Annotated in this window: 35 protein-coding genes (1 of these 35 running past the window's edge); 25 read left to right on the forward strand and 10 right to left on the reverse strand. The window is 63.1% G+C overall.

What is annotated here, in order from left to right; all coding sequences use genetic code 11:
- Positions 1–341, forward strand: partial view of a ribonuclease T gene (gene rnt, locus IAE38_RS12340; protein WP_236403960.1) — the 3' portion only. The gene continues 265 nt to the left of window position 1, outside the view; 341 of the gene's 606 nt are visible here — the last part of the coding sequence; its start codon lies beyond the left edge, outside the window; it ends in the stop codon at positions 339–341.
- 101 nt (positions 342–442) lie between these two features.
- Here the strand turns inward: rnt and IAE38_RS12345 are convergent, their stop codons facing one another.
- Positions 443–1,045, reverse strand: coding sequence for a peroxiredoxin (locus IAE38_RS12345; RefSeq protein WP_012273884.1), 603 nt, complete (start codon positions 1,043–1,045; stop codon positions 443–445).
- A gap of 215 nt (positions 1,046–1,260) precedes the next feature.
- Here IAE38_RS12345 and IAE38_RS12350 point away from each other — a divergent pair, with 215 nt between their 5' ends.
- Complete coding sequence (locus IAE38_RS12350) at positions 1,261–1,479, forward strand: bacterioferritin-associated ferredoxin (RefSeq protein WP_028633244.1); 219 nt, start codon at positions 1,261–1,263, stop codon at positions 1,477–1,479.
- A gap of 200 nt (positions 1,480–1,679) precedes the next feature.
- Positions 1,680–2,153: a bacterioferritin gene (gene bfr / locus IAE38_RS12355; protein WP_028633245.1), complete on the forward strand. Its 474-nt coding sequence runs from the start codon at positions 1,680–1,682 to the stop codon at positions 2,151–2,153.
- Positions 2,154–2,209: 56 nt separating this feature from the next.
- On the opposite strand, the gene grxD is transcribed toward bfr, so the two are convergent.
- Positions 2,210–2,545: a Grx4 family monothiol glutaredoxin gene (grxD, locus tag IAE38_RS12360; RefSeq protein WP_028633246.1), complete on the reverse strand. Its 336-nt coding sequence runs from the start codon at positions 2,543–2,545 to the stop codon at positions 2,210–2,212.
- 83 nt (positions 2,546–2,628) lie between these two features.
- Positions 2,629–4,737 carry a molybdopterin oxidoreductase family protein gene (locus IAE38_RS12365; protein ID WP_201217768.1) on the reverse strand — a complete coding sequence of 703 codons (2,109 nt, stop codon included), beginning with the start codon at positions 4,735–4,737 and terminating at the stop codon, positions 2,629–2,631.
- A gap of 375 nt (positions 4,738–5,112) precedes the next feature.
- Between IAE38_RS12365 and argF the strand changes: the two genes are divergently transcribed.
- Together argF and IAE38_RS12375 are read left to right on the forward strand one after the other, a co-directional pair.
- Positions 5,113–6,033 carry an ornithine carbamoyltransferase gene (gene argF / locus IAE38_RS12370; RefSeq protein WP_201164437.1) on the forward strand — a complete coding sequence of 307 codons (921 nt, stop codon included), beginning with the start codon at positions 5,113–5,115 and terminating at the stop codon, positions 6,031–6,033.
- Entirely contained in the window at positions 6,030–7,139 is a 1,110-nt protein-coding gene (locus IAE38_RS12375; protein WP_201217769.1) for an ABC transporter ATP-binding protein, read from the forward strand. The genes argF and IAE38_RS12375 overlap by 4 nt, the downstream gene beginning before the upstream one ends.
- 31 nt (positions 7,140–7,170) lie before the next feature.
- On the opposite strand, the gene ybaK is transcribed toward IAE38_RS12375, so the two are convergent.
- Positions 7,171–7,641 carry a Cys-tRNA(Pro) deacylase gene (gene ybaK, locus IAE38_RS12380; RefSeq protein ID WP_201217770.1) on the reverse strand — a complete coding sequence of 157 codons (471 nt, stop codon included), beginning with the start codon at positions 7,639–7,641 and terminating at the stop codon, positions 7,171–7,173.
- A gap of 153 nt (positions 7,642–7,794) precedes the next feature.
- Positions 7,795–7,947, reverse strand: a complete 153-nt coding sequence (locus IAE38_RS12385; protein ID WP_154660062.1) for a hypothetical protein — start codon at positions 7,945–7,947, stop codon at positions 7,795–7,797.
- Here IAE38_RS12385 and IAE38_RS12390 point away from each other — a divergent pair.
- From IAE38_RS12390 to glpD, 4 genes are all read left to right on the forward strand, one after another.
- Positions 7,946–8,797 carry an MIP/aquaporin family protein gene (locus tag IAE38_RS12390; RefSeq protein ID WP_201217771.1) on the forward strand — a complete coding sequence of 284 codons (852 nt, stop codon included), beginning with the start codon at positions 7,946–7,948 and terminating at the stop codon, positions 8,795–8,797. The genes IAE38_RS12385 and IAE38_RS12390 overlap by 2 nt on opposite strands.
- A 45-nt stretch (positions 8,798–8,842) precedes the next feature.
- Positions 8,843–10,342, forward strand: coding sequence for a glycerol kinase GlpK (glpK, locus tag IAE38_RS12395; RefSeq protein ID WP_060482763.1), 1,500 nt, complete (start codon positions 8,843–8,845; stop codon positions 10,340–10,342).
- Between the two features lie 133 nt (positions 10,343–10,475).
- Positions 10,476–11,231 carry a DNA-binding transcriptional repressor GlpR gene (gene glpR / locus IAE38_RS12400; protein ID WP_028633253.1) on the forward strand — a complete coding sequence of 252 codons (756 nt, stop codon included), beginning with the start codon at positions 10,476–10,478 and terminating at the stop codon, positions 11,229–11,231.
- A gap of 211 nt (positions 11,232–11,442) precedes the next feature.
- Positions 11,443–12,972 carry a glycerol-3-phosphate dehydrogenase gene (gene glpD, locus IAE38_RS12405; RefSeq protein WP_201217773.1) on the forward strand — a complete coding sequence of 510 codons (1,530 nt, stop codon included), beginning with the start codon at positions 11,443–11,445 and terminating at the stop codon, positions 12,970–12,972.
- A gap of 34 nt (positions 12,973–13,006) precedes the next feature.
- Here the strand turns inward: glpD and IAE38_RS12410 are convergent, their stop codons facing one another.
- A complete protein-coding gene (locus IAE38_RS12410) occupies positions 13,007–17,128 on the reverse strand; it encodes an NEL-type E3 ubiquitin ligase domain-containing protein (protein WP_201217774.1) in 4,122 nt (1,373 codons plus the stop codon).
- Positions 17,129–17,470: 342 nt separating this feature from the next.
- Here IAE38_RS12410 and IAE38_RS12415 point away from each other — a divergent pair, with 342 nt between their 5' ends.
- The 7 genes from IAE38_RS12415 (at position 17,471) to IAE38_RS12445 (ending at position 24,344) form a co-directional block, all read left to right on the forward strand.
- Positions 17,471–18,388 (forward strand): glutamate/aspartate ABC transporter substrate-binding protein, encoded by a 918-nt coding sequence (locus IAE38_RS12415; protein WP_201217776.1) that lies wholly within the window; start codon positions 17,471–17,473, stop codon positions 18,386–18,388.
- A 142-nt stretch (positions 18,389–18,530) separates the two neighbouring features.
- Positions 18,531–19,277 (forward strand): amino acid ABC transporter permease, encoded by a 747-nt coding sequence (locus tag IAE38_RS12420; RefSeq protein WP_028633257.1) that lies wholly within the window; start codon positions 18,531–18,533, stop codon positions 19,275–19,277.
- A complete protein-coding gene (locus tag IAE38_RS12425) occupies positions 19,278–19,949 on the forward strand; it encodes an amino acid ABC transporter permease (protein ID WP_201164926.1) in 672 nt (223 codons plus the stop codon).
- Positions 19,946–20,680, forward strand: coding sequence for an amino acid ABC transporter ATP-binding protein (locus IAE38_RS12430; RefSeq protein ID WP_028633259.1), 735 nt, complete (start codon positions 19,946–19,948; stop codon positions 20,678–20,680). Before IAE38_RS12425 ends, IAE38_RS12430 begins: the two co-directional genes overlap by 4 nt.
- 72 nt (positions 20,681–20,752) lie before the next feature.
- The gene (locus IAE38_RS12435) at positions 20,753–22,657 is read left to right on the forward strand and encodes a sensor histidine kinase (protein ID WP_201217778.1); all 1,905 of its coding nucleotides are present in this window, start codon (positions 20,753–20,755) and stop codon (positions 22,655–22,657) included.
- A complete protein-coding gene (locus IAE38_RS12440; protein ID WP_201217779.1) occupies positions 22,654–23,982 on the forward strand; it encodes a sigma-54-dependent transcriptional regulator in 1,329 nt (442 codons plus the stop codon). The genes IAE38_RS12435 and IAE38_RS12440 overlap by 4 nt, the downstream gene beginning before the upstream one ends.
- A gap of 26 nt (positions 23,983–24,008) precedes the next feature.
- On the forward strand, positions 24,009–24,344 hold the full coding sequence (locus tag IAE38_RS12445) for a GlpM family protein (protein ID WP_028633262.1): 336 nt from the start codon (positions 24,009–24,011) through the stop codon (positions 24,342–24,344).
- 21 nt (positions 24,345–24,365) lie between these two features.
- On the opposite strand, the gene IAE38_RS12450 is transcribed toward IAE38_RS12445, so the two are convergent.
- Positions 24,366–25,361 carry an alpha/beta fold hydrolase gene (locus IAE38_RS12450; protein ID WP_201164923.1) on the reverse strand — a complete coding sequence of 332 codons (996 nt, stop codon included), beginning with the start codon at positions 25,359–25,361 and terminating at the stop codon, positions 24,366–24,368.
- Between the two features lie 196 nt (positions 25,362–25,557).
- On the opposite strand from IAE38_RS12450, the gene metR reads away from it, so the two are divergent.
- Positions 25,558–26,475 carry a transcriptional regulator MetR gene (gene metR, locus IAE38_RS12455; RefSeq protein WP_028633264.1) on the forward strand — a complete coding sequence of 306 codons (918 nt, stop codon included), beginning with the start codon at positions 25,558–25,560 and terminating at the stop codon, positions 26,473–26,475.
- On the opposite strand, the gene IAE38_RS12460 is transcribed toward metR, so the two are convergent.
- Complete coding sequence (locus tag IAE38_RS12460) at positions 26,459–26,872, reverse strand: NUDIX hydrolase (protein WP_201217781.1); 414 nt, start codon at positions 26,870–26,872, stop codon at positions 26,459–26,461. The genes metR and IAE38_RS12460 overlap by 17 nt on opposite strands.
- Before the next feature lie 119 nt (positions 26,873–26,991).
- On the opposite strand from IAE38_RS12460, the gene IAE38_RS12465 reads away from it, so the two are divergent.
- The 5 genes from IAE38_RS12465 to IAE38_RS12485 all read left to right on the forward strand — a co-directional run bounded on the left by IAE38_RS12465 (position 26,992) and on the right by IAE38_RS12485 (position 37,614).
- A complete protein-coding gene (locus IAE38_RS12465) occupies positions 26,992–31,320 on the forward strand; it encodes a DEAD/DEAH box helicase (protein ID WP_201217796.1) in 4,329 nt (1,442 codons plus the stop codon).
- Positions 31,321–31,349: 29 nt separating this feature from the next.
- On the forward strand, positions 31,350–32,969 hold the full coding sequence (locus tag IAE38_RS12470; RefSeq protein ID WP_201217782.1) for an FMN-binding glutamate synthase family protein: 1,620 nt from the start codon (positions 31,350–31,352) through the stop codon (positions 32,967–32,969).
- Positions 32,970–33,088: 119 nt separating this feature from the next.
- Positions 33,089–36,235 (forward strand): transglycosylase domain-containing protein, encoded by a 3,147-nt coding sequence (locus tag IAE38_RS12475; protein ID WP_201217784.1) that lies wholly within the window; start codon positions 33,089–33,091, stop codon positions 36,233–36,235.
- 82 nt (positions 36,236–36,317) lie between these two features.
- Entirely contained in the window at positions 36,318–36,860 is a 543-nt protein-coding gene (locus tag IAE38_RS12480) for a PadR family transcriptional regulator (protein ID WP_201217786.1), read from the forward strand.
- Positions 36,853–37,614 carry a siderophore-interacting protein gene (locus IAE38_RS12485; RefSeq protein ID WP_201217788.1) on the forward strand — a complete coding sequence of 254 codons (762 nt, stop codon included), beginning with the start codon at positions 36,853–36,855 and terminating at the stop codon, positions 37,612–37,614. Before IAE38_RS12480 ends, IAE38_RS12485 begins: the two co-directional genes overlap by 8 nt.
- 14 nt (positions 37,615–37,628) lie before the next feature.
- On the opposite strand, the gene IAE38_RS12490 is transcribed toward IAE38_RS12485, so the two are convergent.
- Positions 37,629–38,249 carry a Pr6Pr family membrane protein gene (locus IAE38_RS12490; RefSeq protein WP_201164917.1) on the reverse strand — a complete coding sequence of 207 codons (621 nt, stop codon included), beginning with the start codon at positions 38,247–38,249 and terminating at the stop codon, positions 37,629–37,631.
- Position 38,250: 1 nt separating this feature from the next.
- Entirely contained in the window at positions 38,251–38,472 is a 222-nt protein-coding gene (locus IAE38_RS12495; protein ID WP_003252112.1) for a VF530 family DNA-binding protein, read from the reverse strand.
- Between the two features lie 162 nt (positions 38,473–38,634).
- On the opposite strand from IAE38_RS12495, the gene IAE38_RS12500 reads away from it, so the two are divergent.
- The 3 genes from IAE38_RS12500 to IAE38_RS12510 all read left to right on the forward strand — a co-directional run bounded on the left by IAE38_RS12500 (position 38,635) and on the right by IAE38_RS12510 (position 44,686).
- A complete protein-coding gene (locus tag IAE38_RS12500) occupies positions 38,635–40,680 on the forward strand; it encodes a TonB-dependent receptor (protein ID WP_201217789.1) in 2,046 nt (681 codons plus the stop codon).
- 231 nt (positions 40,681–40,911) lie between these two features.
- Positions 40,912–42,246: a carbohydrate porin gene (locus IAE38_RS12505; RefSeq protein WP_201217791.1), complete on the forward strand. Its 1,335-nt coding sequence runs from the start codon at positions 40,912–40,914 to the stop codon at positions 42,244–42,246.
- 28 nt (positions 42,247–42,274) lie between these two features.
- On the forward strand, positions 42,275–44,686 hold the full coding sequence (locus IAE38_RS12510; protein ID WP_201217793.1) for a glucose/quinate/shikimate family membrane-bound PQQ-dependent dehydrogenase: 2,412 nt from the start codon (positions 42,275–42,277) through the stop codon (positions 44,684–44,686).
- The last annotated feature ends 345 nt before the right edge of the window (positions 44,687–45,031 follow it).

The following is a 45,031-nucleotide window of genomic DNA, read 5'->3' on the forward strand; positions in this document are numbered from 1 at the left end:
ACATCTTCCGCGGCATCCGCAAGGCGCTGAAGGCCAACGGTTGCAAGCGTGCCATTCTGGTCGGCCACAACAGCAGCTTCGACCTGGGCTTCCTCAACGCTGCAGTAGCGCGCAACGACCTCAAGCGCAACCCGTTCCACCCCTTCTCCAGCTTCGATACCGCCACCCTGGCGGGCCTGGCCTACGGTCAAACGGTGCTGGCCCGTGCCTGCCAAAGCGCCGACATCGATTTCGACGGTCGCGAGGCCCACTCGGCCCGCTACGACACGGAGAAAACCGCCGAACTGTTCTGCGGCATCGTCAACCGCTGGAAGGACATGGGCGGCTGGCGCCAGGGTTGATACCGCCGACCCTGCGGCAAAAAAAAACCGATGCCCGTTCGCGAGCATCGGTTTTTTTTTGCCCCCAGGGCAGGTTCAAGCCCTTGGGCAAATGGCTACCATTACAGCTTGCCGGCGTTCTCGCTCAGGTAGGCAGCAACGCCTTCTGGCGAAGCGTTCATGCCCTTGTCGCCTTTTTTCCAGTTGGCAGGGCAGACTTCGCCGTGCTCTTCGTGGAACTGCAGGGCATCGACCAGACGCAGCAGCTCGTCCATGTTACGGCCCAGCGGCAGGTCGTTGATGATCTGCGAGCGAACCACACCGTTGGTGTCGATCAGGAACGCGCCACGGAACGCCACACCGCCTTCGGACTCAACGTCGTAGGCCTTGCAGATTTCGTGGGTCATGTCGGCAGCCAGGGTGTACTTCACCTGGCCGATACCGCCATTGTTGACCGGGGTGTTACGCCAGGCATTGTGGGTGAAGTGCGAGTCGATCGAGACGCCGATCACTTCCACGTTGCGGGCCTGGAAGTCTGGGATGCGGTTGTCCAGCGCGATCAGCTCGGACGGGCAGACAAAGGTGAAGTCCAGCGGGTAGAAGAACACCAGGCCGTACTTGCCCTTGATGGCCGAGGCCAGGTTGAAGCTGTCGACGATCTCGCCATTGCCCAGCACGGCCGGTACAGTGAAATCGGGGGCTTTCTTGCCAACGAGTACGCTCATTGTAATCTCCTGATGAGGGTGAATAACCTGTTGCCGGGCCCTGCCCGACATCCAGCAAAGGTTGACCATCATACACGGCTTCTCATGACAGGCCGACTCCGGTGATGAGCGACCGTCGGTCGCCTTCGGTAAATGCCTTCTGAAACCACTTTGACAAGCATTCTCATTCACATTAAGCTCCACCCCATCGATCCCGCCAGCGATGGTCAGCCCTTATGTATGTGTGTCTTTGTGTCGGCGTCACCGACGGACAGATCCGCGATGCGATCTATGAAGGATGCTGCAGCTACAAGGAAGTCCGTGCCGCGACCAATGTCGCCAGCCAATGTGGCAAATGTGCGTGCCTGGCCAAGCAGGTGGTGCGCGAAACGCTGACCGACCTCCAGGTCAGCCAGGCGGCGCTGCCCTACCCCGTGGAATTTACCACTGCCTGAATACCCCCGTTTCCCGAAACCGGACCTCGTGTCCGGTTTTTTTATGCTCATAATTCAATAAGTTAGGGCCCCAACGCGGTTCACAAACATTCTTATTCCTATTAATTTTCATTTATTATTCAATAACTTAGGTTTGACAGGCCCGGGCATCCAGCTCAAACTTCGCAGTATTGGCACACTTCGACAGGGCAGGAACACCCATGAAAGGCGACATCAGCGTCATCCAGCATCTCAACAAGATCCTCGGAAACGAGCTGGTCGCTATCAACCAGTACTTCCTGCATGCCCGCATGTATGAAGACTGGGGCCTGAACAAACTCGGCAAGCACGAGTACAAAGAATCCATCGACGAGATGAAGCACGCTGACAAATTGATCAAGCGTATTCTGTTCCTTGAAGGCATTCCTAACGTTCAGGACCTGGGCAAGTTGCTGATCGGCGAGCACACCAAGGAAATGCTCGAATGCGACCTGAAGATCGAGCAGAAAGGCCTGCTGGACCTGAAAGCCGCCATCGCCCATTGCGAAACGGCCGGCGACTTCGGTTCGCGTGACATGCTCGAAGACATCCTCGAATCCGAGGAAGAGCACATCGACTGGCTGGAAACCCAGCTGAGCCTCATCGACAAGATCGGCATCGAGAACTACCTGCAGTCGCAGATGGGCGAGGAATAATTCCAACGCCATAAAAAAACCCGCCATTGGCGGGTTTTTTTATGGCTCGCTGCCTATCAGGCTTCGGCAGCCTTGGCCTTGGCGGCGGCATCCTTGATGAGCGTCTGCAGCTCACCGTTTTCGAACATTTCCAGCACGATGTCGCTGCCGCCAACCAGCTCGCCACCCACCCAGAGCTGGGGGAAGGTTGGCCAGTTGGCATATTTAGGCAGGTTGGCGCGGATTTCCGGGTTCTGCAGGATGTCGACGTAGGCGAACTTCTCGCCGCAACCCATGACCGCCTGGGAAGCACGCGCAGAAAAACCGCATTGCGGTGCATTCGGCGAGCCCTTCATGTAGAGCAGAATGGTGTTGTTGGCAATCTGCTCTTTGATCGTTTCGATGATATCCATGTAGCACCTCGGCTTAACTTTGCGACGTCGTCGTCGGCACGGTGAGGCATTGTAACGGAAAGCCGAGCGGCATGCTCGTGCCCTCAGGCGGCCTCTACCTGCACGGGGACGCCATTGAGCGCTGCGTTGCCCGATACCGGGTCACGCAGGCGTTCGTCGGTCAGGTCGTTGGCGCTGGCACCTGGCTGGCTCTGGGCTACCTGCATGTGCACACCCTTCAACCCATGACCATAACCGTGAGGCAGGCTGACCACGCCGGGCATCATGTTCTGGCAGCCCTGCACCTCAACTTCCACCGTGCCGGTGCGAGAACTCACCCGTACCCGCTGGCCATCCTGCAAGCACCTGTGCTGCATGTCATCAGGGTGCATCAGCAACTGGTGCCGTGGCTTGCCTTTGACCAGCCTGTGGTAGTTGTGCATCCACGAATTGTTGCTGCGCACATGCCGACGGCCGATCAGCAGCAGTTGGCCTGGCGCCGGAAGGGCCTGCAGGGCCAGGCGCTGCAAGTCCTGTAGCAACACCTGGGGTGCCGCCTGGACGGTGTTTTCGGCCGTCGCCAGGCGCGCGCCCAGGTTGCGCTGCAGCGGGCCGAGGTCGAGGCCATGAGGGTGGGAGTCCAACGCCTCCAGTGACAGCTTCCAGGGGGTGTCATGGCCATAGCGGCCACTGCGCAACGCCAGGTCGATCATGTGCGCGGGCGGCGCGGTGGGTTTCAGCGGCTGCTGTGCACGCGCGGCAAATGCCTGGGCAAGGCCCACGAAGATCTCCCAGTCGTGCAGCGCCCCTTCGGGCTTGGGCAGAATGGCGCGGTTGAAGCGGGTGACGTTGCGCACGGCCAGCAAGTTGAAGGTACTGTCGTAGTGGTCGTTTTCCAGCGCCGACGTCGACGGCAGGATCAGGTCGGCATGGCGCGTGGTTTCGTTGATGTACAGGTCGATGCTGAGCATGAACTCCAGCCCCGCCAAGGCGCCGTCCAGTTGCCGACCGTTAGGCGTTGACAGTACCGGGTTGCCGGCCACCGTCACCAGTGCGCGCACCTGCCCCTCACCCGGCGTGAGCATTTCCTCGGCCAGGGCGGCAACCGGCAACTCGCCGCCATATTCGGGCAACCCCGACACCCGGCTTTGCCAGGCATTGAAGTGACCACCCGAGGTGGCCGCCACCAGGTCGACGGCAGGCTCGGTGCACAATGCGCCGCCTGGGCGGTCGAGGTTACCGGTGACCAGGTTGATCAGCTGCACCAGCCAATGGCAGAGCGTGCCGAACACTTGGGTTGAAACGCCCATGCGGCCATAGCAAACGGCCTTGTCGGCAGCCGCGAAGTCACGTGCGAGCTGGCGGATGCCTGCTGCAGGAATGCCACAAAGCGGGCTCATGGCCTCGGCCGTCATAGGGGCTATCGCCGCCTGCACGGCCGGCACGCCGCTCACAGGCAGGTGCGTGCCTATGGCCAGGCCTTCTTCGAACAGGGTGTTGAGCAGGCCGCACAACAGCGCGGCGTCGCCGCCGGGGCGAATGAACAGATGGGTGTCGGCTATCGCCGCCGTTTCACTGCGCCGCGGGTCCACCACCACCAGGCGCCCTCCCCGTGCGCGCAGGGCCTTGAAGCGCTTTTCCACATCGGGCACGGTCATGATGCTGCCGTTGGAGGCCAGCGGGTTGCCACCGAGAATCAGCATGAAGTCGGTATGGTCGATGTCGGGAACCGGCAGCAGCAGCCCATGGCCGTACATCAGGTGGCTGACCAGGTGCTGGGGTAATTGATCTACCGAGGTGGCAGAAAACCGGTTACGGGTTTTGAGCAGGCCAAGAAAGTAGTTGCTGTGGGTCATCAAGCCATAGTTATGCACGCTCGGGTTACCCTGATACACCGCCACGGCATTGCGCCCGTGAGCCTGCTGCACCGCCCAGAGGCGCTCGGCTGCCAGGGCGAAGGCTTCCTCCCAGCTGATCGCCTGCCACTGTTCCCCAACCCTGCGGTGCGGCTGGCGCAGCCGATCAGGGTCGTTCTGGATGTCCTGCAAGGCCACCGCCTTGGGGCATATGTGGCCGCGGCTGAAGGGGTCCAGCGGGTCGCCCTTGATCGAACTGATCTGCGCCGTGCCATCAGCGCCGTGGCTCAATTCGATACTCAAGCCGCAAATGGCTTCACACAGGTGGCAGGCACGGTGGTGCAGGGTCTTGTTCATGGCCGCTTTTGCCTGGGTCAGGAAAGAAGCCAAGACTATGGCGCCGCCTCGCCGCCCGGGCCAGCGTGCTTCGTGGCGTGAATCCAGCGACATCAGGCGCGCGATTCACGACAGCTGTTTGCCAAATCGCCAGCAAGCCGTGTACAAAACCCCTGTAGCAAATAAAAAACAGCTACAGGGGCAACGCCGACACCCTTTGCAACACCCTGTGCAGGTGGCCGCTGTTTCCCCCCTTGGTTTCAGGCGACATTTAATTATAGTATTGCGCCTTTCCCCATTTCGTCCGCCCCGTGCGGCTTACGCCGCAGGTCACTCCCGTTGTTAAAAAAAACCACACGGTGGGCCTGCATACTGTTGCAGATAAGGTAGTCAATCATGAGCGCTAGGCACTTTCTCTCCCTGCTGGACTTCACCACCGACGAATTGCTCGGGGTGATCCGCCGCGGCATCGAGCTGAAGGACCTGCGCAAGCGAGGCGTGCTGTTCGAGCCCCTGAAAAACCGCGTGCTGGGGATGATCTTCGAAAAGTCCTCCACCCGCACCCGAGTCTCGTTCGAGGCCGGCATGATCCAGCTCGGCGGCCAGGCGATCTTCCTGTCCCCGCGTGACACGCAACTGGGCCGTGGCGAGCCCATTGGCGACAGTGCCATCGTGTTGTCGAGCATGCTCGACGTGGTGATGATCCGCACCCACGCCCACAGCACGCTCACCGAGTTCGCCGCCAAGTCCCGCGTGCCGGTCATCAATGCGCTGTCTGACGAATCCCACCCATGCCAGTTGCTGGCCGACATGCAGACGTTCCTGGAGCACCGTGGGCCCATCCAGGGCAAGACGGTTGCCTGGATCGGTGACGGCTTCAACATGTGCAACTCCTACATCGAAGCGGCGCGCCAGTTCGGCTTCCAGCTGCGCATCGCCTGCCCCGAAGGTTACGAACCCGATCCGCGTTTCATGGCCATCGGCGGCGACCACGTGCAGATCGTGCGCGACCCGCTGCTGGCCGTGCAAGGTGCTCACCTGGTCACCACAGATGTCTGGACTTCCATGGGCCAGGAAGAGGAAACTGCTCGGCGCCTGGCGCATTTCGCGCCCTACCAGGTCACGCGGCAAATGCTTGACCTGGCGGCACCCGACGCCCTGTTCATGCATTGCCTGCCCGCCCACCGTGGCGAGGAAATCAGCCATGACCTGCTCGACGACCCACGTTCGGTCGCCTGGGACCAGGCTGAAAACCGCCTGCATGCACAGAAGGCCCTTCTCGAATTCCTTGTCGAACCGGCTTACCACCACGCATGAGTCAACCTCTACTGCTCAACCTGCGCAACCTCGCCTGCGGCTATGGCGATCAGCGCATCGTCCAGAACCTCAACCTGCACCTCAATGCCGGCGACATCGGTTGCCTGCTGGGTGCGTCCGGTTGCGGCAAAACCACCACCCTGCGCGCCATCGCGGGTTTCGAACCGGTGCATGACGGTGAAATCCAGCTCGCAGGCGAGGTCATCTCCCGGGCCGGCTTCACCCTGGCGCCGGAAAAGCGCCGTATCGGCATGGTGTTTCAGGACTACGCCCTGTTTCCGCACCTGACCGTTGCGCAGAACATTGCCTTCGGCATTGCCAAGCATCCCCGCCAGGCGGCGGTGATCGAAGAAATGCTGGAGCTGGTCAAGCTTGGCGGCCTGGGCGGGCGATACCCACACGAGCTGTCTGGCGGCCAGCAGCAACGTGTAGCCCTGGCCCGGGCGCTGGCACCTGAACCTCAGTTGCTGTTGCTCGACGAGCCGTTCTCCAACCTGGATGTGGAGCTGCGCAGGCGCCTGAGCCATGAGGTGCGGGACATCCTCAAAAGCCGTGGCACCAGCGCCATCCTGGTCACCCATGACCAGGAAGAGGCCTTTGCGGTCAGCGACCAGGTGGGCGTGTTCAAGGAAGGCCGGCTTGAGCAGTGGGATACCCCCTACAACCTTTACCACGAACCGCAGACCCCTTTCGTGGCCAGCTTCATCGGCCAGGGGTACTTCATTCGCGGGCAGATGACCAGCCACGAAGCGGTCAGTACTGAACTGGGTGAGCTGCGTGGCAACCGTGCCTATACCATGACCTCGGGCAGCTCGGTGGATGTGCTGCTACGCCCCGATGATATCGTGCACGCACCCGACAGCCCGTTGCGGGCCAGCATCGTGGGCAAGAGTTTCCTGGGGGCCTCCACCTTGTATCGCCTGCAACTGCCCACCGGCAGCCAACTGGAGGCAATCTTCCCGAGCCATGTCGATCATCAGCTGGGGGCGGACGTAGGGATTGCAGTGAAAGCCGATCACCTGGTGCTGTTCGCTGTGCCCGGCAGCGTGGCAGCACAGGCGTTGCAGCAGCACAGCGGCGTGCGCCGTCACAGCTCCGCGCAGTGAGGACGCTGCAGGAGGTCGCCTGGCGGCCTCCCTACCCCCTGCCGATCGGCGCAAATGTGCCTTGCGTATATTCGGCCAGCACCGCTGCCGCCAACTCCACTTCCAGCCCCCTGCGCCCGGCACTGACATGGATGCTGGCAAAATTCTGCGATGAGTTGTCGATAAAGGTGCGCAGCCGCTTTTTCTGCCCCAGCGGGCTGATCCCCCCCACCAGGTAGCCTGTAGCCCTTTGCGCCTGGGCAGGGTCTGCCATTTCGCACTTCTTCACCCCGGCAGCATGCGCCAGGGCCTTTAGGTCCAGTGAACCCACCACCGGCACCACCGCGACCAGCAACTCGCCCTTCTCGCTGCTGGCCAGCAAAGTCTTGAACACCTGCTGCGGGTCCAGCCCCAGCTTCTCTGCAGCCTCGAGCCCGTATGACGCCGATTTGGGGTCGTGTTCGTAACTGTGCACACGGTGCTCGGCGCGGTGCTTCTTCAACAGGTCCAGGGCAGGTGTCATGCAGGGGCTCCGGTGTAAGACGAATCGGCGGCTACTTTAGGACAATTCCCACATCCCAGCCAGCACGGCGCAATGGCGCCGCTCTAGCTCGCGCAGTCGCGCCCGGATTAACTGCCCAAAACGTGACTGACCGTTCACTTTCGACCTTTGACATCAGCGTTTCTTGTCTATATTTTTTCGTTTCTGAATAAAGGGTGCACTTTTACGGTGCATTTCATAGAGGTGCCCGGGGTCGATGGGGATAGGCGCCGGGCTTTTGCTGTCGAGCGCCACGCGACTCACAACAAAAACAATGAGGTCATACATGACAATTGCTCAAGGCCAACCCACCCTGCCCAGCCAATGCCTGGCCGAGTTTCTCGGCACTGCATTGCTGATCTTCTTCGGTACCGGCTGCGTTGCCGCGCTCAAGGTGGCGGGCGCCAGCTTCGGGCTGTGGGAAATCAGCATCATCTGGGGCGTAGGCGTCAGCATGAGTATCTACCTCACCGCCGGCATATCAGGTGCGCACCTGAACCCGGCCGTGAGCATCGCCCTTGCCCTGTTCGCAGGCTTCGACAAACGCAAGCTGCCCTTCTACATGCTGGCCCAGGTGTGCGGCGCCTTTTGCGGCGCTGCATTGGTATACGCCTTGTACAGCGCCCTGTTCTTCGATTTCGAACAGGCGCACGCCATGCTGCGCGGTAGCGAAGCCAGCCTGGAGCTGGCCGCAGTGTTCTCCACCTACCCCCACCCGGCGCTGTCCACCGGCCAGGCGCTGTTGGTCGAGGTGATCATCACAGCCATCCTGATGGCCGTGATCATGGCACTCACCGATGACAACAACGGCCTGCCCCGTGGCGCCATGGCGCCGCTGCTGATCGGGCTGCTGATCGCCGTGATTGGCAGTGCCATGGGCCCTCTGACCGGCTTTGCCATGAACCCGGCCCGGGACCTGGGGCCCAAGGTGATGACCTTCCTCGCAGGCTGGGGCGAAATCGCCTTTACCGGCGGCCGTGATGTGCCTTACTTCCTGGTGCCGGTATTCGGGCCTATCATCGGCGCCTGCCTGGGTGCTGCGGCGTATCGCGGGCTGATTGCCCGCCACCTGCCGGAGGTACCTGCTGCCAACACCCGCACGGGCGATGATCGCCAAGGCGACACCCAAGTCAATTGATGGCGGCTTCCAGCCCAGACCCCTATTTTTGCAAGGCCTAAGACCATGACAGATACCCAGGACAAGCACTACATCATCGCCCTGGACCAGGGCACCACCAGTTCGCGCGCCATCATCTTCGACCGCGATGCGAACGTGGTAGGTACCTCACAGCGCGAGTTCGCCCAGCATTACCCGCAAGCGGGCTGGGTGGAACACGACCCGATGGAAATCTTCGCCACCCAGAGCGCGACCATGGTCGAAGCCTTGGCCCAGGCAGGCATCAGCCATGCCCAGGTGGCCGCACTGGGTATCACCAACCAGCGTGAGACCACCGTGGTATGGGACAAGGAAACCGGGCGCCCGGTCTACAATGCCATTGTCTGGCAGTGCCGGCGCAGCACCGAGATCTGCGCCCAGCTCAAGCGCGACGGCCACGAAGCCTACATCCGTGACACCACCGGCCTGGTCACAGACCCATACTTCTCCGGCACAAAGCTGAAATGGATCCTGGATAACGTCGAAGGCGTGCGGGAGCGGGCCGAGCGCGGTGAGCTGTTGTTCGGCACCATCGATACCTGGCTGATCTGGAAGTTCTCCGGTGGCAAGGTGCATGTCACCGACTACACCAACGCCTCGCGCACGCTGATGTTCAACATCCATACCCTGCAGTGGGACGAGAAACTGCTGCAAATCCTGGGTATCCCCGCCCAGATGCTGCCGCAGGTAAAACCGTCGTCGCAGGTGTACGGCCACACCAAGAGCGGTATCGCCATCGCCGGCATTGCCGGTGACCAGCAATCGGCGCTGTTCGGGCAAATGTGCGTAGAGCCGGGCCAGGCCAAGAACACCTACGGCACCGGGTGTTTCCTGCTGATGAACACCGGTGACCAGGCGGTCAAGTCATCCCACGGCCTGCTCACCACCATCGCCTGCGGCCCACGCGGCGAGGTGGCTTACGCACTTGAGGGGGCGGTGTTCAATGGTGGTTCCACCGTGCAATGGCTGCGTGATGAACTGAAGATCGTCAACGACGCGCTGGACACCGAATACTTCGCCAGCAAGGTCAAGGACAGCAACGGCGTGTACCTGGTGCCGGCATTCACCGGGCTGGGCGCCCCCTATTGGGACCCGTATGCACGGGGTGCCTTGTTCGGCCTGACCCGCGGGGTCAAGGTGGACCACATTATCCGCGCTGCGCTGGAATCCATCGCCTACCAGACCCGGGACGTGCTCGATGCCATGCAACAGGACAGCGGCAAGCGCCTGTCTGAATTGCGGGTGGATGGCGGCGCAGTAGCCAACAACTTCCTCATGCAGTTCCAGGCCGACATTCTGGGCACCTGCGTGGAGCGGCCGAAAATGCGTGAAACCACTGCCCTGGGTGCGGCCTACCTGGCTGGCCTGGCCTGTGGCTTCTGGAGCGGCCTTGACGAATTACGCGACAAGGCGATCATCGAACGAGAGTTCAGCCCCCAACTGGACGAAGCCCAGAAAGAAAAGCTGTATGCCGGCTGGCAGAAGGCCGTGGACCGCACCCGCGACTGGGAAGACCACGACGCCTGACCTCGCACCGGGGGCGGCGCGTGGCCGCCCCCTCTACACCCTCGATGAATCCTCTTGCCGATAGTCCGCTGGCTGTCGTCCCTTTCCTACGGCATCATTGCAGCATTTGTCAGGCAGCCCCAAAGGACCGCCCATGAATCTGCCCCCCCGCCAACAACAAATCCTCGAACTGGTGCGCGAGCGCGGTTACGTCAGTATCGAAGAAATGGCGCAGTTGTTCGTCGTCACCCCCCAGACCATTCGCCGCGACATCAACCAGCTTGCCGAACTCGACCTGCTGCGGCGCTACCACGGCGGAGCGGCCTATGATTCCAGTATCGAAAACACCGCCTACGCCATGCGTGCCGACCAGATGCGGGACGAAAAGCAGCGCATCGCCGACGCAGTGGCCCGACAGATTCCCGACCACGCCTCACTGTTCATCAATATCGGTACCACCACCGAATCGATTGCACGCGCCTTGCTCAACCATAACCACCTGAAGATCATCACCAATAACCTGCACGTCGCGTCCATTCTGGCTGCGAAGGACGATTTCGAAGTGCTGGTGGCCGGCGGCACGGTACGCCGCGACGGTGGCGTGGTCGGCCAGGCCAGCGTCGATTTCATCAACCAGTTCAAGGTCGATTTTGCGCTGGTGGGCATCAGCGGCATTGATGAAGACGGCAGCCTGCTGGACTTCGATTACCAGGAGGTGCGTGTCTCCCAGGCGATCATCGCCAACGCACGCCAGGTAGTGCTGGCCGCCGACTCCAGCAAGTTCGGGCGCAATGCCATGGTGCGCCTGGGCTCGATCGGGCTGGTGGATTGCCTGGTCACCGACCAGCCACCCACCCCAGCCCTCACCCAGCTACTCAATCAGAACAAGATACGCCTCGAAGTGGTGTAGCACCGGACGTTGTACTGCGATCACGCCAATGTGGCGCCAACCCTCCCCGGCGCCGCGCTGCAGTGCATGTTCGTTAATGTTCATATTCTTGTAATCCGATCAGTTTTTTCTATAAAGACTCACTGGCGGGCGCGCTGTAGTTACGCTAGTATTTTCGGAAACGAACATTCATGTTCATATTCGATGCAAACTGCTTCTGGAGGCCTTGCCCGTGTCCCAGCCCGATTCGACCCGCCCCCCGCTGCCCGACTGCTATGACCTGGTTGTGATCGGCGGCGGCATCAATGGTGTCGGTATTGCCGCCGACGCTGCCGGGCGTGGCCTCAAGGTGTTCCTTTGCGAAAAGGACGACCTTGCACAGCACACCTCTTCGGCCAGCAGCAAGCTCATTCACGGTGGCTTGCGCTACCTGGAACACTACGAATTCCGCCTGGTGCGCGAGGCCTTGGCCGAGCGCGAAGTGTTGCTGGCCAAAGCGCCCCACATCGTCAAGCCGATGCGCTTCGTACTGCCGCACCGCCCGCACCTGCGCCCCGCCTGGATGATCCGCGCCGGGCTGTTTCTGTATGACCACCTGGGTAAACGCAAGCGCCTGGGTGCTTCGCGCAGCCTGCGCTTTGGCCCTGGCTATCCGTTGAAGCCAGCCATCACGCGGGGCTTTGAATATGCCGACTGCTGGGTCGACGACGCCCGCCTGGTGGTACTCAATGCCATGGCCGCCCGGGAGCAGGGTGCACACATTCATACCCGCACCCTGTGCCTTGGCGCCAAGCGTGTAGAGGGTGTGTGGGAAGTGGATGTTCAGCATGCCGACGGCAGCGTGCACAAGGTGCGTGCGCGGGCGCTGGTGAATGCCGCAGGGCCGTGGGTCGCGAAGTTCATCAAGAACGACCTCAAGCTGGATGCCCCCTACGGCATTCGCCTGATCCAGGGCAGCCACCTGATCGTGCCCCGCCTGTACGAGGGTGAGCAGGCCTACATTCTGCAGAACGAAGACAAGCGCATCGTGTTCTGCATCCCCTACCTGGACCGTTTTACGCTGATTGGCACCACCGACCGGGAATACAGCGGCGACCCGTCAAAGGTCGCCATTACCGAGCAGGAAACCGACTACCTGCTGAACGTCGTCAATGCCCACTTCAACCACCAGCTTAGCCGTAGCGACATCTACAGCACTTATGCTGGGGTGAGGCCACTGTGCAACGACGAGTCGGATAACCCATCGGCCGTGACCCGGGATTACACCTTGGCCCTGTCGGGCACCGTCGGCGAAGCCCCGTTGTTGTCCGTGTTCGGCGGCAAGCTCACCACCTACCGCAAGCTGGCCGAATCGGCCATGGCCGAACTCAAGCCTTTCTTTACTGCCATGCGTGGGAGCTGGACCGCCAGTGCTACCTTGCCAGGCGGTGAAAGCATGACCACCCCGCACGCACTGGAGCAAGCATTGCTGGCCCGGCATGGCTGGCTGGCTCCGGCCATTGCCAAACGTTGGGCGCTGACCTATGGCAGCCGTGCCTGGTCGCTGCTGGAGGGCGCCGAGGGGCCGCAGGACCTGGGCCAGCCGCTTGGTGCAGGGTTGTTTACCCGTGAGGTGGATTACCTGCGCGAACACGAGTGGGCCGTCAGTGCCGACGACATCCTCTGGCGCCGGACCAAGCTTGGCCTGTTTACCACCCAGGCCGAGCAGCAGGCCCTGGCGCACTACCTGCAGCAGGTCAAGCTGCACAGCAACGCAGCTTGAACCCTCGGGCGGCTCGGTAGCGGCCGCCTTTGCTTCACCCCCGCTCGTTCGCCTGGGTGGCCAGGGCAAGGTACAGCGCCTGCTCCTGTGCATTGAGTTCAGCCATCAAGGTTGCGGCCTGGTCCAGATACGCCTGTTCGCCCGTTTGTGCTGTTTGTTGCTCGCAGGCCTCCAGTCTCTCGTGAAAGGGCGCTGCCAGCGCCTCGAAGCGTTCCCGATAACGGGTGCGGACGAACGCCTGCCAGAATTCTCGCTGCGCCAGCGCAGCACTGAGCGCTGCGCGGCTTTCCTCCGCCAGCACCGTGTCACCGGCCAGCCGGATTTGCCGGCTGCTGACGCCACTGAACTCGGGAAAATTCATGTAGGCCGGTTGCACGGGAAGGCCAAGGCGCTGGGCCAGGTTTACCCGATAGGCGAGGTAGACTTCGATATCATCCACCAAGGCGTAGGGGTCCCGGCGCATCTGCCGGATATGAACCGCAGCGATACGGTCAACTTCATCCAGCCTGTACAGTGAGCGCCCCAAGCGCACCAGCGCAGATTCAGTCTGCGCTTCGCCGATGCCCGCAGTGTGCAGGGCAATGTGCAATCTCAGCTCGAGCTGGCTCAGCAGTAACAGCAAGCGATCATCGCAGGTTTGTGGGCCCTGCACCTGCAGGAACACGGCCTCACGCACATCGGTGTTTTCGCTGCACAACTCGAGGATGCGCCAGATCCTGGCGCGGTAGTAATGCGCGCGTTCGTTGAAGTCTTCAGACTCGGCAAAATCGGCGAGAAACCTGAACAGGTCTGCAGACTCGCGTTCTTCAATCAAATCTGCCCAGATCTGCATACGCCGGCTGCGCACTTCGGTCGTGGCCTGGCCGATCCAGCGATCACGCAGTTCGTTGTCAGCGATCATGTGCACCGGTGAAGCACGACCGGCACCGTCCCCCATGCCGCTGGCTTCATTGAGCAACCGTCGGCTGACCTCATCCAGCGGGTTGTCATGCAAATACAGTTGCTGCAGCCGGCCACCCAGCGTCTGTAGCTGCGCGCTGACCTCACGGATCTGGTTTTCCCGGAAGTCCGCCAGCCCGCGCCACGGCAACTGTGCACCGTCGCCCAGGTCCTGCAGCCCTGTACCGCGCAAGTACACTTCCCGCAGGCCCCGCAAACCGGACAAGTCGGGCATCATTCCCAACGGGTTGCCACTGAGGTCCAAGACTTCCAGCAGGGGTAATCTGCCCAGGGTCTCCGTGGTGCGGGGGCCTAATGCGATGCGATTGCGCCCCAAACGCAGGACGCGCAACTGCCCGAGCAGTTCGAGGCCCGCAGGTAACTGGGTGAGCTGGTTCTCGCGCAAGTCGAGCTCGTGCAACTGCGGGAAGCGCAACAGAAACTCCGCGCGAATCTGCTCCAGCCCAAGGTTGCGTAGCGTCAGGCGGCGAACGTGCTGGAAGTCGATATCTGCGGGCAGACTGGGGAGGCTGCCCACGCGTTCGTCCACTACATGCAGCACGCAGTCCCCGCTTTCACCCTCCCCGGTCTTGCGTCGCCAGGCCCGTCGAATCTGTGTGGCGACCCGACGGCGGCGGCGGCCATCGAAAAAGCTGATGCGCTGACGCGTCCACGCTTCCAAGGCCTGACGCAAGCCGTGCAGGCGCAGCTCCAGCTCAGCCAGGTGGTCCCACAAGCCAACCCCCTGATCGATAAGCCGCTGAATGTAGGCATCCAGCTGAGCATCGCTGAGCATGGGGTAAATGGCACGGATACCGCAGCGCAGGGCGTGCCGGCTGCTCTCGCCCCTGCCGCTCAGTGGGTAACCCACACGCCCGTCATGCAGCCGCCGGGGTGGGCTGAAGCGTCCGCCAAAGGCGGCCAACCCCATCGCCTGTGCGGTCGCGGCCCGGTCTACCGACGCCTGGCGCAGCAAACCATCCCCCAGGGCGCCCGCGGTCGCTTTGGCGCCGCCAAATGCGTTCTTCTGAGGGCCGTCCAGCGTCATCAGCAGGCAGTCCAACAAGCTCTGTTCCGTGACCTGGGAACCGCCCCCTTCAAGATGGAAGCCCTCGCTGGTGCGTACAATCACCCACTTGGGCAGGCTACCCGGCGCCCCTCTGCACGCCAGCACACGCCCTAGCGGCTCGCCCTGGCGCACTTCCACACGCACGCTTTCCATCCACGGGGCGATCTGGTCCAGCAGCGCGAGCGCCAGGCGCAGGGTGTCTTCATTGACCGCGGCAGCGTGTTGGAGCCCCATGAGCGCGCGGTCCAGCCGGCTCTCCCGCACAGCCCAGCGGGCCCGCTCAGCCAGGGCGAGCGGTACCTTGCCGCTGCCTAGCACGGCAACTTGCTCGCCCGTGGCATGGTGCAGGATCTCTTCGGCAACCTGTACCGTCAGCCCGGTGAAGGTGTGCATCAACTGTGCAGCCGCTGGGCTGGGCGCCTGCGTCTGCGCCATCAGGGCACGCTCAACGGCGGCCGGTCGCAGCAAAGGTTCGAGGGAATGAAGCTCATCGCGTGCATGGGCATCAAGCAACCGGGCGGGCGCCGGCTCGCCCTGCAGGTGCAGGCCCCTCAACCCCTCGCAGGTCAGGCCGGTAATGTGCAGCAACGCGTTGGCGGCATCGTCGGAGGTATCGGCCAGTGCACCCCCAAACCTGCGAACCAGGGCGCCTGCATTATCCAGGTAATGGGGCGATTCGGGCAGCTGTCGCAAGCGGAAACGGCACTGGTCTTCGTGCACCGGGGTCAGGGCATCAACGAAGCCAAAGCGCTGGAGGGCGTACCCCGCGCCAGCCTGGCCCACCCCCTGCAAGGCGCCGATGGCAAAGGTCTGCGCCACATTGAACAGGTGGTCCAGCGCCCCTTGCCGATCGCCAAGCCGCCAGGCTGCATAGCCGCCATATACCTCACCGGCGATGTCAGCAGCGGCCGCGACCACCATCGCTTCGCCCAGCCCAGGGATGAACAGCGCGGCCAGGTTGATGAGCTCAAGCCCTGCGCCTTTGAGGGCTTCGAGGCGCTGATGCCGCTCCAGGATGGTCTGATCCACGGTAGGCACAGCCAGCACACGGGCATCGTCCAGCATTTTCTGCATCAGCCGCCCCCGCAAGTAGGCGAAGACGGGCTCCTCGATTGCAAAGTGCCGCCCGTCGAGCTCAAGTGGCCGGTGGCTGTTGCCCGTCTTGATCAAGCGCTCCAACTGGGTGGTGAATGCAGGTCGGTCCCGCTCGGTAATGAAGCGCGCGAAATAGCGGGCATACCCTGGTTTGCGCAGGCGCACGCCCATATCATCGAACAACGCGTCCCAGCAGGTGTGCTGGGTTATCGCCCGCACCGGGTCTGCCGGCAGCCAGCAGACCAGGTTCTGCAGAGAGCCTTCGGCCGTTTCGCGCAGCTCCAGCACCAGCGCCCCCTCCACACACTTGCCCAGCAGGTACAACTGGCGCGGTATCACAGTCCCTGGCCCTGCTGCAGTGACTGGTTGCCGGGCGATCAGCGGTAGCAGGCGCAGGTATGGCGCTTCATCCAGCTGGCCCTTGATCCTGGCCATTCGCACGGCAACCTCCAAGTCGGCCCGCTGATGCTCTTCGAATGACCGGCGGACCGCCGCCTGAGCGAAGTCTGCAGAGGCGGGGGGGCGGCTTTTAGGGAACAACCGCGCCCGCAGCAGTTGCTGATACTGGCCACCCAGGTCAAGCTGCCGGCACACGCGCGCGAACGTCTCGAAGGGCAGCGCCAGCACCTGGCCCTGGGCATCGAGCAGGTGCGCACGGCGGTGCAACGCGGCAAAGGTTTCACTTTCGTGAAAGTTGTGCAGCGCGGCCGCCAGCAGTGACTGGTTACTGTGCAGCGTCTGCAAGGGCTCATGCAGGCGTGGAGCCGCACTGGGCAACGCCACTTTCTGCTCGATGACCACGCGGGCAGCCAGCACATCAATCCCGGTCAGCCCCTGTGCGCCCAGGGCCGCCTCCAGCAGCGGACGGGCAAAGGCGTCCAGCCCCGGCAGGCCGTCGAGCCGTTTGCGCACGGTATCCGCTGCAGCCTGCTGGTAACGCAGTGCACGTTGGAAGGTGAGTAGCAGGTCGATATCGACACCGCGCAGCCACGAGGGCAATTGGCGCGCCACCAGGGCATCGACAGAGTCGGAAGGGATAGGGGTAACGGCCACGGCGTAAGCTCCTCGCAGAAAAACGCCGAGCACAACATGCAGTTGTCACCACCAGGTGTTACTTATGGCTGGGTACTGAACACGCATGACACCCAGGCATTCGTTCGGGTTACCGAACGCAAAACGGGGTAACCATTCGAATTACCGATCAACCTTTATCAGCAGAAAACCTGCCTATGGGGGTTACGCCCAGCGTTTTCGCGGGGCTACCATCGGTTGGGGGGCTTGGCACGACTCATGCTCTGTTCTGTTCACCGGATGCACGCGCAGCTGCTGTATTCGTTGAACGAAAGAGTCCGCCAACGGCTCCATAAAAAAAACAAACACGTCGAGGAAAATTTGATGCGTATCGTTCGTCAATTGCTGGGCGCCGCCATCGCGGCCGCTGTGATCGCTTCGCCAGCCATGGCTGAGGAGCTGACCGGCACCCTGAAGAAGATCAAGGATTCGGGCACCATCACCCTGGGCCACCGCGACTCCTCCATCCCGTTTTCCTACCTGGCTGGCAAGCCCGAGCCGGTGGGCTATTCCCATGACATCCAGCTGGCCGTTGTCGATGCCCTGAAAAAGCAACTGGGCACGGACATCAAGGTCAAGTACAACCTGGTCACCTCCCAGACCCGTATTCCGCTGGTGCAGAACGGCACCGTCGACCTGGAATGCGGCTCCACCACCAACAACGTCGAACGCCAGCAGCAAGTCGGCTTCACCGTGGGCATCTTCGAAGTGGGCACGCGCCTGCTGACCAAGGTGAAAGACGGTCAACCTGCGTACAAAGACTTCCCGGACTTGGCGGGCAAGAACGTGGTGACCACCGCCGGCACCACGTCCGAGCGCCTGCTCAAGGCCATGAACGCCGACAAGCAAATGAAGATGAACGTGATTTCCGCCAAGGACCACGGTGAAGCCTTCAACATGCTCGAAAGCGGCCGTGCGGTGGCATTCATGATGGACGACGCCCTGCTGGCCGGTGAAATGGCCAAAGCGCGCAAACCATCGGACTGGGTCATCACCGGCACCCCGCAGTCGTACGAAATCTACGGTTGCATGGTGCGCAAGGATGACGCAGCTTTCAAGAAAGCAGTCGATGACGCCATCGTGGGCTACTTCAAGTCGGGCGAAGTCAACAAGAGCTACGACAAGTGGTTCCAACAGCCGATCCCGCCAAAGGGCCTGAACCTGCAGTTCAAGATGAGCGATGAGCTGAAAAAACTGATCGCCGAGCCTACTGACAAAGCGGCCGACGACAAACAGTCCTGACCCCCAGCCTGGGGCCTGCGGCGCTGCACAGCGCCAATTAAACCTGCAGGCCCCCCGTTAGTGTCTAACCTTTCATCCGAGGGCCTTGCGCTCTCGGATGCAAGAAGGTGCCCGTGAAACAACCGTCTGAGGGGAAATCCCGATGAATTACAACTGGGACTGGGGCGTATTCTTCAAGTCCACCGGCGTGGGCAGCGAAACCTACCTGGACTGGTACATCACCGGCCTGGGGTGGACCATCGCCATCGCCATTTCTGCCTGGATCATCGCCTTGCTGCTGGGGTCGGTGCTGGGTGTCATGCGTACCGTGCCGAACCGCCTGGTGTCCGGCATTGCCACCGCCTATGTCGAGCTGTTCCGCAATGTGCCTTTGCTGGTGCAGCTGTTCATCTGGTACTTCCTGGTACCCGACCTGCTGCCCGAGGGCTTGCAGGAATGGTTCAAGCAGGACCTTAACCCGACCACCTCCGCGCTCATCAGCGTGATCGTGTGCCTGGGCCTGTTCACCGCCGCGCGGGTGTGCGAGCAGGTTCGCACGGGCATTCAGGCGTTGCCACGGGGCCAGGAGTCCGCAGCCCGGGCCATGGGTTTCAGCCTGTCGCAGATCTACACCAATGTGTTGCTGCCCCAGGCCTACCGCATCATCATCCCGCCGCTCACCTCGGAATTCCTGAACGTGTTCAAGAACTCTTCCGTGGCCTCGCTGATCGGCCTGATGGAGCTGCTGGCGCAGACCAAGCAAACCGCCGAATTCTCGGCCAACCTGTTCGAAGCGTTCACCCTGGCCACCCTGATCTACTTCACCTTGAACATGGGCCTGATGCTGCTGATGCGTCTGGTCGAGAAAAAAGTCGCCGTGCCTGGCCTGATCTCCGTGGGGGGTAAATAAATGGACATGGATTTCAGCGGCATCATCCCTGCCCTGCCTGCCCTGTGGGACGGCATGGTCATGACCCTCGAACTGATGGTCATGGGCGTTGTAGGCGGTATCGTGCTGGGCACCCTGCTGGCCCTGATGCGCCTGTCGTCCAACAAGCTGCTGGCCAACGTGGCCGGGGCCTACGTCAACTACTTCCGCTCCATCCCGCTGCTGCTGGTGATCACCTGGTTCTACCTGGCGGTACCGTTCGTGCTGCGCTGGATCACCGGCGAAGACACCCCGATCGGTGCATTCACCTCCTGCGTGGTCGCCTTCATGATGTTCGAGGCCGCGTATTTCTGTGAAATCGTCCGGGCTGGCGTGCAGTCGATCTCCAAGGGCCAGATGGGCGCCGCGCAGGCGCTTGGCATGACCTACAGCCAGACCATGCGCCTGATCATCCTGCCCCAGGCGTTTCGCAAGATGACCCCGCTGCTGCTGCAACAGAGCATCATCCTGTTCCAGGACACCTCGCTGGTCTACACCGTGGGCCTGGTGGACTTCCTCAACTCGGCACGCTCCAACGGCGACATCATCGGGCGCTCCCATGAGTTCCTGATCTTCGCCGGTGTCGTGTACTTCATCATCAGCTTCTCCGCTTCGTGGCTGGTCAAGCGCCTGCAAAAAAGGATCACCGTATGATTTCCATCAAGAACGTCAACAAGTGGTACGGGGACTTCCAGGTACTGACCGACTGCAGCACCGACGTCAAGAAAGGTGAAGTGGTCGTGGTCTGCGGGCCGTCCGGCTCGGGCAAGTCCACCCTGATCAAGTGCGTCAACGCCCTGGAGCCTTTCCAGAAGGGCGACATCGTGGTGGATGGCACTTCAATCGCCGACGCCAAGACCAACCTGCCCAAGCTGCGCTCCCGGGTGGGCATGGTGTTCCAGCACTTCGAACTGTTCCCACACCTGACCATCACTGAAAACCTCACCATTGCCCAGCGCAAGGTACTGGGCCGCAGCGAGGCGGAGGCCACCAAGAAGGGCCTGGCGCTGCTCGAGCGCGTTGGCCTGAGCGCCCACGCCAAGAAGCACCCGGGGCAGTTGTCTGGTGGCCAGCAGCAGCGTGTAGCCATCGCCCGTGCGCTGTCGATGGACCCGATCGTCATGCTGTTCGACGAACCGACCTCCGCACTGGACCCAGAAATGGTCAACGAAGTGCTGGATGTGATGGTGGAGCTGGCCCACGAAGGCATGACCATGATGTGCGTGACCCACGAAATGGGCTTCGCCCGCAAAGTGGCCAACCGCGTCATCTTCATGGACAAAGGCCACATCATCGAGGATTGCCAGAAGGAAGACTTCTTCGGCAACCCAAGCGGCCGCCACGAACGTACCCAGCACTTCCTCAGCAAGATCCTGCAACACTGATTTTGCCCCATCGAACCGGCCGGCACCGCTGCGCATTCAGGCAGCGGTGCTGGCCGTGACAGGGCCACTGTGATGAAATGCGACCCCTCGCTTCTTCTCCCTGCCAAGCCTGCCGTGAACGCCCGTCTTCTTCGTCAATTGCTGCTGCCGCCCCTGATCATCCTGCTGATGGTCGGCCTGGGGATGGCTGGTTTTGTGATCAGCGAAAACAACGGCATCCGCACCCTCAGCGAAACCGGCGAGCGCCAGCTGGAGCTGCATGCGCGCACCGTGGAAAGCGAGATCAGCAAGTACACCTACCTGCCGAGCCTGCTGGAGCTGGAAGACAGCGTGTCGCACCTGCTGACCGACCCTGACGGCGAATCGCGGCAAACCGTCAACGAGTACCTCGAAGGCCTGAACCGGCGTAGCCGCAGCCGCGCGATCTTCGTCCTGGACACCAATGGCCGGGTACAGGCCACCAGCAACTGGCGCGACGCCGACTCGTTCCTTGGCGAAGACCTGTCGTTCCGCGCCTACTTCCAGACTGCCGTGCGCGGTGAACCCGGGCGCTTCTATGGCATTGGCAGCACCACCGGTGAAGCCGGCTACTACCTGGCCCATGGCCTGGAAGAGCACGGCAAGGTCATTGGCGTGGCCGTGATCAAGGTGCGCCTGGATACCCTCGAAGAACGCTGGCAACGGGCCCGCCTGGAGGCGTTCGTCAGTGACGAGAACGGCATCATCATTTTGTCCAGCGACCCGGCGCGGCGCTTGAAGTCGGTGCGCCCACTGACGCCCCAGATCAAGGAGCGCCTGGCCCGCAGCCTGCAATATTACTGGTGGCCGCTGAACGAGCTGCAACCGCTGGGCCGTGAAACGCTGGCCGACGGCGTAGAAAAACTCACCTTCCCAGCCAACAGCGAAACCGCTCAGGGCAAGCCTCACGAAGTGGCATACCTGGCCCAGACAAGGCGCCTGGCGGACACCCCCTGGCACTTCACCCTGTTGACCCCTTTGCAGGACCTGCGCCGCGAGTCCATGGTGCAGGGCATACTGGTGGCTGTCGCGTTCGCCCTGCTGGCCATTCTGGGCATCGCCTGGAACGAACGGCGCAAGGTCATCGCCACCCGCCTGGCCGCCCGCGAGGCGCTTGAAGAAGCCAACAGCCAGCTGGAACGGCGCATCGCCGAACGCACCGCCGACCTGCGCGCCAGCAACGAGCGCCTCAAGGGGCAGATACGCGAACGCCGGCACGCCGAACAGACCCTGCGCCATGCCCAGGACGAACTGGTGCAGGCCGGCAAGCTGGCGGCGATCGGGCAGATGTCCACCAGCATCGCCCACGAGCTCAACCAGCCCCTGGCAGCGCTGCGCACGTTGTCTGGCAATACGGTGCGCTTCATCGAACGCGGCGCGCTGGAAACTGCCAGTGCCAACTTGCGCACCATCAATGACCTGGTCGACCGCATGGGGCGCATCACTGCCAGCCTGCGTTCGTTCGCCCGGCGCGCCGATGACAATGGCCCCGCATCCCTGGCCAGCGCCGTCGATGCCAGCCTGCAAGTGCTGGCCGACCGCATCAGCAGTTGCCACTTGCAGGTGCATCGGCAGTTCGAGGATACGCTGCTGGCCATCGACCAGACCCGCCTTGAGCAGATTCTGGTGAACCTGATTGGCAATGCCCTGGATGCAATGGCCGCCCAGCCGCTGCCGGCGCTGTGGCTGGACGGTGAACTGCAGGGCGACAAATACCGCCTGCAGGTGCGTGACAATGGCCACGGCATCGACGCCGAAGCCCGCAAGCACCTGTTCGAACCTTTCTTCACCACAAAACCAGGCGAACATGGCCTGGGCCTGGGCCTGACCTTATCAGCGAGCCTTGCCGCCGCGGCCAAAGGCAGCCTCAACGTCGAGCACCCCGCCACTGGCGGCACGGCATTCGTGCTGATCCTGCCACTGGCTTCTCCCCCCAGCGAATTGGCAGAGCACACATGAACCCAGCACCTCTTTCCGTCCTGATCGTCGAAGACGACCCGCATGTGCTGCTTGGCTGCCAACAGGCCCTGGCGCTGGAGGACATCGCCTGCGAGGGTGTGGGCAGCGCCGAGCAGGCACTGGAGCGCATCGGTGATGACTTTGCCGGCATTGTGGTCAGTGACATCCGCCTACCGGGTATCGATGGCCTGGAATTGCTCAACCGCCTGAAAGCACGCGACCGCAGCCTGCCCGTGGTGCTGATCACCGGGCACGGTGATATCGACATGGCTGTCGGCGCCATGCGCAATGGCGCCTATGACTTCATGGAAAAACCCTTTTCACCGGAGCGGCTGGTGGGCGTGGTACGCCGCGCGCTGGAGCAGCGCGGCCTGTCCCGCGAGGTATCGGCCTTGCGCCGCCAACTGGCCGGCCAAAGCAGCCTGGAGGGCCGCATCATCGGCCGCTCGCCGGCCATGGAGCACCTGCGCGAGCTGATCGCCAACGTCGCCGACACCTCGGCAAATGTGCTGATCGAGGGCGAAACGGGCACTGGCAAAGAGCTCGTCGCCCGCTGCCTTCATGATTTCAGCCGCCGCCAGGGCCAGCCGTTCGTCGCCCTGAACTGTGGAGGCCTGCCGGAGAATCTGTTCGAAAGCGAGATCTTCGGCCATGAGGCCAACGCCTTCACCGGTGCCGGCAAACGCCGCATCGGCAAGATCGAACACGCCAATGGCGGGACGCTGTTCCTCGATGAAGTGGAGAGCATGCCCGTCAATTTGCAGATCAAACTGCTGCGCGTGTTGCAGGAGCGCACCCTGGAGCGGCTGGGGTCGAACCAGAGCATTGCCGTGGATTGCCGGGTAATCGCCGCCACCAAGGCCGACCTCGACACATTGGGGCAGAGCGGGCAATTTCGCAGCGACCTGTACTACCGGCTGAACGTGGTGACCCTCGAGCTGCCACCCTTGCGTGAGCGCCGTGAGGACATCCTGCAGTTGTTCGAGCACTTCCTCCATCAATCGGCACTGCGCTTCGACCGCGAAACACCCGCACTGGACAGCCAGACCCTGTCACGCTTGATGTCCCATGACTGGCCGGGCAATGTGCGGGAGCTGCGCAACGTGGCGGAGCGGTACGCGCTGGGGCTTCCGGCATTCAAGAAGGGCCCGAGCGGTGGCGCCAGCCAGGGCCTGGGTTTTGCCGAGGCGGTGGAGGCGTTCGAACGCAACCTGCTCAGCGATGCCCTGCAACGCACCGGGGGCAACCTGAGCCAGGCCAGCCAGGAGCTGGGCATGGCAAAGACCACGCTGTTCGACAAAGTGAAAAAATACGGCCTCGGCTGACCTTCAACCCGATCAGGAAATACAACGTGGACCTGGTATTCAAAGCTGCGCTGGGGGCTGGCGTGGTCGTGCTGCTGGCAATGCTGTCGAAAACCCGTAATTACTACATTGCCGGGTTGGTACCGCTGTTTCCGACCTTTGCCCTGATTGCCCATTACATCGTCGGCAAAGGCCGCAGCATCGCCGACCTCAAGACCACCATCCTGTTTGGCATGTGGTCGATCATTCCGTATTTCGTGTACCTGGCCACCTTGTATGTACTGGTCGACCGCCTGCGGCTGGAAGCTTCGCTGGCATTGGCGACCGTGGCCTGGCTGATGGCCGCTACGGTACTGGTCACGCTGTGGGTGCGCATGCACTGAACATGGCCGACTCTTGCGGGTTCACAACCCGGCGATATGCGTCACATCCTGACGATGCGCTCGCAGATACGGCAGTACCGCACCCAGTAGCGGCGCCTTGAAGGGCTCCTGAAAGCGGTGCGCCAGCCCGGGAATAAGGCGCAACTGGCTGCCCTGTATGTGCGCCGCCAGGTGCACGCCATGCATCACCGGCAACAGCCGGTCAGCCGTACCATGCACCACCAGCGTTGGTACCCGAAGCCGGTTCAGTAATTCCACGCGGCTCGGCTCGGCCAGTATTGCCATGATCTGGCGCTTGGCCCCGTCCGGGTTGAATGCACGGTCATAGGCCAGCGCGGCCTGGTGCAACAGCACGGCACGGTCGTCACGTACCTCGGGGCTACCCAGCGCCGCCAACAGGTCAGCCTGTTGTTCAATGGCCACTTCCCGACTTGGCGCGCTGCGCCGGGCCAACAACTGCACCAGCGCTGGGTCGGGCCCCGGCAGCCCGGCGGCGCCCGAGCTGGACATGACCAGCGTCAGGCTGCGTACACGCTCGGGGGCCATCGCAGCCAGGTGCTGGGCGATCATGCCGCCCATGCTCACACCCAGCACATGAAACTCACGCACACCCAGGGCGTCCATCAGGCGCAAGCCGTCATCCGCCATATCGGTCAGCGTATAGGGCGCGGCCACCGGCAGGCCCAGTTTGTAGCGCAACAGTTCTACCGTCAGGTTTGCCGACGGCGGTAGCTGGTTCCAGCGCGACAGGCCAACGTCACGGTTGTCATACCGAATTACCCGAAAACCCTGGCGGCACAACGCCTCGACCACGTCATCGGGCCAATGAATCAGTTGCCCGCCCAGGCCCATGACCAACAGCAAGGCCGGGTCACGGGGTGCCCCAACACTCTGATAGACCACGCTGACCGCGCCCAGCTCGGCGCGCTGCACCGGCACCTGTGCGTCACAACGCGGTGCGGCAAAGCTGGCAGGAACACTGAAAACGAAGAGAAGAAAAACCCAGAAAGCCCGCATGAAAGAAACACCAGAATGCAAATCCCCACTGAAGCGCGAGTCTGATGAATTTCGTAGCGGCGCGCTGCCACAGTTCGGTGACAGTTTCATGACCAGCGCCAAACGGTAGCACCCGTGAGCAGTCGACACAGGGAGCAACATGAGGGAAACTCAACTCCATTGCCCGCCCCTTTTAATCCATACACCGGAGTTATGTGTGCTGGAGATCCGCCACCTGAAAACCCTTCATGCCCTGCGCGAGTCCGACAGCCTGGTGGAGGCCGCCGAACGGCTACACCTGACGCAGTCGGCGTTGTCGCACCAGTTCAAGGAGCTTGAAGAGCGCCTGGGGATGGCACTGTTCGTGCGCAAGACCAAGCCCATCCGCTTCACCAGCGCCGGGCTGCGCCTGCTGCAACTGGCCGATGCCACCCTGCCACTGCTGCGCGGTGCGGAACGAGACATCGCACGCCTGGCAGGCGGCACGGCCGGGCGCCTGCACATGGCCATCGAATGCCATAGCTGCTTCCAGTGGCTGATGCCTACCATCGACCAGTTTCGCGATGCCTGGCCCGAGGTGGAGCTGGACCTGGCGTCGGGTTTTGCCTTCGCGCCCCTGCCGGCTTTGGCACGGGGCGACCTGGACCTGGTCGTCACCTCCGACCCACTGGACCTGGCCGGTATCACCTACGTGCCCCTGTTCACCTACGAAGCCATGCTGGCGGTTGCCAACCAGCACCCGCTGGCCAGCAAGCCCTACATCGTGCCACACGACCTCACCGACCAGACCTTGATCACCTACCCGGTCGAGCGTGACCGCCTGGATATCTTTACCCGGTTCCTGGAACCGGCAGACATCGAGCCGGCCGCCGTGCGCACCTCAGAGCTGACGGTGATGATGATGCAGTTGGTGGCTAGCGGCCGCGGTGTCTGCGGTATGCCGCACTGGGCGCTGCACGAGTACAGCTCGCGGGGCTACGTAAAGGGCAAGCGGCTGGGCGAAAAAGGCCTGTTCGCCACGCTGTACGCCGCAGTGCGCACCGATATGCTCGATGCGCCCTACATGCGCGACTTTTTGCTGACGGCCAAGGACACCTCGTTCGCCACCCTGGACGGGGTCAGCGCGGTGCGCTGACCGCCTGACGGTACAGCGGCAGGATCAGGTCCCGGGTCAGCGGCGCCAACGCCATGGCCGGGGCCTGATCGGCGCCCAGCCAGACCACTTCTTCGATTTCGGCGGCCGGCGCTACCGGTGCGGCGCTATCGACCCGAAACAGCTCCGCCTGCACCTCGAAACCCGGCTCGTTGGCCGCCGGTGCGCTGAACCTGCCCAGGTGCAGGGCCTGGGAAGGGTCGATGCGCAGGCCCAGTTCCTCGAACAGTTCACGCACCAGCGCCTGCACCGGCGTCTCACCGGCATCGATCTTGCCACCGGGTTGCATGAATGCCTCCGTGCCCCGTTTGCGCACCAGCAAGGTACGGCCCTGGGGGTCGATGAGCAGGGCGGCGGCGATGCGGATCACGTTGGGCATGCGAGTAGGCTCCGTGGAAATGGCGGGGGAGCATCCCATGGGTGACCGAGCCATACAAGGCCGGCTGGGCAGACGAACGGCTACTTGCCAAGCGACCGTCGACCCGCCATAACCACGCTATGAACCTGCCCGCCCATCAACACCCCGCGCTCGAGCTGTTCCACCCGGCTGTCGCCACCTGGTTCCGTCGCCAGTTCGCCACGGTCACTGGCGCCCAGGCCCAGGCCTGGCCGCTGATCCAAGCCGGGGAGTCGACCCTGCTCGCAGCCCCCACCGGCTCGGGCAAGACCTTGAGTGCGTTTCTGGCGGTGCTCGACGGGCTGTTTCGCGAGGGGCTGGAACACCAGGGCCAACTGCCTGCCCGTACCCAGGTGGTGTACGTGTCGCCCCTCAAGGCGCTGTCCAACGATATTCGCCTGAACCTGCAGATGCCCCTGGAAGGCATCCGCCAGGCGCTGGAAGATCAAGGCCTGCAACCGCCGCACATCACCACGGCGGTACGCACCGGCGATACCCCGCAGAAAGCGCGCGCGGCCATGCGCCGGCAGGCACCGCACATTCTGGTGACCACCCCCGAATCACTGTACGTGCTGATGGGGTCGGCATCGGGCCGCGAGGGGCTGCGTAGCGTGCACACGGTGATTGTCGACGAAATCCACGCGCTGGCCGGCAACAAGCGCGGGTGCCACCTGGCGCTTACCCTGGAACGCCTGCAGGCCCTGTGCAACCGCCCCTTGCGCCGCATCGGCCTGTCCGCCACCCAGCGCCCGGTTGAACGGGTGGCGCAATTTCTGGTGGGCAGCCAGCGGACTTGCGCCATTGTCGATGTGGGCCATGCGCGCCAGCGCGACCTGGCCATCGAGATCCCGCCGGTACCGTTGGGTGCCGTGCTGGCTAACGATGCCTGGGGCCTGGTCTATGATCGCCTGGCTGCGCTGGCCCGCGAGCACCGCACCACGCTGGTGTTCGTCAACACCCGCCGGCTGGCAGAGCGCATCACCCGCCACCTCAGCGACCGGCTGGGCAAGGATGCAGTGGCCGCCCACCATGGCAGCTTGTCCAAGGAGTTGCGCCTGGACGCCGAACAGCGCCTCAAGGCCGGCCAACTGCAAGTGCTGGTCGCCACTGCCTCGCTGGAACTGGGCATCGACATCGGCGACATCGACCTGGTCTGCCAGATCGCCTCACCGGGCTCGATCGCCGCGTTTCTGCAGCGGGTTGGCCGTGCGGGCCACCAGGTGGACGGCGTACCCAAGGGCCGCCTGTTCGCCACTTCGCGCGACGACCTGATTGAATGCGTAGCCCTGCTCGACTGCGTGCGCCGGGGCGAACTGGACGAGCTGCATGTGCCCCGTGCGCCGCTGGACGTGGTGGCCCAGCAGATCGTTGCCGAAGTCAGCAACCAGGCGTGGCATGAGCAGGCCCTGTTCGACTGCCTGCGCCAGGCGATGCCGTTCGCCACCCTTGACCCTGACCACTATCAAGCGCTGTTGCGCATGCTGGCCGAGGGCTACAACGGCCGCCAGGGGGTACGCAGTGCCTACCTGCACCGTGACGCGGTCAGCGGCATGCTGCGGGGGCGGCGCGGCAGCCAGCTGACTGCACTGACCAGCGGCGGCACCATCCCCGATAACGCTGACTATGCGGTGCTGCTCGAACCCCAGGCGCTGAACATCGGCAGCGTCAACGAAGACTTTGCGGTCGAGAGCATCGCCGGCGATATCTTCCAGCTGGGCAATGCGTCGTATCGCATCCTCCGGGTCGAGGCCGGGCGCGTGAGGGTGGAGGATGCCCATGGCTTGCCACCGACCATCCCTTTCTGGCTGGGCGAAGCGCCGGGGCGCAGCAACGAACTGTCCGCAGCGGTGGCCAGGCTGCAAGGGCAGATCGACGAGCAATTGCAGCGTGCTGAAGGCGATACGCTCGTTGTACAGGCGTGGCTGCAACACAGCTTCGAACTGGCTGAGGCCTGTGCGCAGCAGTTACTGGACTATCTGGGCCGCACCTGGGATGTGCTTGGGGCGTTGCCATCGCGCGACACGCTGATCATGGAGCGCTTCTTCGACGAGTCTGGCGGCACCCAACTGATCATCCACTCGCCCTACGGTAGCCGCATCAACCGGGCCTGGGGGCTGGCGCTGCGCAAGCGGTTCTGCCGCACCTTCAACTTCGAACTGCAGGCTGCCGCCAGCGAGGACGCCATTGTGCTGTCGTTGTCTGCCGGCCACAGTTTCGAGTTGGCCGATGTATGGCACTACCTCAACAGCCGCAGTGCAGAGCAACTGCTGGTACAAGCCGTGCTTGATGCCCCGCTGTTCGGCGTGCGCTGGCGCTGGAATGCCGGGGTGGCCATGGCACTCCCGCGCTTTGCGGGGGGGCGCAAGGTGGCGCCGCAGGTCCAGCGCATGAAAAGCGAGGACTTGATCGCGGCCGTGTTCCCCGACCAACTCGCCTGCCTGGAAAACCTGGCCGGTGAGCGGCAGGTGCCTGACCACCCACTGGTCGAGCAAACCCTGGATGACTGCCTGCACGAAGCCATGGACAGTGACGGCTGGCTGGCGCTGTTGCAGCGCATGGAGCAAGGCGCCGTGCGCCTGTTGAGCTGCGACTTGCCCGCCCCGTCACCGTTGGCAGCGGCCATCCTCAATGCCCGGCCCTACGCGTTTCTGGATGACGCCCCACTGGAGGAGCGACGCACCCAGGCCGTACTCAACCGGCGCTGGAGCGATGTGACCAGCGCGCACGACCTGGGCGCGCTGGACGCCGATGCCATCGCCGCCGTCGCCGCCGAGGCCTGGCCGCAGCCAGGCAATGCCGATGAAATGCACGAGGCGCTAATGAGCCTGGGTGCCATTCACCGCGATGAAGCCCAGGCTGAGCCCCGCTGGCGCACACTGCTGGCACAACTGGCCAAAGCCGGGCGCGTCCTGTATCTGGAAGGCCAATCACTGTGGTTGGCCCGCGAGCGGCTGGCCCTGTTGCGAGCGGTCTACCCAGGCTGCCAACCCACCCCTGCACCCGATATGCTGCCGGGTTTCGATGAACCGGTAGCACCGGAGCAGGCACTCAGCGAACTGCTGCGCGCCCGCTTGAGCGGCCACGGCCCGAGCACCGCAGCGCAACTGGCTGCGCCGCTGGGCAAGCCGGCGGGCGACATGGAGCAGGCGTTGGCCCGCCTGGAGAACGAAGGCTATGTGCTGCGTGGGCATTTCAGCCCAGGTGCCGATGACATGCAGTGGTGCGAACGCCACCTGCTGGCCCGTATCCACCGCTACACGGTCAAGCGCCTGCGGCGGGAAATAGAACCGGTCAGCCTGCAGGACTTCATGCGCTTTCTGTTCGACTGGCAGCACCTGGCACCGGAACAGCGCCTGCGCGGCCCGCTGGCAGTCACCCAGGTACTGGCTCAACTGCAGGGGTTCCCCAGTGCCGCCGCAGCCTGGGAAGCCGATGTGCTGCCCGCCCGCATCCAGGATTACACCCCGCACTGGCTCGACGATGCCTGCCGCAGCGGCCAGTTTGCCTGGAGCCGGTTGGCCGCGACGGTGTCGGGCAGCACCCTTGCCAGCACGCCGTTGGTATTGCTTCCGCGCGAGCAGGTGAACACCTGGCGCAGTCTTGCGCCCACCGTCGCCGTCGATGACCTGGGGCTACGGGCGCAGAAGGTGCATGGTGCACTGAAAGCCCACGGCGCACTGTTTTTCGATGAACTCAGCCAAGAGGCGCGCCTCCTGCCCAGCGAGCTGGAAGCAGCGCTGCAGGAACTGGTAGGGGCCGGCCTGGTGGGCGCTGACAGCTTCACCGGCCTGCGCAGCCTTATCACCCCCACCGCCAGGCGCAGCACTCGACGCCCCCGTTTCGGCCACGTGCCAGTTTCTACCAGCATGGCCTATGCCGGGCGCTGGGCACTGCTGCGCCGAAGCGATGCCCTGCCCGATCAGCAGCAACGCCTGGAGAGCATCGCGCGCGCCCTGCTGCAACGCTATGGGGTGATCTGCTGGCGGCTGCTGGAGCGCGAAAGCGATGTGCTGCCGCCCTGGCGTGAGTTGCTGCGTTGCTATCACCGCCTGGAGGCACGTGGCGAGATCCGTGGCGGGCGTTTTATCGCCGGGCTGGCGGGCGAACAGTTTGCCCTGCCCGAGGCAGTGGCAGTGCTGCGCCAGGTACGGCGGCGCAAGGCCCAGGGCACGTTGCAGGTGGTGAGCGCCAGTGATCCGCTGAACCTGATCGGGTCGCTGCTGCCCGGCGCCAAGGTGCCTGCCGTGGGCGGCAACCGGCTTTTGTACCGCGACGGTGTGCCCGTGGCGGTGCGTGTGGGCAAGCGCTACACCTGCCTGGTCGACGCGCCGGCAGCGCAGCAGGAAGGTTGGCGGCAGTTGCTGCTGCGCGACATGCCCTTTGCAGCGGCGGGCAAGTTGGCTATGGTCGGTGCTGAACCCAGGCCCTGAGCCTGACCGCGCCATCACAAGGACCCTGTATGAGCCTGTCACTTCTCAGCCGCTATGCCGTGTTTGCCGCCTGCGTACTGTTCACCCTGGCCAGCCTGCCATTCATGCACCACGAATGGTTGTGGCCCTTCACCCTCACCACGGCGGTGCTCAGCCTGATCGGGCTGTTCGACCTGCTGCAGAAGCGTCATGCGGTGCGCCGCAACTATCCGATCCTGGGCAACATCCGTTACCTGGTGGAAGGCATACGCCCGGAGATCCGCCAGTACCTGCTGGAAGCCGACAGCGACGCCCTGCCGTTTTCCCGCGCACAGCGGTCGCTGGTGTATTCGCGTGCGAAGAACGAAGCGTCGGACAAACCGTTCGGCACGCTGATGGACGTGTACGCATCGGGCTTCGAGTTCATCGGCCATTCCATGCGCCCCGCCCCCCTGGCTGACCCGGCGAGCTTTCGCATCGACATCGGCGGCCCCCAGTGCACCCAGCCCTATTCAGCGTCCATTTTCAACATTTCGGCCATGAGCTTCGGCTCGCTCAGCGCCAATGCCATCCGCGCCCTGAACCAGGGCGCCAAACTGGGCAACTTCCACCACGACACCGGCGAAGGCAGCATCAGCCCCTACCACCGCGAACACGGTGGCGACCTGGTATGGGAACTGGGCAGTGGCTACTTCGGTTGCCGCACCCCGGACGGGCGCTTCGACCCGCAACGGTTTGCCACCCAGGCCAGCAGCCCGCAGGTGCGCATGATCGAAATCAAGATGAGCCAAGGTGCCAAACCCGGCCACGGCGGTATCTTGCCCAAGCACAAGGTAACTCAGGAAATCGCCGAAACCCGTGGGGTACCCCTGGGTGAGGACTGCATCTCGCCGTCGCGCCACAGTGCGTTTTCCACGCCCATCGAAATGATGCAGTTCGTTGCCCAACTGCGCGAGCTGTCAGGCGGCAAGCCGGTGGGGTTCAAGCTGTGCCTGGGGCACCCGTGGGAATTCATGGGCATCGCCAAAGCCATGCTGGAAACCGGCATTCTCCCCGACTTCATCGTGGTGGACGGCAAGGAAGGTGGCACGGGTGCAGCGCCCGTGGAGTTCACCGATCACATCGGTGTGCCGCTGCGCGAAGGGTTGCTGTTCGTGCACAACACATTGGTAGGCCTGAACCTGCGGGACAAGATCAAGCTTGGCGCCAGCGGCAAGATCGTCAGCGCATTCGACATCGCCAGCGTACTGGCCATCGGCGCCGACTGGGCCAATGCCGCACGCGGCTTCATGTTTGCCATCGGCTGCATTCAGTCGCAGAGCTGCCACACCAACAAGTGCCCCACCGGCGTCGCCACCCAGGACGCCCTGCGCCAGCGTGCACTGGTGGTGCCCGACAAGGCGCAACGCGTGTTCAACTTCCACAGCAATACCCTGCGCGCCCTGGCCGAGATGCTGGCCGCAGCAGGCCTGGAGCACCCGGCTCAGTTGGAGGCCAAGCACTTGGTACGGCGCATCTCGGCCACTGAAATCAAACTGTTCTCGCAGATGCATGTCTTCCTTAAGCCAGGCCAGTTGCTGACTGGCGACGTCGACGGCGAATTCTATTCGCGCATGTGGCAGCTGGCCCGGGCCGACAGTTTCGAACCTCACAGCGAAGCGGCGGCCTGAATGCCCTGACCTGTGCGGTGCGGTGCTGTACAGGTCGAATCGACATTTTTTTCACATGACCCGCTCAACGTCTAAGCTTGAGTCAAGCAAGACGTAAATACCTGGCCGGATAGAAGATTATGGGCGCACTGTGGCAAACGGATCCAAGCACAACGGAAGCACCCGAACAACCTCCTGCCGAGACGCCACACCCCAAATCCCCCCGTCAGCGCCGGCTGTGGTGGCGGTTGATCATCCTGATCCTGCTGGTAGCGGCGGGTGCCGTCGGCTACGCCGCCTATGTGGAATTCCGTACCTCCGAATGGCAGTCACGCGAGTTTTCCAAACTGGCCAGCACCCTCACCTACTCGCTGCAGCCGGGCCCCAGCGATGCCATCGTTTACCCAGGTGAAGGGCCATTCGACAAGCGCCTGGGCTACAGCGCCCTGGGCGAGTTCCTGCCGCGGTTGCTCAAGCGTGACTACCTGATCAGCGAACAGGTGAGGTTCTCGCCGGCACTGGTCAACTACGTTGACCACGGCTTGTTCGCCCCGTACATCGAGAAGGTCCAGGCCGGGTTGTCCATCACCGACTGCCGGGGCGATACCCTCTACGAGTACAAGTACCCCCAACACCTGTACCCGGATTTCGCGGCGATTCCACCGGTAATGGTCAACAGCCTGCTGTTTATCGAAAACCGCGACCTGCTCGACACCCAGGACCCACGCAACAACCCGGCGGTGGACTGGCCACGGTTCGCCAAGGCGGCCTACAGCCAGATTGCCCGTTACCTCGCCCTGCCTGGCCAGTCGGCCGGCGGCAGTACCCTGGCCACCCAGCTGGAAAAGTACCGCCATTCGCCTGACGGGCTGACGGTGTCCGGCGCGGAAAAAATCCGCCAGATGATCTCGGCCAGCGTACGCGCCTACCAAGGTGGGCCAGACACTACCGAGGCGCGCCAGCGTATCGTGCGCGACTACCTCAACAGCGTGCCCCTGTCCGCAGTGCCCGGCCACGGTGAGGTGCATGGCATGGCCGAGGGCCTGCGGGTGTGGTACGGCGCCGATTTCGATCAGGTGAACCAGGCCCTCACGGCCACCACCACCGACCCGCAAAGCCTGGCCGCCCGTGGCCTGGCCCTGCGCCAGGTGCTGTCGCTGATGATCGCCCAGCGGCGCCCGTCCCACTACCTGTCCAAAGGCCGCAATGAGCTGGCTGACCTGACCGATGCCCATGTGCGCGTACTGGCAGCCAACCACGTCATCGAGCAACCGCTTGCCGACGCGGCACTGGCCAGCAAGGCGGTTTACCGGGACTGGGTCGCGCAACCCACCATCGTGCCGATCGTCACCAACAAGGGCATCAGCCTGGCCCGTAACCGCCTGGCAGCCATGCTCAACCGCCCGCTCTACGACCTTGACCGCCTGGACCTGTCGGCCACCAGCACCTTGCAGGCCGATTTGCAGATCCAGGTCAGCCAATACCTGAAAAACCTCGCCGACCCCGTCTTCGCCGGGCAGATCGGCCTGATCGGCGAACGATTGCTCACCGCAAAGACCACCGACCAGGTCAGCTACAGCTTCACTCTGTTCGAACGCACCGCCGACGGCTCGCGGGTGCGGGTGCAGACCGACAGCACCAACCAGCCCTTCGACATCAATGAGGGCAGCAAGCTGGAGTTGGGTTCCACCGCCAAGTTGCGGGTGCTCACCACCTATCTGGAGATCATCGCCGAGCTGCATGACAAGTACGCCGGCAAGCCGGTGGCAGCGCTTAACAAGGTAGACGTTGCCGAGCTGGACAGCATCAGCCGGTGGTCGCTGGGCTGGCTGGCACAGAACAGCAAAAACCAGAGCCTGGATGCCATGCTCGATGCCGCGCTGGAGCGCAAGTACTCCGCCAGTACCGGTGAAGCTTTCTTTACCGGTGGCGGCATGCATGTGTTCAACAACTTCCGCAAGGAAGACAACGGCCGGATCCCTACGCTCAAGGACGCCCTGCGCGAATCGATCAACTTGCCGTTCATCCGCCTGATGCGCGACGTGGTGCGCTATGTGACCTACCAGCAACCCTTCAACCGGGTGCCGTTGCTCAAGGACGATGCCGACCCGCGCCGCCAGGAATACCTGGCCCGCTTTGCCGACAAGGAAGGCAGCAACTACCTGATGCGCTTCTGGAAGAAGTACCAGCGCAAAACCTCCCAGCAACGCCTGGACACCTTCCTCGACAGCATGCGCGTGACGCCACAGCGGCTGGCGGCCGTACACCGCTACCTGTTCCCCGAAGCCGGCCAGCAAACCTTCAATGCATTTGTACGGGCCCACCTGAAGGGCGACAAGGCAGCCCTCGGCAAACTTACCGACGGCCGGCTGGCCGAGATGTACGACAGCTACGGGCCTGGCAAGTACGACCTGCCTGACCAGGGCTATATCGCCAAGGTGCACCCCCTGGACTTGTGGCTGCTGGGCTACCTGCTGAAGAACCCGGGTTCGACCTTGAGCGAGATGCTGAACGCCAGCCGGTTCGAGCGCCAGGAAGTGTACGGCTGGCTGTTCAAGAGCCGCCACCAGGGCGCCCGCGACAGCCGCATCAGAACCATGGTCGAAATCGAAGCCTTCACCGACATTCACCAGCGCTGGAAGCGCGTGGGTTACCCGTTCGACCACCTGGTACCGTCCCTGGCTACGGCCATTGGCAGCTCGGGTGACCGGCCTGCGGCGCTGTCCGAACTGGTCGGCATCATCCAGAACGACGGCGTGCGCCTGCCGACGCTGCGCATCGATACGCTGCATTTTGCCGCCAACACGCCCTATGAAACCAAGCTGCTGAGCGACCCAGACCGTGGGGTTCGGATTTTGCCCGTGGAAGTGGCGCGGGCACTCAAGGGTGCCATGTCGCAGGTAGTGGATGCAGGGACTGCACGGCGCATCTCGGGCAGCTTCAAGCTGCAGGACGGTACGCCACTCGTGATGGGTGGCAAGACCGGCACCGGCGACAACCGCATCGAAAGCTTTGGTGCCGGCGGCCGCCTGATCGGCTCCCGCTCGCTGAACCGCACTGCCACGTTCGTATTCTTCCTCGGCGACAACCACTTCGGCACCCTGACGGCGTTCGTACCGGGGCGATCGGCAGAGGCCTTCAAGTTCACCTCGGCGCTACCGGTTCAGGTATTGAAGGGCATGGCGCCCATCCTCATGCCCTATCTACAGCCGGGTAACCCCAATGAGTGCAAGCCGCCTGAACTGGCAGCCAACCTACCCACCAACGCTAAATCATCGATTCAATAGATGATAATCATCAGCATTCAGGGTTTGCCTGTGATCTATCTTGAGTACTATCTTAAGATATATCTCACAGGGAGCCCCGACCATGCGCGAACCTGCCCATGATCCTTTCGACCGACGACCCGCCCGTGGCGAACGCGGCCCTCGGGTGTTCGCACCCGGCGACCTGAGGCTACTGTTACTGGCGCTACTGGCTGACCAGCCTGGCCACGGCTACGACCTGATCCGCCAGATCGAAAAGCTGTTCGACGCCAGCTACACGCCCAGCCCCGGGGTGATCTACCCCACCCTGAACTTCCTCGAGGAAGCCGAGCTGATCAGTGGCCAGACCCAGGGCAGTAAACGCCTGTATGTGATCACCGATGCCGGGCGCAACGCACTCGTCGAGCAGGCCGTGGCCCTGGAAGGGGTGCGCATGCGCATTGAGGTAAGCAAGCGCGCCCTGCGCGGGCATGACCGACCGCCCGAAATCCACGAGGCGGTCAGCAACCTGCGCCATGCCCTGCACATGCACCATGGCCGTTGGACGCCCGATGAAATCGAACGTGTCCGCGACCTGCTCAACCACACCGCCAAGGCCATCGCCAGCGGGCCCACCGACTTTGCCAGGGAGACCTCAGATGAATGATTCCATCCACCGCGTCAACCACGAAATCCGCCAACGCCGCCTGCAGGTCCTGCGGGTGACCGACCTCACCCCGCGGATGCGCCGCATCACCCTGGGCGGTGAAGAACTGCAGGGGTTCACCAGCCTGGGCAGCGACGACCACATCAAGCTGCTGTTTGCCGAAACACCCGAACAGCAGCAGGCGCTGGAAGCCCGCGAAATGGCCCGTGATGGCGGCGCCCGGCCAACCATGCGCGAATACACCCCCCGGCGCATCGACCTGGAGGCCAACGAGCTGGACATCGACTTCGTGCTGCACGGCGATGGCCCGGCCTCCACCTGGGCAGCCCAGGCGACACCAGGGCAGCACCTGGATATCGCGGGGCCGCGTGCCTCGCTGGTGGTGCCGGATATGTTCGACAGCTACCTGCTGATTGGCGACGAAACCGCCCTGCCTGCCATCGGCCGTCGCCTCGAAGGCCTGCCTGCAGGGCGTCGCGTGGTCGCCGTCGTCCAGGTAGAAGACATCCATGAGCAGCAGCCATTGCCCAGCCCAGCCCAGGTAGACGTGCAGTGGCTGATTCGCGGGCAGGACGACGTGCTTGCACGGGTGCAACACATGCCGCTGCCCGAGGGCCGTGTATATGCGTGGGTCGCGCTGGAAAAGGCCCTCACCCGTCAGGTAAAGGCGGCATTACTGGAAAAAGGCGTGCCCGACGATGCGCTCAAAGCGGCTGCCTACTGGCGCGCCGACGGCACTGCGGACGATGCCTGACGCGCCCGAGCGCTTCACTGGCGCCACCGGTCCAGCGCCAGCAGCACCAGGCCAATCGCCCAGAACCCCGCCAACACGCCAAGAGCGTTGACCAGCACCTGGCCGTAGCCAAGGCTGGCTACATCGATGAAGGGGTAGGCGTAAGCCCCGATCTCCCCCCCCCGCCACAGCGCGTAGGCAAAGTACACGGCCGGGTACACCGCCCAGGCGGCCAGATGCCTCACGCGCAAGGTGCCTTTGGGCACCTCGAACCACCAGTACAGGGTGTACAGCGCGGGCATCACGTCGTGCAGCAGCTCATCCGCCAGCCACTGCCAGCCTTCTGGCTGCCAGAGGTGGCGCAGCAACATGCTGTAGGCCAGGGCCACCAGCAGGATGCTGACCGCCACTGCCGATGCCACCACCGGTGACAGGAAAAACCGCTTGCCTGCCCCCTCACGGCCAAATGCCGCATAGCTGAGCACCGTGGCCACCAGCAGGTTGGTGAGCACCGTGAAATACCCGAACACGTTGATCAGCCCGCCGATCAGGCTGGCCTGCGCCTGCCAGCGCCCCCACAACACCAGGTACACCTGCACGGCCAGGCCGAACCACCCGAGCAGCGCGATGCCGGTCAACCAGGCACGGCGAGGCACCTCAAGCTTGCCGCTGCAGTTTCACGTACAACTGCTCGACCTTTTCCCGAGCCCAGGGGGTTTTGCGCAAAAAGGTCAGGCTGGACTTGATCGTGGGGTTGCTCTTGAAGCAGCGCACGTCGATGCGCTCGGCCAGGCCTTGCCATTGGTAGTGGGCCACCAGCTCGGTGAGGATCTGTTCAAGGGTCTTGCCGTGCAGCGCGTTGTGTTGGGCCGTGCTCATGCCAGTGCTCCGGTGCAAAGATGCGCACCTTACACCACCCCAGGGTGGGGTGTGCCGCCAGTAGAGGCAGAAAAAGACTGGCCAGTAGCAAAATCTCTGTGCTGAAATACGTATGTTATATAGTAACAATACAATCTTTCTGCCAAGGAACGCTCTTTTCCCATGTTGTACTCACCGCTCCGCCTCTCCCCTCTCGCCGTCGCGCTCTGGTTAGCCGCGTCACCTAGCCAGGCTGTGGAACTCGCCCCCCAGGTCATTACTGCCAACCCGTTGGGCAAGCGCCAGCTCGCGGCGCCCAGCACCGTGCTCGAAGGCGACGACCTGCTGCAACAGCAGCATGGCAGTCTGGGGGAAACCCTCAACAAGCAACCGGGGGTTGCTTCGACCTGGTTCGGGCCAGGTGCCAGCCGCCCGGTCATCCGTGGCCTGGATGGCGACCGCATCCGTATTCTGCGCAACGGCGTGGGTGCTCTGGACGCCTCTTCCCTGTCCTACGACCATGCCGTGCCGCTGGACCCGGTCACGGTCGATCGCATCGAAATCGTCCGCGGCCCTGCTGCACTGCTGTATGGCGGCAACGCCATCGGCGGCGTGGTGAACACCTTCGACAACCGGATCCCGGACAGCCCCATCGACGGTATCCAGGGGGCGGGTGAGTTGCGCTATGGCGGTGCCGACACCACCCGCAGCAGCGCCGGCAAGCTGGAGGCCGGTAACGGTGCTTTCGCCCTGCACATCGATGCCAACAGCCGCCAGTTCAACGACCTGCGCATTCCGGGTTACGCCCGCAGCGCCAAGGTGCGCGATGCCGACGACCCCGGCAGCAAGCACCGCCTGGAAAACAGCGACGGCCGCCAGGACGGCGGCGCACTCGGCGGTGCCTACCACTGGGACCACGGTTACGCCGGGCTGTCCTACAGCCGCTATGACAGCAACTACGGGTCGGTTGCCGAACCCGGCGTGCGCCTGGACATGCAGCAGGATCACTACGCTTTCGCCTCAGAAGTGCGCGACCTGGAAGGCCCGTTCAGCTCGGTCAAGGTCGATGCCGGCTACACCGACTACCAGCACCGCGAAATCGAAGAAGGTGAAGTGCACACCACGTTCAAGAACAAGGGCTACGAAGCCCGTATCGAAGCCCGTCATCAGCCGTTGGGCCCGGTAGAAGGTGTGGTCGGGGCGCAGGTTAGCCGCAACGAATTTTCGGCACTGGGTGAGGAAGCCTTCGTCCCGCACACCAACACCGACAGCCTGGCGGTGTTCTTGCTGGAGCAATGGCAAGCCACCGAACGCCTGGACCTGAGTGTGGGTGCACGCCTGGAACACACCCGGGTGGACCCGGATGCCAAGGGGAACGAGAACTTCACCGACGCCGACAGCGCCAGCAGTTTCAATGCGTTCAGCCTGTCTTCCGGTGCCGTGTACCAGCTGGACCCGATCTGGTCGCTGGCGGCCAACCTCGGCTACACCGAACGGGCACCGACCTTCTACGAGCTGTACGCCAATGGCGCTCACGTTGCCACCGGCGCCTATGAAGTGGGCGACGCCAGCCTGAACAAGGAAAAGGCCATTTCAGCCGACCTGGCGCTGCGCTTCGACAACGGCACGCACAAGGGCAGCGTGGGCGTGTTCTACAGCCATTTTCGCAACTACATCGGCCTGATTGGCACAGGCAGCCTGCGCGAGGGGCATGACCATGATCACGGCGAGGATGACCACGATCACGACCATGACCATGGCGGCTTCCCGGAGTACGAGTACCAGGGCGTACGCGCGCGCTTCTACGGCATCGAGGCCCAGGACCGCTGGCAACTGGCGCAGAACCGCTATGGCAGCTTTGCCCTGGAACTGTCGGGGGACTACACCCGGGCCAAGAACCTCGACAGCGGTCAGCCATTGCCGCGCATTGCGCCGCTGCGCCTGAACAGCGGGCTGGTGTGGGAACTGGACCGTTGGCAGGCGCGGGTGGACGTGCAACATGCCGCTTCGCAGCACCGTAAACCGGCCAACGAAACCAGCACCGATGGCTACACCACCTTGGGCGCCAGCGTGGGCTACCGCTTTGATATCGGCCACAGCCAGTGGCTGGCTTTCGTGCGTGGCGAGAACCTCACCGACCAGACGGTGCGCTACGCCAGTTCGATCCTGCGCGACATCGCACCGGCGCCGGGGCGCAGTGTGGAGGTGGGGTTACGGACCACGTTCTGACGGTACTGACAGTGTAGAAGGGGCTGCCCTGCAGCCCCGCTCACGCCACTATTACCCAGCAGGCAACAATGCACTGCGACAATTTGTCTTTTTTTCTGATCGCTTCCTCTATATCCTCCCCGCCGCAAGCTGAATCGCTTCACCCAACCTCCCTGACGCCATTTCCATTGATGGATCACCGCCATCGATGCGCTTGCCGTATTTTCAATAATCAGAAGACAGCGCTATCCCATGCTTCAACTGCCAAAACCCTGCTTCATCGCCCTTGCCCTGGCTGCATCGGTATCCCCAGCCTGTGCCGGCGATATGTTCGCCAGCGACTCGCCCTGGATGTTCGGCGACTGGGGCGGTACCCGCAGCGCCCTGCTGGAGAAAGGCTACGACTTTACCTTCGGCTACACCGGCGAGATGGGCAGCAACCTGCACGGCGGCTATGACCACGACCGCACCGCGCGCTACAGCGACCAGTTCACCTTTGGTAGCCACCTGGACCTGGACAAGGTGCTGGGCTGGAAAGACGCCGAATTCCAGCTCACCGTTACCGAGCGCCACGGTGACAACATCAGCAATGACCGCATCAACGACCCCCGCGTCGGTGGCTTCACGTCGGCCCAGGAAGTCTGGGGACGTGGGGAAACCTGGCGCCTCACGCAGTTGTGGCTGCGGCAGAAGTACTTCGACGGCGCACTGGATGTGAAATTCGGCCGCTTTGGCGAGGGCGAAGACTTCAACAGCTTCCCGTGCGACTTCCAGAACCTGGCGTTCTGCGGCTCGCAAGTGGGTAACTGGGTGGGGGGCATCTGGTACAACTGGCCGGTCAGCCAATGGGCTCTGCGTGTGCGCTACAACCTCGGCGATGCCCTGTTCGCCCAGGTGGGCGTGTACGAACAAAACCCTTCCAACCTCGAATCCGGCAATGGTTTCAAGCTCAGCGGCAGCGGCACCCAAGGCGCCGTGATGCCGATCGAACTGGTATGGAGCCCGCGTATCCAAGGCTTGAAAGGGGAATATCGCGCTGGCTACTACTACAGTAATGCCAATACACAGGATGTTTACAAGGACGACAACGGCAGGCCGGCAGCACTCAGTGGGGCCGCCTACCGCAGCAGCTCAAGCAAACACGGGTTCTGGCTCGGCGCCCAGCAGCAGGTTACTGCCTTGGCCAGCGACCAGTCCCGTGGCCTGAGCCTGTTCGCCAACGCCACGGTGCATGACAAGAAAACCAATGCCATCGATAACTACGTGCAGGCAGGGCTGGTATTCAAAGGGCCGTTCGACGCTCGCGCCAAGGACGACATCGGCTTCGCCCTGGCCCGCGTGCACGTCAACCCCGCCTACCGCAAGAATGCCCGCCTGGCCAACCAGGCCGCAGGCGTGGACGACTACGCCAATCCGGGTTTCCTCCCGGTACAAGACACTGAATACAGCGCCGAACTGTATTACGGCATTCACCTGGCCGACTGGCTCACCGTACGCCCCAACCTGCAGTACATCCGCCACCCGGGCGGGGTGTCCCAGGTGGACGATGCGGTGGTCGGCGGCCTGAAGATCCAGAGCACGTTCTAACCCTAATTCATTCAACGGAGAACATACGATGAGCACTGAAGGTGCCAAGAGTGGAAGCCGCTGGCTACCCCGCCTGATCGGCGTCTTGCTGCTACTGATGGGGCTGGCGCTGCTGGCCGGCGGCATCAAGCTGAGCCAGGTGGGCGGTTCGCTGTATTACCTCATTGCCGGTGTCGGCTTCGCCCTGTCGGGCATTCTGCTGTTGGCCCAACGCCGTATCGGTCTTGGCCTGTATGGCCTGGTTCTGCTGGGCAGCACGGTATGGGCGCTGCTGGAAGTGGGCCTGGACTGGTGGCAACTGGTGCCGCGCCTGGCGCTGTGGTTCGCCATCGGCCTGGTGCTGCTGCTGCCTTGGGCCCGCCGCCCGCTGATCGGCCCGGCCAGCAAAGCCAACACAGCGCTGCTGAGCGTTGCCGTGATCGCCTCGGGCGCCTGCGCCGTGGCCAGCCAGTTCACCCACCCAGGTGAAGTGTTTGGCGAACTGGGCCGCGACAGCAGTGAAATGGCCAGCGATGCCCCTGCCATGCCTGATGGCGAGTGGCAGGCGTATGGGCGCACCGAGCACGGTGACCGGTACTCCCCGCTGCGCCAGATCACTGCGCAAAACGCCTACCGCCTGGAAGAGGCCTGGCGCATTCGCACGGGTGACCTGCCCACCGACAACGACCCGGTGGAACTGACCAACCAGAACACCCCGTTGAAGGTCAACGGCATGCTCTATGCCTGCACCGCGCACAGCCGCCTGCTGGCGCTGGACCCGGACACCGGCGCAGAAATCTGGCGCTTCGACCCGCAGGTCAAAAGCCCGGTCGGCACCTTCAAGGGCTTCGCCCACATGACGTGCCGCGGTGTTTCGTACTACGACGAAAACCGCTACGTAAGCCGTGACGGCAGCCCCGCGCCGAAGATCACCGACGCCGGCCAGGCCGTGGCCCAGGCTTGCCCGCGCCGGCTGTACCTGCCCACCGCCGATGCCCGCCTGATCGCCATCAACGCCGACAACGGCAAGGTGTGCGAAGGCTTCGCCAACCAGGGCACCATCGACCTGACCAAAGGCATCGGGCCGTTCACCGCGGGGGGTTACTACTCCACCTCGCCGGCAGCCATTACCCGTGACCTGGTCATCATCGGCGGCCACGTTACCGACAACGAGTCGGTCGACGAGCCATCGGGCGTGATCCGCGCCTACGACGTACACGACGGCCACTTGGTCTGGAACTGGGACAGCAACAACCCGGACGACACCAAGCCACTGGCACCGGGCAAGACCTACAGCCGCAACTCGGCCAACATGTGGTCGATCGCCAGCGTCGACGAAGACCTGGGCATGATCTACCTGCCGCTGGGCAACCAGACCCCGGACCAGTGGGGTGCGGACCGTACCCCGGGTGCCGAGAAGTACAGCGCCGGTGTAGTCGCCCTGGACCTCGCCACCGGCAAGGCGCGTTGGAACTACCAGTTCACCCACCACGACTTGTGGGACATGGACGTCGGCAGCCAGCCCACCCTGGTTCAGCTGAAGACTGACGACGGCGTGAAGCCCGCGATCATTGTGCCGACCAAACAGGGCAGCCTGTACGTGCTGGACCGTCGCGACGGCACGCCGATTGTGCCGATCCGTGAGATCCCGACCCCGCAAGGTGCAGTGAAGGGCGACCACACCTCGCCCACACAGGCCCGTTCGGACCTGAACCTGCTGGGCCCTGAGCTGACCGAGCAGGCCATGTGGGGCGCCACGCCGTTCGACCAGATGCTGTGCCGCATCCAGTTCCGCGAGCTGCGCTACGAAGGCCAGTACACGCCGCCGTCCGAGCAGGGCACCCTGGTCTACCCGGGCAACGTGGGTGTGTTCAACTGGGGCAGCGTGTCGGTCGACCCGGTACGTCAACTGCTGTTCACCACGCCTAACTACATGGCGTTCGTGTCGAAGATGATTCCACGCGAGCACGTGGCCGAGGGCAGCAAGCGCGAAAGCGAAACCAGCGGCGTGCAGCCTAACGCCGGCGCCCCCTACGCCGTGACCATGCACCCGTTCCTTTCGCCGCTGGGTGTACCGTGCCAGGCGCCAGCCTGGGGCTATGTGGCAGCCATTGACCTGTTCACCAACAAGGTGGTCTGGAAACACAAGAACGGCACTACCCGTGACAGCACTCCTGTGCCGATCGGCCTGCCGGTTGGCGTACCGAGCATGGGCGGTTCCATCGTAACTGCCGGTGGCGTTGGCTTCCTCAGCGGTACGTTGGACCAGTACCTGCGTGCCTATGACGTGAACAACGGCAAGGAGCTGTGGAAGGCGCGGCTGCCAGCGGGTGGTCAGGCAACGCCGATGACCTACACGGGCAAGGACGGCAAGCAGTATGTGTTGGTGACTGCGGGTGGCCATGGGTCGCTGGGTACCAAGATGGGTGACTACATCATCGCTTACAAGCTTCCAAACTGATTGGATGGCGCTTATCCCGCGCAAACATTCTTTTGCGCGGGTGGCGCTTAGTCACCTTTCCGCCCTGACGGCGGGTTACTTGGGTCTTGGCCCAAGTAACCAACGCCGCCCGCTCCCATCATCCGGTCCCCTGAAGTCGCAATCTGTGTTGCTTGAACTATCGCGCGCCTAGAAGCAGTAGCATACGAGTTCTTCCAGTGAGTGCATGGATATATTCAAGTTCGCTGTTGCTGTTGCTGTAGATCTTGATCTTGATCTTGATCTTGATCTTGATCTTGATCTTGATCTTGACTGTGATCTTGATCTTCGCGACTTCAGGAGGCCGAACGAAGGACTTGCGGAGGG

The organism is Pseudomonas sp. S32 (assembly GCF_016648095.1).
Classification (GTDB): Bacteria; Pseudomonadota; Gammaproteobacteria; order Pseudomonadales; family Pseudomonadaceae; genus Aquipseudomonas; species Aquipseudomonas parafulva.

What these genes read in the sequence shown, in the direction of transcription:
- IAE38_RS12345 (WP_012273884.1), bottom strand. Translation starts at nt 1,045, where the DNA reads ATGAGCGTACTCGTTGGCAAGAAAGCCCCCGATTTCACTGTACCGGCC.
- IAE38_RS12350 (WP_028633244.1), top strand. Translation starts at nt 1,261, where the DNA reads ATGTATGTGTGTCTTTGTGTCGGCGTCACCGACGGACAGATCCGCGAT.
- bfr (WP_028633245.1), top strand. Translation starts at nt 1,680, where the DNA reads ATGAAAGGCGACATCAGCGTCATCCAGCATCTCAACAAGATCCTCGGA.
- grxD (WP_028633246.1), bottom strand. Translation starts at nt 2,545, where the DNA reads ATGGATATCATCGAAACGATCAAAGAGCAGATTGCCAACAACACCATT.
- IAE38_RS12365 (WP_201217768.1), bottom strand. Translation starts at nt 4,737, where the DNA reads ATGAACAAGACCCTGCACCACCGTGCCTGCCACCTGTGTGAAGCCATT.
- argF (WP_201164437.1), top strand. Translation starts at nt 5,113, where the DNA reads ATGAGCGCTAGGCACTTTCTCTCCCTGCTGGACTTCACCACCGACGAA.
- IAE38_RS12375 (WP_201217769.1), top strand. Translation starts at nt 6,030, where the DNA reads ATGAGTCAACCTCTACTGCTCAACCTGCGCAACCTCGCCTGCGGCTAT.
- ybaK (WP_201217770.1), bottom strand. Translation starts at nt 7,641, where the DNA reads ATGACACCTGCCCTGGACCTGTTGAAGAAGCACCGCGCCGAGCACCGT.
- IAE38_RS12390 (WP_201217771.1), top strand. Translation starts at nt 7,946, where the DNA reads ATGACAATTGCTCAAGGCCAACCCACCCTGCCCAGCCAATGCCTGGCC.
- IAE38_RS12385 (WP_154660062.1), bottom strand. Translation starts at nt 7,947, where the DNA reads ATGTATGACCTCATTGTTTTTGTTGTGAGTCGCGTGGCGCTCGACAGC.
- glpK (WP_060482763.1), top strand. Translation starts at nt 8,843, where the DNA reads ATGACAGATACCCAGGACAAGCACTACATCATCGCCCTGGACCAGGGC.
- glpR (WP_028633253.1), top strand. Translation starts at nt 10,476, where the DNA reads ATGAATCTGCCCCCCCGCCAACAACAAATCCTCGAACTGGTGCGCGAG.
- IAE38_RS12415 (WP_201217776.1), top strand. Translation starts at nt 17,471, where the DNA reads ATGCGTATCGTTCGTCAATTGCTGGGCGCCGCCATCGCGGCCGCTGTG.
- IAE38_RS12420 (WP_028633257.1), top strand. Translation starts at nt 18,531, where the DNA reads ATGAATTACAACTGGGACTGGGGCGTATTCTTCAAGTCCACCGGCGTG.
- IAE38_RS12425 (WP_201164926.1), top strand. Translation starts at nt 19,278, where the DNA reads ATGGACATGGATTTCAGCGGCATCATCCCTGCCCTGCCTGCCCTGTGG.
- IAE38_RS12430 (WP_028633259.1), top strand. Translation starts at nt 19,946, where the DNA reads ATGATTTCCATCAAGAACGTCAACAAGTGGTACGGGGACTTCCAGGTA.
- IAE38_RS12435 (WP_201217778.1), top strand. Translation starts at nt 20,753, where the DNA reads ATGAAATGCGACCCCTCGCTTCTTCTCCCTGCCAAGCCTGCCGTGAAC.
- IAE38_RS12440 (WP_201217779.1), top strand. Translation starts at nt 22,654, where the DNA reads ATGAACCCAGCACCTCTTTCCGTCCTGATCGTCGAAGACGACCCGCAT.
- IAE38_RS12450 (WP_201164923.1), bottom strand. Translation starts at nt 25,361, where the DNA reads ATGCGGGCTTTCTGGGTTTTTCTTCTCTTCGTTTTCAGTGTTCCTGCC.
- IAE38_RS12460 (WP_201217781.1), bottom strand. Translation starts at nt 26,872, where the DNA reads ATGCCCAACGTGATCCGCATCGCCGCCGCCCTGCTCATCGACCCCCAG.
- IAE38_RS12465 (WP_201217796.1), top strand. Translation starts at nt 26,992, where the DNA reads ATGAACCTGCCCGCCCATCAACACCCCGCGCTCGAGCTGTTCCACCCG.
- IAE38_RS12470 (WP_201217782.1), top strand. Translation starts at nt 31,350, where the DNA reads ATGAGCCTGTCACTTCTCAGCCGCTATGCCGTGTTTGCCGCCTGCGTA.
- IAE38_RS12475 (WP_201217784.1), top strand. Translation starts at nt 33,089, where the DNA reads ATGGGCGCACTGTGGCAAACGGATCCAAGCACAACGGAAGCACCCGAA.
- IAE38_RS12480 (WP_201217786.1), top strand. Translation starts at nt 36,318, where the DNA reads ATGCGCGAACCTGCCCATGATCCTTTCGACCGACGACCCGCCCGTGGC.
- IAE38_RS12485 (WP_201217788.1), top strand. Translation starts at nt 36,853, where the DNA reads ATGAATGATTCCATCCACCGCGTCAACCACGAAATCCGCCAACGCCGC.
- IAE38_RS12495 (WP_003252112.1), bottom strand. Translation starts at nt 38,472, where the DNA reads ATGAGCACGGCCCAACACAACGCGCTGCACGGCAAGACCCTTGAACAG.
- IAE38_RS12500 (WP_201217789.1), top strand. Translation starts at nt 38,635, where the DNA reads ATGTTGTACTCACCGCTCCGCCTCTCCCCTCTCGCCGTCGCGCTCTGG.
- IAE38_RS12505 (WP_201217791.1), top strand. Translation starts at nt 40,912, where the DNA reads ATGCTTCAACTGCCAAAACCCTGCTTCATCGCCCTTGCCCTGGCTGCA.
- IAE38_RS12510 (WP_201217793.1), top strand. Translation starts at nt 42,275, where the DNA reads ATGAGCACTGAAGGTGCCAAGAGTGGAAGCCGCTGGCTACCCCGCCTG.